General features: G+C 68.5%; 55 protein-coding genes and 1 riboswitch (1 of these 56 running past the window's edge). Of the genes, 22 read left to right on the top strand and 33 right to left on the bottom strand.

The genetic code is table 11. The annotated features are described in order from the left end of the window. A protein-coding gene (gene rpiA / locus BU124_RS08880) for a ribose-5-phosphate isomerase RpiA (protein ID WP_084862822.1) crosses the window boundary here: on the bottom strand, positions 1-316 show its 5' end (the start). The gene continues 467 nt to the left of window position 1, outside the view; only the first 316 of its 783 coding nucleotides appear in the window; it begins with the start codon at positions 314-316; its stop codon lies beyond the left edge, outside the window. 210 nt (positions 317-526) lie between these two features. On the opposite strand from rpiA, the gene BU124_RS08875 reads away from it, so the two are divergent. After that, complete coding sequence (locus tag BU124_RS08875) at positions 527-1900, top strand: L-serine ammonia-lyase (protein ID WP_084862820.1); 1374 nt, start codon at positions 527-529, stop codon at positions 1898-1900. Positions 1901-2012: 112 nt separating this feature from the next. Here BU124_RS08875 and BU124_RS15205 read toward each other — a convergent pair whose 3' ends face one another. The 8 genes from BU124_RS15205 to thyX all read right to left on the bottom strand — a co-directional run bounded on the left by BU124_RS15205 (position 2013) and on the right by thyX (position 10231). Then, entirely contained in the window at positions 2013-2459 is a 447-nt protein-coding gene (locus BU124_RS15205; protein WP_483880236.1) for a RipA family octameric membrane protein, read from the bottom strand. Positions 2460-2654: 195 nt separating this feature from the next. Further along, complete coding sequence (gene ade, locus BU124_RS08870) at positions 2655-4349, bottom strand: adenine deaminase (RefSeq protein WP_084862818.1); 1695 nt, start codon at positions 4347-4349, stop codon at positions 2655-2657. Positions 4350-4496: 147 nt separating this feature from the next. Continuing rightward, a complete protein-coding gene (locus tag BU124_RS08865) occupies positions 4497-5330 on the bottom strand; it encodes a metal ABC transporter permease (protein ID WP_084862816.1) in 834 nt (277 codons plus the stop codon). Then, positions 5327-6184, bottom strand: a complete 858-nt coding sequence (locus tag BU124_RS08860) for a metal ABC transporter permease (protein WP_084862814.1) — start codon at positions 6182-6184, stop codon at positions 5327-5329. The genes BU124_RS08865 and BU124_RS08860 overlap by 4 nt, the downstream gene beginning before the upstream one ends. Beyond that, positions 6181-7041: a manganese/iron ABC transporter ATP-binding protein gene (locus tag BU124_RS08855; RefSeq protein ID WP_084862812.1), complete on the bottom strand. Its 861-nt coding sequence runs from the start codon at positions 7039-7041 to the stop codon at positions 6181-6183. Before BU124_RS08855 ends, BU124_RS08860 begins: the two co-directional genes overlap by 4 nt. Beyond that, on the bottom strand, positions 7038-7919 hold the full coding sequence (locus BU124_RS08850; RefSeq protein WP_084862810.1) for a metal ABC transporter substrate-binding protein: 882 nt from the start codon (positions 7917-7919) through the stop codon (positions 7038-7040). The genes BU124_RS08855 and BU124_RS08850 overlap by 4 nt, the downstream gene beginning before the upstream one ends. 360 nt (positions 7920-8279) lie before the next feature. Next, positions 8280-9326: an AlbA family DNA-binding domain-containing protein gene (locus BU124_RS08845; RefSeq protein ID WP_084862808.1), complete on the bottom strand. Its 1047-nt coding sequence runs from the start codon at positions 9324-9326 to the stop codon at positions 8280-8282. Beyond that, positions 9323-10231 carry an FAD-dependent thymidylate synthase gene (thyX, locus tag BU124_RS08840; RefSeq protein ID WP_084862805.1) on the bottom strand — a complete coding sequence of 303 codons (909 nt, stop codon included), beginning with the start codon at positions 10229-10231 and terminating at the stop codon, positions 9323-9325. Before thyX ends, BU124_RS08845 begins: the two co-directional genes overlap by 4 nt. A gap of 193 nt (positions 10232-10424) precedes the next feature. Between thyX and BU124_RS08835 the strand changes: the two genes are divergently transcribed. The 4 genes from BU124_RS08835 (at position 10425) to BU124_RS08820 (ending at position 13970) form a co-directional block, all read left to right on the top strand. Beyond that, positions 10425-11459 carry a hypothetical protein gene (locus BU124_RS08835; protein WP_084862803.1) on the top strand — a complete coding sequence of 345 codons (1035 nt, stop codon included), beginning with the start codon at positions 10425-10427 and terminating at the stop codon, positions 11457-11459. 61 nt (positions 11460-11520) lie between these two features. Next, positions 11521-12798: a hypothetical protein gene (locus BU124_RS08830; protein WP_143529932.1), complete on the top strand. Its 1278-nt coding sequence runs from the start codon at positions 11521-11523 to the stop codon at positions 12796-12798. A gap of 57 nt (positions 12799-12855) precedes the next feature. Further along, positions 12856-13284, top strand: a complete 429-nt coding sequence (locus BU124_RS08825) for a VOC family protein (RefSeq protein ID WP_084862799.1) — start codon at positions 12856-12858, stop codon at positions 13282-13284. After that, complete coding sequence (locus tag BU124_RS08820) at positions 13281-13970, top strand: DUF1194 domain-containing protein (protein ID WP_084862852.1); 690 nt, start codon at positions 13281-13283, stop codon at positions 13968-13970. Before BU124_RS08825 ends, BU124_RS08820 begins: the two co-directional genes overlap by 4 nt. A gap of 60 nt (positions 13971-14030) precedes the next feature. On the opposite strand, the gene BU124_RS08815 is transcribed toward BU124_RS08820, so the two are convergent. From BU124_RS08815 to BU124_RS08805, 3 genes are all read right to left on the bottom strand, one after another. Next, positions 14031-14567 (bottom strand): MarR family winged helix-turn-helix transcriptional regulator, encoded by a 537-nt coding sequence (locus tag BU124_RS08815; RefSeq protein WP_084862798.1) that lies wholly within the window; start codon positions 14565-14567, stop codon positions 14031-14033. Positions 14568-14682: 115 nt separating this feature from the next. Beyond that, positions 14683-14955, bottom strand: coding sequence for an FAD assembly factor SdhE (locus tag BU124_RS08810; RefSeq protein ID WP_084862796.1), 273 nt, complete (start codon positions 14953-14955; stop codon positions 14683-14685). Beyond that, positions 14952-15350 carry a helix-turn-helix domain-containing protein gene (locus tag BU124_RS08805; RefSeq protein ID WP_084862793.1) on the bottom strand — a complete coding sequence of 133 codons (399 nt, stop codon included), beginning with the start codon at positions 15348-15350 and terminating at the stop codon, positions 14952-14954. Before BU124_RS08805 ends, BU124_RS08810 begins: the two co-directional genes overlap by 4 nt. A gap of 78 nt (positions 15351-15428) precedes the next feature. Between BU124_RS08805 and BU124_RS08800 the strand changes: the two genes are divergently transcribed. Both BU124_RS08800 and BU124_RS08795 read left to right on the top strand, forming a co-directional pair. Further along, on the top strand, positions 15429-16631 hold the full coding sequence (locus BU124_RS08800; protein ID WP_084862791.1) for a pyridoxal phosphate-dependent aminotransferase: 1203 nt from the start codon (positions 15429-15431) through the stop codon (positions 16629-16631). Between the two features lie 87 nt (positions 16632-16718). Continuing rightward, positions 16719-17135, top strand: coding sequence for a hypothetical protein (locus BU124_RS08795; protein ID WP_084862789.1), 417 nt, complete (start codon positions 16719-16721; stop codon positions 17133-17135). A 7-nt stretch (positions 17136-17142) separates the two neighbouring features. On the opposite strand, the gene BU124_RS08790 is transcribed toward BU124_RS08795, so the two are convergent. The 6 genes from BU124_RS08790 to BU124_RS08765 all read right to left on the bottom strand — a co-directional run bounded on the left by BU124_RS08790 (position 17143) and on the right by BU124_RS08765 (position 24111). Continuing rightward, entirely contained in the window at positions 17143-18714 is a 1572-nt protein-coding gene (locus tag BU124_RS08790) for a cation:proton antiporter domain-containing protein (RefSeq protein ID WP_084862786.1), read from the bottom strand. A gap of 117 nt (positions 18715-18831) precedes the next feature. Further along, on the bottom strand, positions 18832-20211 hold the full coding sequence (locus BU124_RS08785) for an MATE family efflux transporter (protein ID WP_084862784.1): 1380 nt from the start codon (positions 20209-20211) through the stop codon (positions 18832-18834). A 55-nt stretch (positions 20212-20266) separates the two neighbouring features. After that, entirely contained in the window at positions 20267-21175 is a 909-nt protein-coding gene (locus BU124_RS08780; RefSeq protein ID WP_084862781.1) for a nickel/cobalt transporter, read from the bottom strand. Beyond that, positions 21163-21792: a DUF1007 family protein gene (locus tag BU124_RS08775; protein WP_084862779.1), complete on the bottom strand. Its 630-nt coding sequence runs from the start codon at positions 21790-21792 to the stop codon at positions 21163-21165. Before BU124_RS08775 ends, BU124_RS08780 begins: the two co-directional genes overlap by 13 nt. Positions 21793-21797: 5 nt before the next feature. Next, entirely contained in the window at positions 21798-22193 is a 396-nt protein-coding gene (locus BU124_RS08770; protein ID WP_084862776.1) for a hypothetical protein, read from the bottom strand. 172 nt (positions 22194-22365) lie between these two features. Then, on the bottom strand, positions 22366-24111 hold the full coding sequence (locus BU124_RS08765) for a trypsin-like peptidase domain-containing protein (protein WP_245831655.1): 1746 nt from the start codon (positions 24109-24111) through the stop codon (positions 22366-22368). Positions 24112-24392: 281 nt separating this feature from the next. On the opposite strand from BU124_RS08765, the gene BU124_RS08760 reads away from it, so the two are divergent. The 8 genes from BU124_RS08760 to glmM all read left to right on the top strand — a co-directional run bounded on the left by BU124_RS08760 (position 24393) and on the right by glmM (position 34993). Next, on the top strand, positions 24393-25328 hold the full coding sequence (locus BU124_RS08760) for a glycine--tRNA ligase subunit alpha (protein ID WP_084862774.1): 936 nt from the start codon (positions 24393-24395) through the stop codon (positions 25326-25328). Continuing rightward, positions 25325-25855 (top strand): DUF6446 family protein, encoded by a 531-nt coding sequence (locus BU124_RS08755; protein ID WP_084862772.1) that lies wholly within the window; start codon positions 25325-25327, stop codon positions 25853-25855. The genes BU124_RS08760 and BU124_RS08755 overlap by 4 nt, the downstream gene beginning before the upstream one ends. Position 25856: 1 nt before the next feature. Beyond that, positions 25857-28088 carry a glycine--tRNA ligase subunit beta gene (gene glyS / locus BU124_RS08750; protein WP_084862769.1) on the top strand — a complete coding sequence of 744 codons (2232 nt, stop codon included), beginning with the start codon at positions 25857-25859 and terminating at the stop codon, positions 28086-28088. A 136-nt stretch (positions 28089-28224) separates the two neighbouring features. Beyond that, the gene (locus tag BU124_RS08745; RefSeq protein WP_084862767.1) at positions 28225-30771 is read left to right on the top strand and encodes a putative PEP-binding protein; all 2547 of its coding nucleotides are present in this window, start codon (positions 28225-28227) and stop codon (positions 30769-30771) included. Between the two features lie 199 nt (positions 30772-30970). After that, complete coding sequence (locus BU124_RS08740) at positions 30971-31612, top strand: cell wall hydrolase (RefSeq protein WP_245831654.1); 642 nt, start codon at positions 30971-30973, stop codon at positions 31610-31612. 101 nt (positions 31613-31713) lie between these two features. Next, positions 31714-32628: a dihydroneopterin aldolase gene (locus tag BU124_RS08735; protein ID WP_084862762.1), complete on the top strand. Its 915-nt coding sequence runs from the start codon at positions 31714-31716 to the stop codon at positions 32626-32628. Beyond that, on the top strand, positions 32628-33650 hold the full coding sequence (folP, locus tag BU124_RS08730; protein ID WP_084862759.1) for a dihydropteroate synthase: 1023 nt from the start codon (positions 32628-32630) through the stop codon (positions 33648-33650). The genes BU124_RS08735 and folP overlap by 1 nt, the downstream gene beginning before the upstream one ends. After that, positions 33647-34993 carry a phosphoglucosamine mutase gene (gene glmM, locus BU124_RS08725; RefSeq protein WP_084862757.1) on the top strand — a complete coding sequence of 449 codons (1347 nt, stop codon included), beginning with the start codon at positions 33647-33649 and terminating at the stop codon, positions 34991-34993. The genes folP and glmM overlap by 4 nt, the downstream gene beginning before the upstream one ends. 80 nt (positions 34994-35073) lie before the next feature. Here glmM and BU124_RS08720 read toward each other — a convergent pair whose 3' ends face one another. Together BU124_RS08720 and ilvC are read right to left on the bottom strand one after the other, a co-directional pair. Next, entirely contained in the window at positions 35074-35976 is a 903-nt protein-coding gene (locus BU124_RS08720; RefSeq protein WP_084862755.1) for a DMT family transporter, read from the bottom strand. 111 nt (positions 35977-36087) lie between these two features. Then, a complete protein-coding gene (ilvC, locus tag BU124_RS08715) occupies positions 36088-37110 on the bottom strand; it encodes a ketol-acid reductoisomerase (RefSeq protein ID WP_084862753.1) in 1023 nt (340 codons plus the stop codon). Positions 37111-37247: 137 nt separating this feature from the next. Between ilvC and BU124_RS08710 the strand changes: the two genes are divergently transcribed. The 3 genes from BU124_RS08710 (at position 37248) to BU124_RS08700 (ending at position 38800) form a co-directional block, all read left to right on the top strand. Then, positions 37248-37703 carry an Lrp/AsnC family transcriptional regulator gene (locus tag BU124_RS08710; protein WP_084862848.1) on the top strand — a complete coding sequence of 152 codons (456 nt, stop codon included), beginning with the start codon at positions 37248-37250 and terminating at the stop codon, positions 37701-37703. Then, on the top strand, positions 37700-38155 hold the full coding sequence (locus BU124_RS08705; RefSeq protein WP_084862751.1) for an Lrp/AsnC family transcriptional regulator: 456 nt from the start codon (positions 37700-37702) through the stop codon (positions 38153-38155). The genes BU124_RS08710 and BU124_RS08705 overlap by 4 nt, the downstream gene beginning before the upstream one ends. Before the next feature lie 117 nt (positions 38156-38272). Further along, the gene (locus BU124_RS08700) at positions 38273-38800 is read left to right on the top strand and encodes an AMP-binding protein (protein ID WP_084862749.1); all 528 of its coding nucleotides are present in this window, start codon (positions 38273-38275) and stop codon (positions 38798-38800) included. A 10-nt stretch (positions 38801-38810) separates the two neighbouring features. Here BU124_RS08700 and BU124_RS08695 read toward each other — a convergent pair whose 3' ends face one another. The 7 genes from BU124_RS08695 to BU124_RS08665 all read right to left on the bottom strand — a co-directional run bounded on the left by BU124_RS08695 (position 38811) and on the right by BU124_RS08665 (position 45523). Next, positions 38811-39479, bottom strand: coding sequence for an SOS response-associated peptidase (locus BU124_RS08695; protein WP_084862747.1), 669 nt, complete (start codon positions 39477-39479; stop codon positions 38811-38813). A gap of 4 nt (positions 39480-39483) precedes the next feature. Then, complete coding sequence (locus BU124_RS08690) at positions 39484-40677, bottom strand: class I SAM-dependent methyltransferase (protein WP_084862745.1); 1194 nt, start codon at positions 40675-40677, stop codon at positions 39484-39486. Then, entirely contained in the window at positions 40677-40991 is a 315-nt protein-coding gene (locus BU124_RS08685) for a DnaJ family domain-containing protein (RefSeq protein WP_084862743.1), read from the bottom strand. Before BU124_RS08685 ends, BU124_RS08690 begins: the two co-directional genes overlap by 1 nt. Before the next feature lie 52 nt (positions 40992-41043). Beyond that, positions 41044-42495 carry a TrkH family potassium uptake protein gene (locus tag BU124_RS08680; protein WP_084862741.1) on the bottom strand — a complete coding sequence of 484 codons (1452 nt, stop codon included), beginning with the start codon at positions 42493-42495 and terminating at the stop codon, positions 41044-41046. Positions 42496-42557: 62 nt separating this feature from the next. Next, positions 42558-43661 carry a GTP cyclohydrolase FolE2 gene (gene folE2, locus BU124_RS08675; protein ID WP_084862846.1) on the bottom strand — a complete coding sequence of 368 codons (1104 nt, stop codon included), beginning with the start codon at positions 43659-43661 and terminating at the stop codon, positions 42558-42560. 138 nt (positions 43662-43799) lie between these two features. Beyond that, a complete protein-coding gene (locus BU124_RS08670; RefSeq protein WP_084862738.1) occupies positions 43800-44345 on the bottom strand; it encodes a GNAT family N-acetyltransferase in 546 nt (181 codons plus the stop codon). Then, on the bottom strand, positions 44345-45523 hold the full coding sequence (locus tag BU124_RS08665; protein WP_084862736.1) for an aminotransferase class V-fold PLP-dependent enzyme: 1179 nt from the start codon (positions 45521-45523) through the stop codon (positions 44345-44347). The genes BU124_RS08670 and BU124_RS08665 overlap by 1 nt, the downstream gene beginning before the upstream one ends. A 52-nt stretch (positions 45524-45575) precedes the next feature. Continuing rightward, positions 45576-45653, bottom strand: a riboswitch (SAM riboswitch). Positions 45654-45772: 119 nt separating this feature from the next. Here BU124_RS08665 and BU124_RS08660 point away from each other — a divergent pair. After that, positions 45773-46678 (top strand): alpha/beta hydrolase, encoded by a 906-nt coding sequence (locus tag BU124_RS08660; RefSeq protein WP_084862735.1) that lies wholly within the window; start codon positions 45773-45775, stop codon positions 46676-46678. Here the strand turns inward: BU124_RS08660 and BU124_RS08655 are convergent. From BU124_RS08655 to ftsY, 4 genes are read right to left on the bottom strand one after another with little or no spacing between them, the layout of a single operon-like run. Continuing rightward, positions 46648-47253 carry an inner membrane-spanning protein YciB gene (locus tag BU124_RS08655; RefSeq protein WP_084862733.1) on the bottom strand — a complete coding sequence of 202 codons (606 nt, stop codon included), beginning with the start codon at positions 47251-47253 and terminating at the stop codon, positions 46648-46650. The genes BU124_RS08660 and BU124_RS08655 overlap by 31 nt on opposite strands. An 8-nt stretch (positions 47254-47261) precedes the next feature. Then, positions 47262-48164 carry a DMT family transporter gene (locus BU124_RS08650; protein ID WP_084862731.1) on the bottom strand — a complete coding sequence of 301 codons (903 nt, stop codon included), beginning with the start codon at positions 48162-48164 and terminating at the stop codon, positions 47262-47264. Continuing rightward, entirely contained in the window at positions 48161-49081 is a 921-nt protein-coding gene (locus BU124_RS08645; RefSeq protein ID WP_143529929.1) for a hypothetical protein, read from the bottom strand. Before BU124_RS08645 ends, BU124_RS08650 begins: the two co-directional genes overlap by 4 nt. Then, entirely contained in the window at positions 49078-50373 is a 1296-nt protein-coding gene (gene ftsY / locus BU124_RS08640) for a signal recognition particle-docking protein FtsY (RefSeq protein ID WP_084862727.1), read from the bottom strand. Before ftsY ends, BU124_RS08645 begins: the two co-directional genes overlap by 4 nt. 203 nt (positions 50374-50576) lie before the next feature. On the opposite strand from ftsY, the gene BU124_RS08635 reads away from it, so the two are divergent. Both BU124_RS08635 and BU124_RS08630 read left to right on the top strand, forming a co-directional pair. Then, positions 50577-51623 carry an alkane 1-monooxygenase gene (locus BU124_RS08635; protein ID WP_245831653.1) on the top strand — a complete coding sequence of 349 codons (1047 nt, stop codon included), beginning with the start codon at positions 50577-50579 and terminating at the stop codon, positions 51621-51623. 4 nt (positions 51624-51627) lie between these two features. Continuing rightward, positions 51628-52011, top strand: coding sequence for a hypothetical protein (locus BU124_RS08630; protein WP_084862724.1), 384 nt, complete (start codon positions 51628-51630; stop codon positions 52009-52011). 99 nt (positions 52012-52110) lie between these two features. On the opposite strand, the gene xseA is transcribed toward BU124_RS08630, so the two are convergent. After that, positions 52111-53664 carry an exodeoxyribonuclease VII large subunit gene (xseA, locus tag BU124_RS08625; RefSeq protein WP_084862722.1) on the bottom strand — a complete coding sequence of 518 codons (1554 nt, stop codon included), beginning with the start codon at positions 53662-53664 and terminating at the stop codon, positions 52111-52113. Between the two features lie 65 nt (positions 53665-53729). Here xseA and purD point away from each other — a divergent pair, with 65 nt between their 5' ends. After that, positions 53730-54995, top strand: coding sequence for a phosphoribosylamine--glycine ligase (gene purD, locus BU124_RS08620; protein WP_084862720.1), 1266 nt, complete (start codon positions 53730-53732; stop codon positions 54993-54995). 43 nt (positions 54996-55038) lie between these two features. Here purD and BU124_RS08615 read toward each other — a convergent pair whose 3' ends face one another. Beyond that, positions 55039-55542 carry a CarD family transcriptional regulator gene (locus BU124_RS08615; protein ID WP_084862718.1) on the bottom strand — a complete coding sequence of 168 codons (504 nt, stop codon included), beginning with the start codon at positions 55540-55542 and terminating at the stop codon, positions 55039-55041. Positions 55543-55558 lie beyond the last annotated feature (16 nt).

The raw sequence follows: 55558 nt of genomic DNA, 5'->3' as shown, positions 1-55558 counted from the left end.
GCGCCCCGCCGCCGCCCTTTATCAGGTTGAGGTTGCCGTCGCATTCGTCGGCGCCGTCGATCGTCAGGTCCAGCCACTTCGCCTCGTCGAGCGACATCACCTCGATGCCCACCTCGCGGGCCAGCTCGGCGGTGCGGGTCGAGGTTGGAACGCCCCGGATCGACAGGCCGCCGGCGACCTTTTCACCAAGGCACTTGACCAGCCAGGCGGCGGTCGAGCCGGTGCCGAGGCCGACGCGCATCCCGTCCTCGACGTAGTCGGCCGCCTGTTTGGCGGCGACGAACTTGGCCTTGTCGATGGGCGACAGATCGGACATGACAGCCTCTCCTTGGGGTGACTCGCGCCCTTATAGGCCGCGACGCGCCGTCTGGCGAGGGGCGCGTCGGGCTTGACCGGGGCGCGCGGGGCGGATCGCGTGGCAGATCGGCGGCAGCAGGTGCCAATGTGTCGCATACAGCCCCCAACGGGCTGTGTCCGGCCCTATCCTCGGCCCCATGCGCATCGGTCCAATCGAAAGGGGGACAGCATGTTCCTGAGCGTTTTCGACATGTTCAAGGTCGGCGTGGGCCCTTCGTCGTCGCACACGATCGGGCCCATGGTCGCCGCCGCGCGCTTTCTCGACCACCTGCGCGCGCAGCCCTTCTCGGTGGCCGGGCTCAAAGCCTCGCTGCACGGCTCGCTGGCCTTCACCGGGGTGGGCCATGCCACCGACCGGGCCACGATCCTCGGCCTGGCGGGGTTCCGCGCCGACGCCTACGACGCCGACCGCGCCGAGGCCGAACTGGCCCGCATCAAGGCGGAGGGGACGGTGGCGCCCCACGGGCTGGGGCCGCTGACCTTCGACCCCGACGCGGATCTGCAGTTCGACTACGGCCCGCCCCTGCCCGGCCACGCCAACGGCATGATCCTCAAGGGCTGCGACGCCCAGGGCGACGTGGTAACGCAGGTGACGTATTACTCCATCGGCGGCGGCTTCGTGCTGACCGAGGACGAACTGGCCCGGGGCCGCGACACCGACGATGGTGCGCCGGTGCCCTTCCCCTTCAAATCCGCCGCCGAGATGATGGACATGGCCGCCGAGTCCGGCCTGACCGTGGCGCAGATGAAACGCCGCAACGAACTCAGCCGCATGCCCGGCGCCGACCTCGACGCCGGCCTGGCCCGCATCTGGGAGGTCATGAGCACCTGCATCGACCGCGGCCTGGCTGGCGACGGCGAACTGCCCGGCGGCCTGCGCGTGCGCCGCCGGGCACGCGCGATCCACGAGGCGCTGCTGGCCGAACACGGCCGCAACCTGACCGCGCCGCATGTCATCAACGACTGGATTTCCCTCTACGCCATGGCCGTGAACGAGGAGAACGCCGCCGGCGGGCAGGTCGTCACCGCCCCCACCAACGGCGCGGCCGGCGTGGTGCCCGCGACGATCCGCTACTGGCTGGACCATGTGCCGGGGGCCACGCGCGAACGGGTGCCCGAGTTCCTGCTGACCGCTGCGGCCATTGGCGGGCTGGTCAAGTTCAACGCCTCGATCTCGGGGGCCGAGGCGGGCTGCCAGGCCGAGGTCGGCAGCGCCAGCGCCATGGCCGCCGCCGGGCTGTGCGGCGTGCTGGGCGGCACGCCCCCGCAGATCGAGAACGCCGCCGAGATCGCGCTGGAACACCACCTCGGCATGACCTGCGACCCGGTGCGCGGGCTGGTGCAGGTCCCCTGCATCGAGCGCAACGGGCTGGGCGCGATCAAGGCCGTGTCGGCCGCCTCGCTGTCGCTGCGCGGCGACGGGCAGCATTTCGTGCCGCTGGACTCGGCCATCGAGACCATGCGCCAGACCGGCGCCGACATGAGCGAGAAATACAAGGAAACCGCCCTCGGCGGGCTGGCCGTAAATGTACCGAATTGTTGAAGTCGCCCGTGCCCGAGTAGCAGCTTCTTGAGACTAAAGAAGCTTTCGCTTCAGGTGCTCGAATTTCCGCTTCACGTTACTTCTTGAAGAGCGGTTTTTAAACGTCCGGCTCTTATGACAGTATTGGCTGAGCTTCCATAGTCCTATCTAACAGTTCGTAGATGGTGGTTGCGATAAGAAGGAGCCAAATTGCGCCGATCGTAACTGCCATAAGTCGCACATAACTTGAAGCGCTCCATGCAGTTGGCCGAATTGCTCGGGATGTGTCGCTATCTCGAGCTTTAATCACATCGATCAATATCGGATCAGAGGATATGATGTATTTCATATCCTCATGCCATCTTTGTTCATAATACTTCGAAATTGGTACTATTTTATACCAAACGATAGAAACCAATAGTCCGAAGATACCAGCCACTAACCGAGTTACTTGCGAGAGTTCAGGCGAAATAACGGAAACAAGGGCAACCAAACCCCCATTTATCGTAATGAGAATTGCGAACCTTTTCCATGTTCGATCTGATTCCCTTTCGGCGATATCTGAAACTAATTGGAGCATCTGAAGCTTTGTTTCTAGACTCGTGTTCTTAAAATTTTCGTTCAATTTGAGGTCTCCCTCATCGGCAAGCTTATGGGGGCGAGGGGGAAATTCTTTAGAAGCTTATCAGGCACCCTTGCTGCATGCAGCAACGGTTTATCGGTGCTCCTCGCCGTCCGCATCTTCCGGCCGACAGGCTGCGGCATCCGCCACCCCCTACCCGATGATCTCGAACCGGGTCACGTCCACCAGCCCCCGGTCGGTGATCTTCAGCGCGGGGATCACCGGCAGCGCGAGGAAGGCCAGTTGCAGGAAGGGTTCCTCCAGCCCCACGCCCAGCGCCTTTGCCGCCGCGCGCAGCTCTTCCAGCCGGGTGCGGACCTCCTCGAACGGCGCAAGGCTCATCAACCCGGCCACCGGCAGGGCCAGTTCGGCGCGCACCGCGCCGCCCTCGGTCACGACGAAGCCGCCTTCGAGGTCGGCCAGCCGGTTGGCGGCCAGCGCCATGTCGTCGTAATCCGCCCCCACCACGGCGATGTTGTGGTGATCGTGGCAGACGGTCGAGGCGATGGCCCCGCGCTGCAACCCGAAACCGCGGACGAACCCCGTGGCGATGTTGCCATTGATCCCGTGGCGTTCGACCACCGCGATCTTGACGAGGTCGCGTGCCGGGTCGGGGCGCTTGTCGCCGTCTTCGATGGGGATGTCCTCGTGCCGATGCTCGGTGAGGATCTTGCCCTCGATCACGCCGATCACGTCCGTTTCCGTACGATTGCCCGTTGTGCGGAAATCGCTGGCGGTGACGCGGCGCGCCTTGACCGAGCCGCGCCCGATAGGGGCGACGCTCCGGCGCGCGGCAAAGGCCGCTTCGCCAACCGGCACGCCGCCGCACCAGACGGCCCTTGCATCGCAGACCTCCAATGATCCCAGCGCCACGATATCTGCCCGCTGGCCCGGCGCGATCAGGCCTCTGCCCTTGAGCCCGAAGGCCTCGGCCGCCGACAGCGAGGCCGCGCGATAGGCGGCCAGCGGCGGCACGCCCCGGGCAATGGCGGTGCGAATCATGTAGTCGAGATGCCCGTGTTCGCCTATATCCAGCGGGTTCCGGTCGTCGGTGCACAGGCACATGTAGGGCGCGGTGCGCTCAGTCAGAAGCGGGATCAGCGCCTCGAGGTCCTTGGAAACCGAGCCCTCGCGGATCAGCACGCGCATGCCTTTCTGCAGTTTCTCGCGCGCCTCGTCGGCGGTCGTCGCCTCGTGTTCGGTGCGGATGCCGGCAGCGACATAGGCGTTCAGGTCGCGCCCCGAGAGCATCGGGCAATGCCCGTCCATGTGGCGGCCCTCGAAGGCCGAAAGCTTGGCCATGAGCCCAGGGTCACGATGGATCACGCCGGGATAATTCATGACCTCGGCCAGGCCGATCACCTGTGGGTGGTCCATCAGCGGGGCAAGGTCCGCGGCCTCGATCCGGGCGCCGGCGGTTTCCATCTCGGTCGAGGGCACGCAGGAGGACAGGTTGACCCGGATGTCGAGCACGGTCTCCATGGCCGCATCGAGGAAATACCGGATGCCCGGCACGCCCAGCACGTTGGCAATCTCGTGCGGGTCGCAGATGGCCGTGGTCACGCCCAGCGGTGTCACCAGCCGGTCGAACTCGAAGGGCGTGACCAGGCTGCTTTCGATGTGCAGATGCGTGTCGATGAAGCCGGGCACCAGCGTCAGGCCGGAGACGTCAACGACCTCGCGCCCCTCATAATCGGCGCAGGTGCCGACGATGGTGTCGCCGCAGATGGCGACATCGCCCTCCAGCATCGCGCCGGTGACAAGGTCAAAGACGCGGCCCCCGCGCAACACCAGATCGGCCGGGGCGTCGCCGCGGCCCTGCGTGATCCTGTCGTCAAGTGTGCTCATGATGTCCTCCGGTCCGGGCCGAGGGTCGCCCAGCCGGGGCCCGAGGTCCAGAGGAAAGCCGCGTCGACGCGGCTTGACGCGCGCAGGGTGAAACCCTGCGCGCGCCGCGCCATGCATGGCGCGCAGGGCGGCGCGTCGACGCGCCGCCTACCCCCGCGCCCTGTCGCGCCGGGTCCGGTTCAGGCGTCGCGCCAAGGCCAGCAGGAACAGCGCCGTCAGGATCAGGATGATCGTCGGCGCCGGCGCACTGTCGAGAAAGAAGCTGGCGTAGGTCCCGCCCAGCATCGCGGCCAGGCACACCAGACCGGAAACCCAGAGCATGGTCCTGAATTCCCGCACCAGCAGGAAGGCGATCGCCCCGGGCGCGATCAGCAGCCCGATGGCGAGGATCAGCCCCACCGCCGAGAGCGTCGCCACGATGGTCAGCGACAGGGCGGCCAGCAAGCCGTAGTGCAGCCAGCCAACCGGCAACCCGGCGGCCCTCGCCTGGGCCGGGTCGAAGGCATGCAGCAACAGGTCCTTCCAGCGCAGCAGCAACCCGCCACCGACGACCAGTGCGACCAGGCCGGCGGTCCACAGATCCGCCGCCCCGACCCCGAGCATGTTACCGTACAGGATGTGGTCGAGGTGCATGTTGGTGTCGATCGCGACATACATGACGATCCCTGCCGCAAACATGCCCGAGAAGACAACGCCCATGACCGTATCCGGCTTCACCCGGCTGTTGTCGGCGAGGTAACCGGTCGCCACGGCGGTGAACATGCCTGCCACGAAGGCGCCGAGGATCAGCGGCAGCCCGAGGATGAAGGCCAGCACGATCCCCGGCAGCACCGCGTGGCTGACCGCATCGCCCATCAGCGCCCAGCCCTTGAGCACAAGAAAGCAAGACAGCAGCGCCGTGGGCACCGACAGGATCGCCGCGATCCAGAAGGCATTGACCATGAAACCGAACTGGAAGGGCAGCAGTAGCGCCTCGATCATCGCCGCGCCTCCAGCGCCGCGCGGGCTTTGCGCCTGCCGGCCAGCAGCCCGTGTTTCGGGGCCAGCAGGAAGGCCGCGAGGAACAGCGCCGTCTGCAGGCAGACGATCACGCCCCCCGTCGCCCCGTTCAGGAAATAGCTGGCATAGGCGCCCAGGAAACTGGTCACCGCCCCGATGCCGACCGACACGATCAGCAGCCGTTCGAACCGGTCGGTCAGCAGATAGGCCGTGGCCCCCGGCGTCACCACCAGGGCGATCACCAGGAAGGCCCCGACCGTCTGCAACGCGGCCACGACCGAGGCCGACAGCAGCAGGAAGAACACCGCCTTGAGCGCCTGCGGGTTCAGACCCACCGACCGCGCGTGATTTTCGTCGAAGAAGGCGACCATCAGGTCCTTCCACCTGGCCAGCAGCACCAGCATCGAGACGCCGCCGATGATGCCCAGTTGCAGCGTGTCGCCCGGCGTGATGGCCAGGATGTTGCCCATGGTGATGGTCTGGACGTCGATCCCTACCGGGTTGATCGAGACCATGAAGAGCCCCAGCCCGAAGAAGCTGGTGAAGATCAGCCCGATGATCACGTCCACCTTCAGCCCCGAGCGTTCGGTCAGGAACAGCATCGCCCCGGCCGCCAGCCCGCCCGACAGGAAGGCGCCCAGCGCGAAGGGCAGCCCCAGCATGTAGGCCCCGGCCACGCCGGGCACCACCGCGTGGCTGAGCGCGTCGCCGATCAGCGACCAGCCCTTGAGCATCAGGTAGGCCGACAGGAAGGCGCAGACCGCGCCGACAAGGGCGGAGACCCACATCGCGTTGGTCATGTAGCCGTAGGAAAAGGGCTCCAGCAGCAGGGTCATTCCTGCCGCTCCCGGTGCTGGCGGGCCTTCTGGGTCTCTTCCCCGTATTGCACGAAGGGGCGTTCATCATCGGTCAGGATGGAAATCGCCCGGTCGTCGCCGTCATCGTGCAGGGCGTCCCCGCCCAGGGTAAAGCGGCGCAGCACGCCGCCGAAGGCCGCTTCTAGGTTGGCGGGCGTGAAGACCTCATCCGTCAAGCCATGCGCCAGCACGGTGCCCTTGACCAGGATGGTCCGGTCGCAGAACTCGGGCACCGACCCGAGGTTGTGGGTCGAGACCAGCATCACCCGCCCCTCGTCGCGCAGCTCTTTCAGAAGGGCGACGATCTGGCCTTCGGTCTTGACGTCCACGCCGGTGAAGGGCTCGTCCAGCAGGATCACCTGCCCCTCCTGCGCCAGCGCCCGGGCCAGGAACACGCGCTTGCGCTGGCCGCCCGACAACTCGCCGATCTGGCGGTGGCGATACTCGGTCATGTCCACGCGGGCCAGCGCCGCCTCGACCGCCGCGCGATCGGCCGGGCCGGGCCGGCGCATCCAGCCCATGTGGCCGAAGCGGCCCATCATCACCACGTCCTCGACCAGCACCGGGAAGGCCCAGTCGACCTCCTCGGCCTGGGGCACGTAGGCGACAAGGTTGTCCTTGAGCGCCCGCCGCACGGGGCGGCCCAGCAGGCTGATCTCGCCCCGCGCGGTGGGCACGAAGCCCATGATCGCCTTGAACAAGGTCGACTTGCCCGCGCCGTTGACGCCCACCAGCGCCGTGACCGTGCCGCGCGGCACCTCGAAGCTGGCATCCCAAAGCGCGGTCTGGCCGTTGCGATAGGTGACGGTGACGTCGCGGGCGGAAATCCCCGTCATCGGGTCAGGCCCTCCACCACCGTTTCCGCCGTGACGCGCAGCAGGTCCAGGTAGCTGGGCACCGGGCCGTCCGGGCCGGACAGGCTGTCGACGTAGAGCACCCCGCCGTAGGCCGCGCCGGTTTCGCGGGCGACCTGTTCGGCGGGCCGGGTGCTGACCGTGCTTTCGCAGAAGACCACGGGAATGTCGTTGGCGCGCACCCCGTCGATCACCGCGCGGACCTGTTGCGGCGTGCCCACCTGGTCGGCGTTCATGGGCCAGAGGTAGAGTTCCCGCAGCCCGAAATCGCGCGCCAGATAGCTGAACGCCCCCTCGCAGGTGACGAGCCAGCGCCGGCCCTCGGGCACCTGCGCGATGGCGTCGCGCAGCGGGGCGAGCGTGGCGCGCAGCTCGGCCTTGTAGGCGGCGGCGTTGGCGGCATAGCGGTCGGCGTTCGCCGGGTCGGCCTGCGCCAGCGCGGCGGCGATGTTGTCGATATAGACCAGCGCGTTGTCCAGCCCCATCCAGGCATGCGGGTTGGGCGTGCCGGCGTAGCTGCCTTCGCCGATGGCGATGGGGTCGATCCCCGCGGACACCGTGACCGAGGGGATATCGCCGAGGTTGGCGACGAACTGCTCGAACCAACGCTCCAGGTTCAACCCGTTCCACAACAGCAGGTCCGCGTCCGAGGCGCGCACCAGGTCGCGCGGCGTGGGCTGATAGTTGTGGATCTCGGCCCCCGGCTTGGTGATCGAGACGACGTCTGCCGACTCGCCGGCCACGTTGCGGGCCATGTCGGCGATGACGGTGAAGGTGGTCACGACCTTCAGGCGCTCGGCCTGGGCGGGCAGGGCGAACAGGATCAACAGGGCGGCAAGGCGCAGCATCGGGGTCTCCATGTCATGAGGCTCTGCCTCGTCTATTTGCAAGTCGTTCGCAGAAGTCAAGGGTCTTGCGAATTATTCGCAACTGGAGCCGGCGCAGTTGCGAACCCGCGCGCGAGCCGCGCGGTCGCCAGGCCGCGGGGTGGCGATCAGCGGGTAGGTCGTGGCACTTTATGGCAGCCACATCCGAACACGATCAGAGCATGGCGCAAACCCCACCAAGTCGCCAGCCCGTCCGGGCGGCCTGGCGACCGCGCGGCGCCTCCGGCGCTATTCGTGCGGGGTGTAGGGTGCATTTTCACTCACCTTTGTAGCATGGTTTGATAAAAAGTGCTCGGTGCGATCTCGGGTACCATGGATGCTATCCCCGTCAGTCTAACCTTGCCCAATGACGCGACGAATTGTCTCTTTGGAACCAACCGCTTCAACGAAATCGAGCGGTGAACGGTTTGCAAACCTCTCTACAGCGACTCTTCCCTGCTCATAGTATACTGGAGAGTTCGTTATCTCGACTACTCCTGTGTGAATATCATCCCCGCTCTTATCGTCCCAAAATCCAAGTTGTGAAGCAGCTTTGCGAAGATGAATCGCCTTCCACGGGAACCATTCGCCGAACTTTGCGCGGATTGACGACCGCAGCGCTCGCGCCGCGGCTTCCGGCAGCATCGGTTTTCGCGGATCTTTATCCGCCGGGACGGTTAACTCAACAGTTCCAGAAATCTGGTACGCCGGGGCACCTTCAGCTTCCACCAATCTGGCTCTGTCAATGATATTCAAACGATGCGCCTCGGTCTCCGGGACATACAAAGTTGGGTTTGCATGTTCCGCCCCCGCTCGCCTGAAATCTGCGATAACAGCCTTATCAAATCCGACCTCCCTACCACGGGAAAGAAAATTAAGTATTTCCGTTCTTTTAAGCTCGTCTCGCCTTTCCAAGATCGCGGAAAACTCCTCACCGGAAATTGGCTTTGTTTGACCTGCTCTCCTAAAATACACTGTTCCCGCCCGGAGAACAGTTGAGCTCCTCTGGTCAGAAGTCTGCTTATCTTTGATAGCTATCACCGGCTTCTTGGACACTGGCACAACCTGTAAACAGATCAGTCGGCGACCAAAGACTTCGTGTTCAAGCAATTGAAATTCTGGGACCGGATATAGGTGTGAGTATAGCTGATCCTGGACAGTTGCCTCATCAAGATCGCCATCCGTACCAATGGCTTCTCGGGGCTTATCACTTACCCCAAAACAAACTACGCCGCCATTCGCACTTGCAAACGCCGCGATTGTCTTGAGGCACTTCGCAAGCGCGTTTGCCGAAAAGTCAGCTTTGAACTCTAAGTTCTTTCGTTCACGAGCACGGACTTTTGGAGGACGATCACGAACATCAACACAATCAATGAACTTAACTAACTCGTCCTTCTTCACCCCTCAATCACCCCCATGAACTCCCGCCATTCCCCCTTGGACATGCCGGAGGTTTCCTGTGTCACCTCCTCACCCTTCAACATCCGGCGGATGCACTCAAGGGCGGCGGCCGACAGGGTCGCACCGCCCAGGCGGTAGTCCTCGAAGGCCGCGTAGGCCGCCGGGACCCAGTCCCTGACCATCGCGCAGATGGCCTCGGCGTAGACGCGGATCTCGTACTGGGCGTGGGCATCGGCGCGCAGGCGCAGGAAGTGGAACAGGTTGTGCAGGTCCACCTTCCAGTACCACTGGGTATAGATGTTGGCGGGCAGGTTCATGCGGGCCAGTTCGCGGGCCAGGCCCTGCTGCCCCTCCTGCCCGATCATCTGCTCGTAGTGGTCATAGGCGCGCCCGGCGTCGTCCTTGAGGATGCGCAGCACGCGCTCGGCCTCGTCCCCGGTCAGCACGTCGCCCCGGCCCTGGTTGTTGGTGGTCGATTGCGCGGCCAGGTCCTGCGCCCGGGGGATGTAGAATTCGCGGTCGAGGATCGAGTAGCGCGCGGAATACTCGTTCACGTTGGCGGTGCGGTGGCGGATCCACTGGCGGGCCACGAAGACGGGCAGCTTGACGTGGAACTTGACCTCGCACATCTCGAAGGGGGTCGAATGCCAGTGCCGCATCAGGTAGCGGATCAGCCCGGTGTCGTTGCTGACCGACTTGGTGCCGCGGCCGTAGGATACCCGCGCGGCCTGGCAGATGGCGGCATCGTCGCCCATGTAGTCCACCACCCGGACAAAGCCGTGGTCGAGCACCGGGGCGGGCGTGTAGAGATGCGCCTCCATCCCCTCGGACACCGTGCGCAGGGTCTGGCGGGGCGCAGCGCGCAGGGCGTCGATCTCGGCCTGTTGCTCGGGGGTGAGGGGCATGGGCGGCATTCCTTGCTGATTCTCGGCGGGTCCGTAACCTGCTTACCATATCTGCGCCGAAAACGGGCGGGAACCCCGATATCCTGTGCAGCATCCGTAAAGGCAATCGTTGACTTGGCGGCGGCAATTCCCGATTATGCATGTCAAGAGCCGGAAACCGGCCACAGGCAGCACATTTTGAGCAGGACATTCCATGGGACAGCGCGGCGCGACGAGCCCCGTCATGATAACCGCCCTCAGCCTCGCGCTGCTGGCCGGATGCGGCGGCGACGGAACAAATCCATTTCAGGAAGAGACCGATGGCCAGACCGGCGGCGGCGCCGATCCCGACGCGGGCGGTGGCGATGGAACAGGCGGTGAGGCCGCGCCAGACGGCGGCGTCTCTCCGGACAGCGTCCCGGACAATGTCGGCAACAACGTTCAGTCGGTGAATTACGACGAAGCCTCGGGCACCTTCAGGGTCACGGTGAATTCGCTTGACACGACCCCGCGCACCGCGACCTATGACCGGACACCGCAACTTGACGTGCCGGGCTACACCGCCTTCTCGGTCCAGGAGGACCCCCTTGACCGGTTCTTCATCGGTCTCGCGGCGACCAGTTCGGATGACACATCCAGCGGCGCCGTGGTTCTGGACGGCGGCCAGTTCAACAAGGTCTTCGGCGGTGCGTATTTCGAGCGCAACGGCCCTTACAGCCCGCACGTGCCCGAGCAGCCCGCCAACGGCCTTGTCAGTTATGCCGGTGATTACGCCGGACTTAGCAACTTGACTGTTGCAGATGGTAATCCCGATAACCTCTTGGCCGCCGTGCCTGCGGGGACGGACCCCGAACTGCACCCGGCCCAGCCCTCGCGCGTGACCGGTCAAGTCTTCTTGAACGCCGATTTTTCGGACGGCTCGGTAAATGGTGCGATATTCGACCGGGTCCTTGAGGAAAGCGCGACGTCGCTGCCGAGCGTCGTGCTCGTGCCCGAACCCGGCAACCTAGACGGACAGGCCGGAACCTTTACGGGGACCGTCGAAACCCCAGAGCAAGACCCGATTGGCGATTATGCGGGCGTTTTCGGCGGCGAAGGTGCCACCTCCATGAGCGGCGGCATCAGCATCGAGGGCTACCTTGATAACGTGGAAAACGAACTGGAATACGGCGTCTTCGTACTGACGAAATGCGGCGAACCCGGCGACGCAGCGCTCTGTGACACGGTCAACCCGGATGCGTTGCCTTAAGGTCGGCATCCTCCTATGCGCGATATTGGCCAGTCCGGGCGTAGCGCAGACGACGATCGCCTTGGACCGATTACAAACTCAGGCCCTGGCGCGGGATGCCATCCTGACCGGCGATCCCGGTCTGGCCCGACAGCTTGCCCTGGCACTTCTGGAAGCGGATGACAGTGACCGGGTCGCCCAGTTGATCCTGGCCGCAGCCGAACCGCAACTGGGGCGTCCGCGTGCAGGTCGCAAGGCGGGCACGCACGCGTGGCGACTCAGCCGCAGCGACCCTCAGAAATACGAGGCGGCCCGATTGACCGCTTTGGCGGCCCGGCAAGCCGACCAGGACCTTTTGGCGATGTACTGGCTGCGTCGGGCCTTGACCGTTTCGCCCACACCCACGGATCACGCCAGAACGCGGAACGACGTCCGACGTGTAAGGGCCGAGAGCCGAACCCGCTTGCGTTTGGGGTTCGGGCTCATGCCCTCATCCAATGTCAATGGTGGGGCGGAGGATCGGCTAAACATCGTCGAGGGCGTTCCTGTGGTCGGTATTCTAAGCGAGGACGCCGTTGCACAACCCGGCCTCATCGCTTCGGCAGATTTGCGACTTTCCTATCGTATGGACGCGACAAGCACCGCCCTGACACGCGTCGACGCGCGGCTCTTCCAGACTGCGGTCTGGCTGGACGAGCCTGACACCGACTTGCGCGGGCGGGACTTTGCGCAGACTTATCTTGAATTCGGTTTGACCCACGCCCGCCGGGTTTCAGGCGGGATGCTCGACGCAAGCGTGCGGGTCGGGCGGCAATGGCAGGCCATGAGCCAAGAGGGCGATCTGGTTGGCGCGGAACTTGGCTTCGGTTGGCCCGGTCCGGGTGGCAAGTCCGACTTCAGAATCAAGGCGGACCTCGAGCAATACTGGCCGGCCACCGGAGCAGACGAGCGTCTGGACTGGACCCTCGGCCTGACCGGTCGAACGGAACGTGCCGGGGGCGGTGACGTGTCATGGGGGCTTTCAGCCGGCGGAACTGCGAGTGCAAGTCGCAACATTAGGCGCTCAACCTTGAGTTTGAGGGTGGGTTATGAGGTCCCCGACCGGATCGGCCCGGCAGACCTGGCTTTGCACGGCCGCCTCGCTTATCGCGATTATCCGGATTACACACTGCTGTTTGCCGTTCCAGGCGGACGGCAGGACGTCAGTATGACCGGCACGATCAGCGCCACCTTCACGGACTTCAGCTATGCCGGTTTCGCGCCGACGGCATCTCTCTCGGTGACGCAGACCGACAGCAACGTCTCCCGGTTCGACACCGAGGCCACCTCGCTCCGGATCGGCTTCCGCTCGGCCTTCTGACCCTTCCCCCGGCCGCGCAGCGTGCTAGGCTCGCAGCAACACAATCGGAGGACGGAGATGCCGTTGAAATACCTGCACACCATGGTGCGCGTGAAGAACCTGGAGAAATCCATGGCCTTCTATGAACTGCTGGGCCTGCAAGAGACCCGCCGGATGGAGAGCGAGGGCGGCCGTTTCACCCTCGTCTTCATGGCCCCGCCCGGCCAGGAAGAGTGCCCGGTCGAGCTGACGTATAACTGGGACGGCGACGATGCCCTGCCCGACGACAGCCGCCATTTCGGGCACCTGGCCTACGAGGTCGACGACGTCTATGCCACCTGCCAGCACCTGATGGACAATGGCGTGACCATCAACCGCCCGCCCCGCGACGGGCGCATGGCGTTCGTGCGCAGCCCCGACAACATCTCGGTCGAGCTGTTGCAGGCCGGTGACGCGCAGGCCCCGGCCGAGCCCTGGGCCAGCATGGACAACACCGGCCATTGGTGACGCGGGCGCGCCTTCTGCTTTGCGCGCTTGCCGCCGTGGCGGCGCAGCCCGCGGCGGCCTGCCGGTTGGCCCTGGCGCTGGCGATGGATGTCTCCTCGTCGGTGGACGCGGCCGAGGATGCGCTGCAGCGCGGCGGGCTGGCCGCGGCGCTGGTGGCGCCGGAGGTCCAGGCGGCCTTTCTCGCCCCCGGCGACCCCGTGGCGCTGGCCGTCTACGAGTGGTCGGGCCGCCGCAAACAGGTGCTGTTGCAGGACTGGGTGCTGATCCGCTCGGCCGCCGACCTTCGCGCCGTGTCGGGGCGCATCGCCGCCAGCCCGCGCAGCCATGACGATTTTCCCACCGCGCTGGGCTATGCGCTGGGCTATGGCGCGACACTTCTGGGGCGCGCGCCGGACTGTGCGGCGGCGACGCTGGATGTTTCGGGCGACGGCGAGAACAACGAGGGCTTCGGCCCGCGCGAAGCCTATGCCGCGTTCCCCTTCGACGGGGTCACCGTGAACGGGCTTGTCGTGCGCGCCATGCCGACCGAAGGCCGCGGGGATCTTGTCGGATATTACCGCGACGCGGTGATCCGCGGCCCGGGCGCCTTTGTCGAGGTGGCCGGCGGGTTCGCCGATTTCGAGCGCGCGATGCGGGCCAAGCTGATCCGTGAACTGGGCGCGATCATGCTGGGCGACGCGGGCTGACGGGCGCCGGCCGAACAGGCGCGCGGCCGTCCTGACCCGACCCTTGTCGGCCCGTGGCCTTCAATAGATATATCGGATCTGCTCGGACCAGTAGCGTTCGACCCGGCGCAGTGCGATGGTGATCTCGTCGATTCCGTCCATGCTGAGCACCGCACCGTCCTGCAGCCCGCGGGCGTGGCCGGCGAACAGGCGCGCGACGATATCGCGGATCCCGCGGCCCTTGGCCGTCAGCCGCACCCGGACCGAGCGGCGGTCGATCTCGCACCGCTGGTGGTGCATGTAGCCCATCTCGACCAGCTTCTTGAGGTTGTAGCTGACGTTGCTGCCCTGGTAGTAGCCGCGGGTCTTGAGTTCGCCGGCCGTGACCTCGTTGTCGCCGACGTTGAACATCAACAGAGCCTGGACCGCGTTCACTTCGAGAATGCCGAGCCGTTCGAATTCATCCTTGATGACATCGAGCAGCAGCCGGTGCAGCCGTTCCACCAGCATGAGCGTGTCAAGGTAGGAGGTCATGAACCCGGTGTCATAGGCCCGCGCCTGACCCTCCCCGGCGGCGCCAGCGCCGGGCGCAGGATCGGGAGTCCTGTGAAATGACATGCAACACCCTCCGTTCTGTGCCGTTGCACGTCCCAGATGGCACGCAAATGCCCAACAATCGGTTAAGTGGCCGCGGAAATCGCGCCCGGCCCCTCCGTCCCGGCCATGGCCAGGGTCAGGACGGCCGCGTCACCCCGGCCGCACCCTCGGCGATGCGCGCCACCAATCGGGCATAGCGGTCGGGCGGGGCCACCTGACCCGAGACCCATTGGTAAAGGTCCTGGTCGTTTTCCGACAGCAGCCGGTCGTAGAGGTCCAGCTCCGGCCCCGCCATCGCCCCGAGGTGTTTGTCGGCAAAGCCGGCCAGGATCAGGTCCATCTCCTTGATACCCCGCCGGATCGAACGCATGTAGAGGCGCTTGCGGCGGGTGTCGCCATCCTCGGTCATGCCACGTCGCTCAGCACCGCGCGCAGGCGCTTTTCCAGCTGCGACAGCTTCTCGCCCGACTGTGCGATCTGGGCGCGCAGGCTGCGCATCTCGGCCAGGATGGCGCGCAGGTCGGCCGGTTCCACGCCGCTGTCGTCGGGGGCCTCGACCCCGTCACCCTCGCCGGTCAGCAGCCAACGGATCGAAACCCCGAGAATCCCCGAGACCATCTGCAGCTTGTTGGCGCGCGGTTCGTTGAGGTCATCCTCCCAGTTGCGAAGGGTGCCCAGCTTGACGCCCAGCTTCTTGGCCAGGTCCTTCTGGGGCATCGACACGGCCTCACGCGCGGCGGCCAGCCTGTCGCCGAAGGTGGCGGTATCCTCGCTGAACCATTCGGTCTTTTCGTCTTCGGTCATCGGGTCCTCTGAACTTGTCTGTTCGATCCGGCACACCTATGACACGTCGCACGAAAGAATTCAAAACCGGGGCCGACCATGTCCTTGCTGTCCGCGACACTCGACCGCGTCAAGCCATCGCCCACCATCGCGGTGACGACCCGGGCCGCCGAACTGCGCGCCGCCGGGCGCGACGTGATCGGGCTGGGGGCGGGCGAGCCGGACTTCGACACGCCCGCGCATGTCCGTGCCGCCGGCATCCGCGCCATCGAGGAGGGCCACACCCGATACACCCCCGTGGACGGCATCCCCGAGCTGAAACGCGCGATCTGCGCCAAGTTCAAGCGCGACAACGGGCTGGACTACGCGCCGTCGCAGGTCTCGGTCGCATCGGGCGGCAAACAGGTTCTGTTCAACGCGCTCATGGCCACGCTGGACCCCGGCGACGAGGTGGTGATCCCGGCCCCCTACTGGGTCAGCTACCCCGACATGGTGCTGCTGGCGGGCGGCACGCCCGTGCCCGTCGCGGCCGGGCCGGAGACAGGCTACCGGATTACGCCCGACCAGCTCGAGGCGGCGATCACGCCGGCGACCAAGTGGGTCCTGTTCAACTCGCCCTCCAATCCCACCGGGGCGGGGTATGCCTGGGATGACTTGAAGGCGCTGACGGATGTCCTGATGCGCCACCCGCAGGTGCACGTCCTGACCGACGACATGTACGAACACCTCGTCTATGACGATTTCACATTCTGCACGCCCGCGCAGGTCGAACCGGGGCTTTACGATCGGACGCTGACGGTCAACGGCGTCTCCAAGGCCTGGTGCATGACCGGCTGGCGCATCGGCTACGCCGCCGGCCCCGAGCCGCTGATCGGGGCCATGCGCAAGATCCAGTCGCAAAGCACCTCGAACCCCTGTTCGATCTCGCAATGGGCCGCGGTGACGGCGCTCGACGGCCCGCATGATTTCATCGCCGAGAACAACCGCGCCTTCGTGCGCCGCCGCGACTTGGTGGTAGGGATGCTCAACGCCGCGCGGGGCATCGACTGCCCGACACCCCAGGGCGCCTTCTATGTCTACCCCTCCATCGCGGGCTGCATCGGCAAGACCAGCGCGGGCGGGGCACGGATCGCCACCGACGAGGATTTCGCCACCGCCCTGCTGGAGGAGGCCGGCGTCGCCGTGGTCTTCGGCGCGGCCTTCGGCCTGTCGCCGAATTTCCGCGTCAGCTACGCCAGCGACGACGCCACGCTCGAAGAGGCCTGCCGCCGCATCCGGGATTTTTGCGATCGCCTGCACTAGGATCGGCCCGGTTCTGGCGCGGCGCGCCCCGGTCTGCTAGCCTTGCCAGAGCGCCGCGGCGCGGCGGGTACAAGCGACGAGGCAGAGATGGGCGCAGAGCTTCCCGAGTATTACTTCCGCGTCAAGGAGAACGGGGCGGTCGTCTTCAAGGTCGACACCGAGAACCGCCAGCGCCGCATCGAGATGAACCAGATCGCGGTCGTGAACGTCAACAACGGCCAGATCAAGCCGCAGGGCGACCGCACCCTGGGCGAGGATGAGCTGGAGGTGATCCGCGACTGGATGACCGAGCGCACCGCGACCCTCGCCCGGCGCACCGTCGACGACATCCACCGTGCCATCGATCACCTGAACCTGACGACCCAATGGGCACAGTCCAAGGCCACGGACGCGCAGCTGGAGGAGTTCACCGACGAGTTGCTGCTGGCCATGCATGACCTGCGCACCGTGCTGGTGCGCAAGAAGGCCGACCGGCTGAGCCGGGGCACGGACGCCGCGGAATAGGGGCGCATCAGGTGCCCGAACGCTTTGCCGGCTCCATCGCGTCGCAGGCGTTCTGGGCCAGGCTGCGCCCGGCCTCGCGCATGGTCAGGTAAGTGCGGCTCGCCCCGGCCTCCTGGATCTGGGTGAGGTGCTCGTCGTGCAGGGCATGGCTGACGATGGGCCCCTCGAAACCCTTGGCGCGCAGGGTGCGCGCGGCGATCACCTTGGCCTCCAGGTCGTTCATGGCCAGCACCGCGGCCTTGATCCGCTCCAGCCGCACGCCCGTCCAGAAATTGCTGTCCTCGGCGTCGGCGAAGACCACGTTGCGCCCGGCCTCGGCATGGGCCCGCGCCTTGTAATTGTCGGCGTCCAGCCCGATGGGCCGAAAGCCGCGTTCCTGCATGACCGCATAGGCCGCCGACCCCGTCCGCCCCATGCCGAAGATCAGCACATCCGCGTCGCCCAGTTCGGTCGGCTGCTCGTCCGGATGGCGCGTGCCGCGCTGAAAGCGCCGCAACCGGTCCGAGAACCGCTCGAAAAGCGGATGCGCAAGGTGGTTGATCGGCGCCGCGATCAGGAAGGAGACCGACACCGCGATGGCCAGCGGCACGACGAAGGACTGCGCCGCCGGGATGCTGCTGGCGACGATCAGGCCGAATTCGCTGTAGACCGACAGCGACAGCGCCGAAAGAAAGGCCGTCCGGGCACGCAGCTTGAAGGCCACCAGCAGGGCGAAGAACAGCACCCCCTTGAGCGGCAGCAACAGCCCCAGCACGACGGCAAAGACGACCGCGTCCCAGTCGGGCAGGCCGGACATGCCGATCGACAGGAAGAAGCCCACCAAGAAGACCTCCTTTAACGACCAGAGCGCCTTCGACAGCTCGCCCGCGCGCGGGTGCGTGGACAGCAGCAGCCCCATGACCAGCGCGCCGATCTCGCCCTTCAGCCCGATGACCTCGAAGCCGTAGCCGCCCACCACGACCGCCAAAGCCATGCCGGCCAGCACCAGAACTTCCTCGTGGCCGGCCCAGTCGAGGATCTTGTGCAGCACCGGGCGCAGCAGCGGCGCGGCCAGCACCAGCAGCGCCTCGGGCCCCGGCACCTTGCCCGCGAAGACGGCGATAACGACAAGCGCGATGATGTCCTGCACGATCAAGATGCCGATGGCGGTGCGGCCGTGGAAACTGCCCATCTCGCGCTTGGCGTCCAGCATCTTGGCCGCCAGCACCGTCGAGGAAAAGGCCAGCGCGATCCCCACCAGCAGCGCCAGCGTCCAGTCCGGCGTGAAAAGCAGCCGCGCCAGGGGCGTGAACAGCGCCACCGACAGCGCGAAGTGCAGCAGGGCGACGCCGACGACCTGCGGCTCGCCGATCTGGCGCAGCTTGAGCTTTAGCCCCACGGTGAAGAGCAGCAACAGCACGCCAAGCTCGGCCAGATGGTCCAGGATCGGGCCGGTTTCGGCAGGCATCCCGGCCCCCGGCCCCAGCGCGTTGATGGCAAAGCCCGCGGCCAGGAAGCCCACCAGCGGCGGCAGGCCCAGCGGTCGCACCGCCAGCCCGAAGAGGAACGCGGCGCCGACGGCGAAAACCTCGAAGATCATGCTCTGCCCTGCCCCTTTGCGGCCTGCGCGTTGGTGATGCGACATTGGGCCGCCGTGCGGCCTTGTCTTCGGCAAGAATGGCCAAGGCCCCGCACCGATGCAAGTGCTGCGCTGCGGCTAACCGGCCCGTAGCCCGGCGTGCGGCACCGCGCCCACGCGCGCAAGTTGCCGCAGCAGCCGGACCGTCAGCATCAGCGCCGCCGCCGTCAGCCCCAGCGTCATCCCGAACCAGACACCGGCCCCGTCCAGCCCGAGCGGGACGCCCAGCACAAAGCCCGCCGGCAGGCCGATGCCCCAGTAGCTGAGCGCGGCCAGCCACATCGGCACGTTGGTGTCCTGCATGCCGCGCAGGTTCGACAACGCGACGATCTGGGCCGCATCCACGAACTGGAACAGCGCCCCGATCGTCACCAGCCCGGCGCCCAGCGCGATCACCGCGCCGCGCCGGGGCTCGTCCGGGTCCACGAAAAGCGCCACCAGCGTTTCGGGCAGCAGCAGGAACACTGCGATGGCAAAGATGCCGAAAAACATCGACAGCGCGAACGACGCCTCGGCGGTGCGCCGCATCCCCGGGCCGTCGCGGCGGCCGAAATGGCTGCCGATCCGGATGGTAGCCGCATTGGACATGCCGACGTGAAACATGAACATCACCGCCGTCAGTTGCAGCGCGATGCCGTGGGCGGCCAACTCCACCTCGCCCAGCCAGCCCATCATGATCGACGACCCGGTGAACAGCCCGCTTTCCGACAGCGCCGCGCCGCCCACCGGCAGGCCCAGCCTGAACACCCGCGCCATGACCTCGGCATCGGGATTCCAGATGCGGCGAAACAGGGCCAGATCGGGCCGTTTCCACTGGGCATAGGCCATCAGCGCGCCCATCTGCACCGCGTGCGTCAGGACCGAGGCCAGCGCCGCCCCCTCGATGCCCAGTTCCGGCGACCCGAGGTTGCCGAAGATCAGCGCGTAGTTGAACCCGGCGTTCAACACCAGCGCGGCCAGCGTGATCCAGAGCTGCACCGCCGTCAGTTGCACCGCCCCCAGAAAGGACCGCATGACATGGCCGGCCAGCGCCGGGAAAAAGCCCAGGATCGCGATCGAAAGGTATTGCCCGCCGGCCACCGCCACCGCCTCGGGCTGGCCGATCAGGCGCAGCAGGTCCGCGCCGCGCCACAGCAGCGCCACCGCGACGAGGCCATAGGCCATCGACAGCCACAGCCCCATGCGCGTGATGCGCCGGGCGCTGACATCGTCGCCCTGTTCCACCGCTTCGGCCACCATGGGCGTGACCGCGTGCCCGAACCCAGCGCCGACGATGAAGACGACGAACCAGAGCCCGTTGGCCACGGTCGCGGCCGCCAGCGCGGTCACGTCGTACCAGCCCAGCATCAGGGTATCGGTCATGTGGATCAGAAAACCCGCAAGGTTGGCGCCGACCAGCGGCAGGCCGAGGTTCAGTAGCTGCCGGGCATGGGCGATCCGAGGGGCAGGTTGCATCATGACGCAGCCTTACGCCCGGTTCTTGTGCAGGTCCAGAACCGCCCGCGGGCGCCGGCTAGAAAACGCCCTGCCGCATCAGCAATTGCGCCGCCAACAGCGCCACCGTCAGCCCCGCCAGCACCTCGATGAGGGCGAGCGCGCGGGCGGTGCCGCGCTGGGCGGCGGCCTGCAGCAGCGTGCTTTCGCGGAAGACAACGGCCGCGACGGCCACCGCGACCGTCACTGTCGCGGTTCCCAGCCCCATGACGACCGCGCCGATGATGCCCGCCCAGTCGATCCCCAGTCGCCAGGTCAGGATCAGCAGAAACAGCGCACCGGTGCAGGGCCGGATCGCCACCGCGCCGACCAGAGCCAGCGCCTCGGGCAGCGAGCGCACCGCCTCGGCCTGGTCGACCGTCGGGCCATGGGCATGACCGCAGGTCTCGCACGGGGCGGCGCCGTCGTGCGCCTGATCCTGACCGGCCGCAGAGCGTCCGCGCAGCAGCTTGCGTGCACCGCGCCACAGCAGCCACAGCCCGATCAGCCCGACGGCACCGTAGGACAGCGCCGCGAAGAGCCCGTCCGACAGGCCCTGCACCTGTTGCCGGGTCCAGCCCAACAGCAGCACGGCGGAATAGATCAGCACCACCGCCGTCGCGGCCTGCCCCAGCGAGGACGCCAGCGCCAGCCCCGACAGGCGCAGCAGCGGCACCCGGCGCCCCAGACCGTAGCCGCCGATCACCAGCTTGCCGTGGCCCGGCCCGGCCGCGTGGAAAAACCCATAGGCGAAACACAGGCCCCAGAGCGTGGCCAGCGCCCCGGGCTGGCCCTGTTTCAGGGCGCGCAGCGCGCCGGCCATGGCCGTCTGCACGTCGCGCTGCCCGGCGGCGGCCCAGCGCGCCAACTGGTCGGCCCCGCCGTAGCCCCAGAGCCAGACCGCCAGCGCCAGCAGCGCCGCGGCGGGAAGCAGGCTCAACCGTCGCATGTCACGCGGATCGTGTCGGCGAAATCCTTGCCGACCTGCGGAAACTGGGCCTCGGCCTGATCCTGCGGCATGCCGTAAAGCAATTCGTCCACCTTCTCGGTCGCCGCGACCAGATCGGCGCGGGTCACCTGCGCGGCGCAGGCGTCGGTGCCGCTGACCGTCACCGGGGTGACCACCGTGTAGGCTGTGTAATAGCCCGGGTCGTAGACTCGAACGGTCGCACCGCCCGGTGCGGCTGAGGTGACGGGGCGGGTGTGGCGCTCGATGATCTGGCCGTCCTCGAAGGCGACCGAGGCGTCCTGCCGCGCGCCCAGTTCCACGGGTTGGCCCTGCTGCGTGACGTAAAGGTCCCCCTCGTAGCCCTCGGGCCAGTCGAGGACCGCCCCGGAGAGGGTGTCCAGCTCGGCCTCGGTCAATTGCCCGTCCATGTCGGAGTCGATCCCGAGGTCCTCGGTCAGCAGGAGCGAGAAGAATTCGTCGTAGGTCCAGGTCAGGCGCACCGCCTGCAGGCTGCGCCCCTCGTAGACAAGCGCGACCCGCGCATCCACGAAAAGATGCGGGTGCGCCTGCGCCGGGGCGGCCAGCAGGGCGGCAAGGGCTGTCAGCGCGCGCCGCATGGCGATCAGCCTCCGGCCAGAGGCATCAGCGCAAGGGCGAGGCAGGCCAGGCCCTGGACAAGCGCGATCGCCAGCCCGGCCCAGCGCCAGGCCCCGGCCTGCGGGGTGCGTCGCGCGGCGCACCAGACCGCCCGGGTCAGCGCGAGGAACCAGGCCGCCAGAACCCCGAAGAAGAGCAGTTGCGCCGCCGCCATAAGCCCGGGTCCCGCGCCGACCGCGCGCAGCAGAACGGCCCCGAGCACCGCGCCCGGCGCGGCCACGAACCACATGCCCAGGCAGCCCACCCAAAAGGTGTCGCCCAGCCCCTCCTGCCCGCGCAGCATGGACAGGACCCACCCGCGCGAGGCGTAGCGGGGCCGCGTGCCATGATCGTCGGTCAGGTCCTCGTAGTCGCCGGCCATACTGCCCCCGTTCCGTTTGCGCATTGGCGCACGGCATCATCCTAGGGACCAAGCCTGCCCGCGGCCAGAGTCACGGCCCGGATCAGGCAAAAATCCCCGCCGCGGGACAAGGCGGCGCGTCGACGCGCCGCCGCGCGCGGTCGACCGCGCGCCCCGGCCGCGACCCGGGCGCTCAGTTCTCCCAGCAGCTGACAAGGACGGCCACGTCGGCGGCCATCTGCGTCAGGGCGGCGGGGCTCATGCTGGCCTCCACGTCGGTTGTCTGCACCGGCACCCCCGCCGCGTCGAGCGAGGCGACGATCTGATCGGCATGCACCGAAAACGACACGTCGGGCGGCAGGACCCGGCCGTTCTCGGGCCGGCGCGGCAGCAGCATCCCCAGAACAGCCCCGCCGTCGTCGAAGACCGGCCCACCGGCGTCGCCCTCCTCGGCCGCCAGGGAGAGGCGCTTGACCGTGTCCTCGCCCTCAAGGCCGCGGATATCGGCTAGCGTGCCGAAGGTCAGCGCCGGCGTGGCCAGCACGCCGCCGTAGGGAAAGCCCGCCACGGCCACATCGGCCTGCAGGCGCGGCACGCCGACGTTGAAATCCGCCACCTGCGGCGGCGCAAGCGCGTCCTCGGGGCGCAGCACCGCCAGGCCGAGGGCATCGTCGCGATGGACAGGGCGCGCCTCATGCGCCTTGGCCAGGGTGATCGACCCGCAGCCCTCGACGGCCTCGGTCGTGGTCAGCACGTCACCGCCCTCGTTGACGTAGAACCCGCTGCGGTCGCGCAGCGGGCGGCGCACCTGCAGGCCCGAGACCAGATCAATGGCCTGGTCGTCGTCGGGCGGCGCGATCGCGGGGTCGAGCACGCCATCCGTCCGCGCAAAGCTGGCGCGCATCTCGTCGAGCACCCGGGCGCGGCGGTCCGCGTCGCCGGCGGGCCAGACAAGGGTGAAGCCCTTTATGCGGCCATCGTCCAGCGACACGGAGGTGAAGGAATGGATTTCCTCGCCGATCCCTTCGATGGTGAAGCCCTGCGCGGTCCGCTCGCGCGGCCCCTCGCGGGGGACGATTTCCAGCGTCTGCATGATCTCGTAGAGGCCGAACATCCGCGTCCGGTCGCCGGGTTGCGAGATCAGCAGGACCTGCGCGTCCAGATCGCCGGTCGCGTCATAGCGGGCGAAGGGGGGCTCGTAGCCCTCGAAGGCGACGACCCCGGTGGGCATCGTCATCTCGATCCCGGCAGTTTCATCGCGGACCGTGGCCATGTCCAGCCCGTCGAGAATCGCGTTGTAGGCGGCCAGAAGCTCGGCCCTCTGGCCGGTGGTCATGACCCCTGTAACCTCGTGATTGTTGGCCTCCTGCCAGGCGGCCATGGCACGGCGCGTGCCGCCCCCGAACAGCCCGTCGATGGGGCCGGTATAGTGGCCCGCCCATTGCAGCATTTCCTGCAGCTCGCGTTTGTCGGCGCGGGTCAGCCGGCGTTCGGCGGCGCGGGCCTCAGCCACGGTCTCGTCGGGAATGGCGATAGGGTCGGGCGCGGCCGGTTCGGCCTGCGGCGCGTTTTCCGGCGCGGCTGCCGCGCCCGTCACCCCGGCCGGCCAGTAGCGCTGTCCGAACCGGCTGCCATCGACAAGGTAGCTGTCGGCCGGGATCAGCCCGCGGGCACGCAAGGTCCGGCGCACCGACCGGGCCTCGCCCTCGGTATAGGGGCCGAGGGCGATCCCGTACCAGCCGCTGCCAAGCAGGAAGCCGTTGACATCGTCGATGCCGGCCGCGGCGTAACCGCGGGCGGACTCCTGCGCGTCGGTCAGGGTGCGCTGGGCCTCGATCTGGACCCAGGCGCGTTGCTGCGCCGCCGCCGACCCGGCGGCAAGGCCGCTGACCGCCACGGCCAGAACGATCGCGAAAAGCCCACTCGTCATCCTGCGCATGTCACCCACTCCATCCCCGTTCGTGTCACTCGTTGTCGCACCGCCCCGCACGGGGCGGCCCCAGCGCATAACTTACCAGACAAAAGGCGTTTTGCACGCCGAAATTGCGGCGGTACACGGCCGCTTATCGGCGCGGGGTCACGGGCACCGCGGGCCGTGCCGGGCCGCGGCGGCGGGCGCATTGACCCTGACCGCCGCCCCGCCTATTGACACGCGCGAACGCATTCGGCGTGCGCCGCCCGCCAGCGGTGGCCCCCGCGCCGAGAACCGAGAGGCTTGCCATGGCTGACGCCCCCAGACAGACCCGGCCCCGCAGCTTTCAGGAGGTCATCCTGCGGCTGCAGTCCTACTGGGCGGCGCAGGGCTGCGCAGTGCTGCAGCCCTACGACATGGAGGTCGGCGCGGGCACCTTTCATCCCGCGACCACCCTGCGCAGCCTCGGCACGCGGCCCTGGGCGGCGGCCTACGTGCAGCCTTCGCGGCGGCCCACCGACGGGCGCTACGGCGACAACCCCAACCGGTTGCAGCATTACTACCAGTTCCAGGTGCTGATCAAACCCAGCCCGCCGGACCTGCAGGACCTCTACCTCGGAAGCCTTCAGGCCATCGGCATCGACATGGCGCATCACGACATCCGCTTTGTCGAGGATGACTGGGAAAGCCCCACCCTCGGGGCCTGGGGCCTGGGCTGGGAAGTCTGGTGCGACGGCATGGAAGTGTCGCAGTTCACCTATTTCCAGCAGGTCGGCGGGCACGACTGCCACCCCGTCTCGGGGGAGCTGACTTACGGGCTGGAACGGCTGGCGATGTACGTGCTGGGCATCGACCACGTGATGGAGATGCCCTTCAACGCGCCCGACGCGGCCCAGCCGCTGACCTACGGCGACGTCTTCCGCCAGACCGAGGCCGAGTACAGCCGCTGGAACTTCGACGTGGCCGACACCGAGGTCCTTCTGCGCCATTTCGAAGAGGCCGAGGCCGAATGCGCCCGCATCCTCGACCGGCCCGCCGAGGACCCCGTGACCGGCCGGCGCATCGTCATGGCCCACCCCGCCTATGACCAGTGCATCAAGGCCAGCCACATCTTCAACCTGCTGGACGCGCGCGGCGTGATCTCGGTCACCGAGCGGCAGGCCTACATCGGCCGGGTGCGCGCGCTGGCGAAGCTCTGCGCCGACGCTTTCGTGCAGACCGAGGCCGGCGGGGCGGCGGCATGACCCCGGTGCGACTTGTCATCGTGGCCATGGTCCTGACGGCGCTGGTGGCCGGGGCGGCGATGTATTACCTGCAGGTCTACGCCTTTTACGAGGAGGTCGGCGCCGAGGCGGCCGGCGGCGTGCAGCTGACCCGCGCTGACACCGGCACGCCCGAGGCCGTCGCATTCGACAATTTCCGCGCCATCGACGCCAACAGCAGCCCGATCCGCTTTCGCGCCTGTTTCGACACGCCGCTGTCGCAGGACGACCTGCGCAAGAGCTACACCATCGCCGAGGCCGCCGAGCCGCTGACCGGGCCGGGCTGGTTCGACTGCTACGACGCGCGCGAGATCGGCGCGGCGCTGGAGTCCGGCGCGGCCCTGCCCATCATGGGTGTCAAGAACATCGAGTACGGCATCGACCGCCTCGTCGCTGTCATGCCCGACGGGCGCGGCTATGCCTGGCACCAGATCAACCGCTGCGGCGAAGTCGTCTTCGACGGCGAGCCCGTCCCAGACGACTGCCCCGCCCCCCCGGAGGACGACTGACATGCCTGATCTCCTGATCGAACTCTTCTCCGAGGAAATCCCGGCGCGGATGCAGGCCAGGGCCGCCGCCGACCTCAAGCGCCTTGTCACCGACGGGCTGGTCGAGGCCGGATTGACCTATGCCAGCGCGGGCGCCTTTCACACGCCGCGCCGCCTCGCGCTGTCGGTCGAGGGGCTGTCGAGCGAAAGCCCCGACACCCGAGAAGAGCGCAAAGGCCCCAAGGTCGGCGCGCCGGACAAGGCCATCGAGGGCTTCTGCCGCGGCGCCGGGGTGGACCGCACTGCGCTGGAGGTGCGCGACACCGGCAAGGCGCAGGTCTATTTCGCGGTGATCGCGCACAAGGGCCGCCCCGCGCCCGATATCGTGGCCGAGGTGCTCGACCACACGGTGCGCCACTTCCCTTGGCCCAAGTCCATGCGCTGGGGCGCGGGCGCCTTGCGCTGGGTGCGGCCCTTGCAGTCCATACTGTGCCTGCTGACCGATGAGGACGGCGCCCAGATCGTCCCGCTGGAGATCGACGGGATCAACGCCGGCAACACCACGCGCGGGCACCGCTTCATGGCGCCCGACGCCTTTGCCGTCACCTCCTTCGAGGATTACGAGGCGAAACTGAAACAGGCGAAAGTCCTGCTACGCGCCGAGGAACGCGCCGACCACATCCGGCAGGAGGCCGTCAATCTGGCCTTCGCCGCCGGGCTGGAGCTGGTCGAGGACCCCGGCCTGCTGGCCGAGGTCGCGGGGCTTGTGGAATGGCCCGTGGTGCTGATGGGCGAGATCGACGCCGATTTCCTGCACCTGCCGCCCGAGGTGCTGCAGACCTCGATGAAGGAACACCAGAAGTTCTTTTCCCTGCGCGACAAGACCGGGCAGATCACCCGCTTCGTTACCGTCGCCAACATCGCCGCGCCGGATGGCGGCAGCACCATTCTCGCCGGCAATCAAAAGGTGCTGGCCGCGCGGCTGGCCGACGCCCGGTTCTTCTGGGACAACGACCTTCGCGTGGCCAGGGCCGGCATGCAGGACTGGTGCGACGGGCTGGGTGCGGTGACCTTCCACGCCAAGCTGGGCAGCCAGGCCGAGCGCGTGACACGCATCGCCGCGCTGGCCCGCGAGATCGCGCCGCATGTGGGGGCCGACCCCGAGCAGGCCCAAGAGGCCGCGCGCATCGCCAAGGCCGACCTGCGCTCGGAAATGGTGGGCGAGTTTCCCGAGTTGCAGGGCGTGATGGGCCGGTATTACGCGCTGGAGGCCGGGCGCAGCCCGGAGGTCGCCGACGCCTGCCGCGACCACTGGAAACCCATGGGCCAGGACGACGACGTGCCAAGCGCGCCGGTCTCGGTCGCCGTGGCGCTCGCCGACAAGATCGACACGCTGACGGGCTTCTGGGCGATCGACGAGAAACCGACGGGCAGCAAGGACCCCTACGCCCTGCGCCGCGCTGCGTTGGGCGTTATTCGCTTACTGCTGGCAAAGCAAAATAAACTATCGATCCAATTGTTGGTCGCAACAGCTCATGGCTCGTTGACCGAGTCGTTTTCGCGCGAAGACAGGCTTTGCGGCAGAGCTGAAAACGGCAACTTCAAAATGCTAGAAAATTTTCTAACCGATTTCGACGAGACAGATCCAGATTATTACGTTCGCATCTCAAAAGACGGAGGGTTGGGCGAGGATAATCACTTTAGACTCCGAAACTCAGCCGATGTTCAGGAGGACCTCCTCGCCTTCTTCCACGACCGCCTCAAGGTCCACCTGCGCGGCGCGGGCATCCGCCATGACGTCATCGACGCCTGCCTCGCCATGGAGGGCGCCGACGACCTGACCCTGCTGGTCAAGCGGGCCGAGGCGCTGGAGACTTTCCTGCGCACCGAGGATGGCGAGAACCTGATCCAGGGCTTCAAGCGCGCCAACAACATCCTCACCCAGGCCGAGGACGCCGACGGCGTCGAATATTCCTTCGGCGCCGATATCAGGTTCGCCGAGGACGCGGCGGAAACCGCCCTCTTCGCCGCGCTCGACGACGCCGACACGCGCATCACCCCGGCCATGGCGGCCGAGGATTTCGCCGGCGCCATGGCCGCCATGGCCGGATTGCGCGCGCCCATCGACGCCTTCTTCGAACAGGTCCAGATCAATGCCGACAGCGCGGTGCTGCGGCGCAACCGGCTGAACCTGCTCTCGCGCATCCGCACCACTTGCCTCGCCGTGGCCGACCTGCGCCGGATCGAGGGCTAGGCGGGCGCTGCGTCGACGCAGCGCCGCGATCCGTCCACGGATCGCCCGCCCGGCCCCGCCGCCGGTCATGAAAGTGTCACGCCGGGCTTGCGCCGAATCGCGGGCGGCCTAAGGTGCGGCGCAGAGGAGTGCTGCAATGCAGAAAGTCGTGACCCTGAAGGACATGTGCGTCATCACCCGGACCGCCCCCATGGCGGACGAGGTTCACGGCGGCCGCGCGAAATGCCTGCAACGGCTCGTGCGCATGGACTTTCCGGTGCCCCGCACGGTGGCGCTGTCCTTCGAGGCGGTGCGCCTGATCGCCGCCGGCCAGCCCCCGGCCGCCGCCGCCATTCTGAAGGAATTTCCCACGCTGCCGCTGCTCTCGGTGCGGCCCTCCAGCCTGAACCCCGACTGGGGCGGGCCGGGGGCGATCCTGAACATCGGCATGAACGCGGCCAAGCACGAGGCGCTGTGCGGCACCATCGGCGAGGACATGGCGACCCGGCTCTACATGTCCTTCGTGCAGTCCTACGCGGTGCATGTCGCGCGGCTCGACGCCGAGGAATTCGACGCCGCGGCCCATCCCAGCATCGACAACCTCAATGCCATGCTGGCGGTCTACGAGGCCGAAACCGACGCGCCCTTCCCGCAGCGGGCCGAGGATCAGCTGGCCGAGGTCCTGCGCTCAATGGCGCGGGCCTGGGACGGCACCAGCGCGCGCCTGCTGCGCCAGGCCAAGGGCGCGCCCGCCGACGCCGGGCTGGGGCTGGTGGTGCAGGAAATGGCCCTCGGCATCGGGGCGGGCGAAAGCGGCTACGGCGTGATCCAGTTCGTCGACCCGGCCACCGGCCAGCGCCGGCCCACCGGGCGCTACAAGGCACAGGCCATCAGCGGCGAACGCCTGCGCGAGCAGGCGGACACGCTCTACCTGACGCAGGACCCCCGCGGCCCCTCGCTGGAGGATCGCTGTCCCGAGGTCTTCGCGCGCTTGCAGGCCTTCGGCGCGGCCTGCCGCCAGAAGCTGCGCGAGGAGATGGAAGTCAAGTTCGTGCTGCAGGACGGCGCGGTCCAGGTGATCGACGCGATCCGGGTGCCGCGATCTGCGCGGGCGGCCGTGCGCGTGGCCGTCGACCTGGCCGAGGACGGTATCATCGGCCGCGACGAGGCCCTGACGCGCGTCGAGCCTGACGCGCTGTCGGAACTGCTGCACCGGCAGGTGGCAGCAGACGCCCCGCGCGACGTCATCACAACCGGCATCGCCGCCAGCCCTGGCGCCGCGGCGGGGCGGCTGGTCTTTTCGCCCTACGAGGCGCAGGCGAGCGCGGCCCGCAACGAGGCCTGCGTGCTGCTGCGCCGCGAGACAACGCCCGAGGACATCCGCGGCATGCACGCCGCCGAGGCCGTGGTGACGGTGCGCGGCGGCATCACCAGCCACGCCGCCGTGATCGGGCGCGGGCTGGGCCTTCCTTGCGTCGTGGGCGCCGACGGCCTGGTGATCGACGAACGCAAGCGCCAGGTGAAGGGCCCACGCGGGCGCATCTTCCGCGAGGGCGACATCGTCACCGTTGACGGCACCACCGGCCAGCTGCTCAACGGCCAGGCCAGGACGGTCGAGGCCGCGCTGGACGACACCTTCCAGACGTTGCTGTCCTGGGCCGACGAGGTGCGCGACATCGGCATCCGCGCCAATGCCGACACCCCCGCCGATGCCCAGAGCGCACGCAATTTCATGGCCCAGGGCATCGGGCTGTGCCGGACCGAGCACATGTTCTTCGAGGAAGACCGCGTCAACCTGATGCATGAGATGATCTTCTCGGACAGCCCCGAGGGCCGCGCGGCGGTGCTCGACCGGCTATTGCCGCTTCAGCGGGCGGATTTCGCGCAGGTGTTCGGCATCATGGAAGGCCTGCCGGTCTGCATCCGCCTGTTCGACCCGCCGCTGCACGAGTTCCTGCCCACCGGCAAGCCGGGCATGCGCGACCTGGCCGATGTGCTGGACCTGCCGCTGAGCCAGGTGGTCGAGCGCATCGAGCAGCTCGAGGAGTACAACCCCATGCTGGGGCTGCGCGGCGTGCGGCTGGGCGTGACCGTCCCCGAGATCTACGAGATGCAGGCGCGCGCCATCTTCGAGGCCACGATCGCGGCCAGCAAGAGCGGCGCGCCCGTGGTGCCCGAGATCATGATCCCGCTGGTCAGCGCCATGAAGGAGGTGGAACTGGTCCAGGGCCGCATCGACGCGGTGGCCTCCGCCGTGCGCGCCGAGACCGGGGCCGCCTTCGACTACCGGCTCGGGGTCATGGTCGAGACCCCGCGCGCCGCCCTGCGCGCCGCCGACATCGCCCAGCACGCGGCCTTCCTGTCTTTCGGGACCAATGACCTGACCCAGATGACCTATGGCCTGTCGCGCGACGACGCCAGCCGCTTCATGTCCGACTACGTGCGGCTGGGCGTCTACGACGAGGACCCCTTCCACCGGCTGGACCTCGACGGGGTGGGCGAGTTGCTGCGCATCGGCGCCGAGCGTGGCCGGGACGGTCGCCCGGATGTGACCCTGTCGATCTGCGGCGAACACGGCGGGGACCGCGCGGCCATCGATTTCTGCCGCGCGAATGGCTTCGACTATGTCTCCTGTTCGCCTTTCCGGGTACCGGTGGCGCGATTGACCGCGGCCCAGCTCTATCTCGAAGGCAAATCCGGATAGCAGGGATAGGGGGCCACACGGCGCGGGCCACAAAGGCTTGAGGCCGGCCCCGGGCGCTGTGCCCCCGTTGCATCAGCCGCATGATGGCCATGTGCCCGCCGGGGTGGACGCAGGCCTGTCCGTCGCCTAATTCCACCGCTCATAGCAGGGTCAGCGGACCCTGTGCCACCTGTGGGGATGACAGATGATTACCCGGATTATGACGCGCGCCGTCCTGGCCGCCGCGGTCCTGCTCGGTCCGATGGGCACGACAGCCACGGCGGAATTGCTGGAAAGCCGTCTTGCCGCCCTTCTGGGCCAGGAACGCGAGGCGATCCGCATGGTGCCGGACAGCCGCCTGTCGGCCCTGACCGCCCCGCCCACCCCGGTGGCGGGCAAGGCCGCGGCGGCCGGTGGCCAGATTGACTACAACCGGGATTTCCTCGCCGGGCAGCCGGCCGCCGACGGTGGCGCGCAGTGGGAATGCCTGACCGAGGCGCTTTATTTCGAGGCGCGCGGGGAATCCGTGCGCGGCATGTTCGCGGTGGGCGAGGTCATCCTCAACCGCGTGGACAGTGCCCGCTTTCCCGACGATGTCTGCGCCGTGGTCACCCAGGGCACCGGGCAACTCTACGGCTGCCAGTTCACCTTCACCTGCGACGGCCATCCCGAAACCGTGCACGAGCCGCGCGCCTGGGCCGCGGTCGGCAAGGTCGCGCGCCTGCTGATCGACGGGTCCGTGCCGGGTGACCTGACCAACGGTGCCACCTACTATCACACCCGGGCCGTCAGCCCGCGCTGGGCGCGCGTTTTCCCCCGCACCACAACGATCGGGTCGCACCACTTCTACCGGCAGGGCTGAGACAGCCCGGGTCGCGCGCGGGCCCTCGCCCGTCGCGCATCGGCGCTTGTTCCCGTCTACAGGCCCTAGTATCCCCGCGACACGACAACCGGGGGTGCCCCATGAATTCCGACATCCGCCTCGCCTTCGCCCACCCGGCCGAACGCGCCGAAGCCACTGTCCCGGCCGAAGGCGCGCTCAACGACCGCATCTCCCTGCGCGACCACGTCGCCGAGGTCGAGATCGGCGCCTTCCAGGCCGAGCGCGGCAGCCCGCAGCACATCAAGTTCAACGTGGTGGTCGAGGTCGCGCCGCTGTCCGGCCCCATCGAGGACGATGTCGACCGCATCCTGTCCTACGACCGGGTGACCGAGGCGATCCAGCACGAGCTGGGCGCCGAGCGGCTCAACCTTCTGGAAACCCTGGCTGAGCGCGTGGCCGACCGCATCCTGCTGGAGCCGCAGGCCGAACGCGTCTTCGTGCGAATCGAGAAGCTGGACCGCGGGCCCGGCGCGCTTGGCGTCGAGATCGCCCGCGAACGGGGCCGCCAAGCCGGCGCCGCGCAGGCCCACGAAGAAGCCCCGCATCCGCGCATCGTCTACCTGACCAACGCGGCGATCGCGTCCGACGACCTGTCGCGCTGGATAGACGATTTCGCCGCGCGCGCGGCGCCGCTGATCTTCTGCGTCGGCCCCGCCGATACCCCGGCCCCGCAATCGCGCGCGGCGCTGGCGCAACGCCGCATCGACCTGCTGGCGATCGAGCAGAACGCCTGGGTCCTGGCCGGGCGCGACCGGCGCTGCGTGGTCACCCGCAGCCGGACGGAACTGGACTGGGCCATGAAGAACGGCCAGATCTGCGTCTGGGCGCCCTCCAAGATCGTACTGGACGCGGTGGAAAGCCCCTCGGCCAGCCCGCGCGACGCCGTCGCATTGGCCGCCTGGTTCGCGCAGGAAATGCAGGCGGAAGAGCTTTGCGTTCTGGGCGGGACCGCGCCGGACTGCGCCCTGCCGACCACAAGCTACTCGCTGGACTGATGCCCGACCCCGCCACGGCCTATTTCCGCCCCGTCGCACAGGGCGACCCGCACCGGCCCGCCGGCGCGCACACGCTGGCCGGGGGATGGTGCTGGTTCACCCATGTCGAGCGGATCAGCCGGACCGAGGCCCCCGCGCTGATCCCGGCGGCGGAGGCGCCGCAACCCGTGCTGGCGCGGCTGACCGCCCCGCGCGCGCCGCTGGCTGGGCTGGACATGGCCCGCCCGCGGCTGATGGGCATCCTCAATGTCACGCCCGACAGTTTCTCGGACGGCGGGCTCTTCATGGACCCCGAGGCGGCCCTGGCCCAGGCGCGGGCGATGCAGGCGGCGGGGGCCGACATCATCGACGTGGGCGGCGAGAGCACCCGCCCCGGCGCGGTCGAGATCGGCGTCGAGGAGGAAGTGGGCCGCACCGCGCCCGTCATCGCCGCGATCCGCGCGGGCAGCGACGGCCCCGTGTCAATCGACACGCGCAAATCCATGGTCGCCCGCGCGGCCATGGGGGCGGGTGCCAGCATGCTCAACGACGTCTCGGCCTTTTCCTACGACAGCCGCATGGCGCCGTTCGCCGCCGACAGCGGCCTGCCGATCTGCCTGATGCACGCCCAGGGCACGCCGCAGACCATGCAGGACGCTCCGTCGTATGACGACGTGCTGCTGGACGTCTACGATTTCCTCGCCGCCCGTATCGCGCAGGCCGAGGCCGCGGGCCTGCCGCGCGACCGGATCGTTGTTGACCCCGGGATCGGTTTCGGCAAGACATTGGAACACAACCTGGCGTTGCTTCGCCGGCTGTCGCTGTTCCACGCGCTGGGCTGTCCGGTCCTGCTGGGGGCCTCGCGCAAGCGGTTCATCGGCACCCTGTCCGACGCGCCCGAGGCCCGAGACCGTCTGCCCGGCTCCCTCGCCGTGGCCCTGCACGGGCTGGCGCACGGGGTGCAGATATTGCGGGTGCACGACACGGCCGAGACCCGGCAGGCCCTGCAAGTGGCCGACGCCCTGAGAGGAGAGGCACCATGACCCGCAAGCTCTTTGGCACGGACGGGGTGCGCGGCACCGCCAATACCCCCCCGATGACGGCGGACCTGGCCCTGCGTCTGGGCGCCGCGGCCGGGCGCCACTTCCGCAACGACGCGAGGAACGACCATCGGGTGGTGATCGGCAAGGACACGCGCCTGTCGGGCTACATGTTCGAGAACGCGCTGACCGCGGGGCTGACCAGCACCGGCATGAACGTGCTGCTGCTGGGCCCGGTGCCGACGCCGGCGGTGGGCCTGCTGACGACCTCGATGCGGGCCGATCTCGGCATCATGATCTCGGCCAGCCACAACCCGGCGGCCGACAACGGCATCAAGTTCTTCGGCCCGGATGGCTTCAAGCTGTCCGACGCGGTCGAGATCGAGATCGAGCGGTTGATGGAAACCGGCTTGGAGCCTGCCCAGGCCGTCAACATCGGCCGGGCCAGGCGCATCGACGACGGGCGTTTCCGCTATGCCGAGCGGCTCAAGTCGACCCTCCCGCAGGGCCGGACGCTGGCCGGGCTGAAGGTGGTCGTAGACTGCGCGAACGGCGCCGCCCATCGCGTCGCGCCCGAGGTGCTCTGGGAGCTGGGCGCCGATGTTGTGCCCGTGGGGGTCGCCCCGGACGGCTACAACATCAATGACGGCGTGGGCTCGACGGCGCCGCGCCGCACCGCCGAGGCCATCGTCGCCCATGGCGCGGATGTCGGCCTCTGCCTCGATGGCGACGCCGACCGGGTACTGATCCTCGACGAATCCGGCAGCATCGCCGACGGCGACCAGGTCATGGCGCTTTTCGCGCGCCGCTGGGCCGAGGCCGACCGGCTGGCGGGCAATACCCTCGTCGCGACGGTCATGTCCAACCTTGGGCTGGAACGGTACCTGGGCGGGCACGGGATCACCCTGGATCGCACCCGGGTCGGTGACCGCTACGTCGTCGAGCGCATGCGCGCGGGCGGCTTCAACCTCGGCGGCGAGCAATCGGGCCATATCGTGATGACCGACTATGCCACCACGGGTGACGGGCTTCTGGCGGGCCTGCAATTCCTGGCCGCCATGGTGGAGACCGGCCAGCGCGCCTCTGAGTTGAGCCGCATCTTCGATCCTGTGCCGCAACTGTTGCGTAATGTGCGGTACGCGGCGGGAAGCGACCCGCTGGCACTGGACCCGGTCAAAAACGCCATCGCCGCAGCCGAGGGGCAGTTGAACGGCAAGGGGCGCCTGCTGATCCGCAAGTCGGGCACCGAACCGCTGATCCGTGTCATGGCCGAATGCGAGGACGAGGGCCTTCTGGCCCAAGTGGTCGACGGGATCGTCTCCGAGGTCGAACAGAGCGCCGGGTAGCGCGGCGACCGGGGCCGCCCGGTCACGGGCGGCGGACGCGATGTCGACATCGCGTGGCCGCGCCGCGCCGGCGCGGCCCGTCAGCCCCGCGGCGCGACCCGCCGGCCCGAGCCGTGCCACTGGCTGATCGCGAGTCCGGCCAGGATCAGCGCCAGCGCGGCGAAGAACCGGCCCGGCAGGGCCTCGTTCAGCACCAGCGCACCGAAGACCATGGACCAGACCGGCACCTGGTAATTGACCAGCGTCATGAAGACCGACCCCGCACTGCGCACCACCGTGACCCGCAGGAGCGCAGCCAGCGCCGTGGGCACAAGCCCCAGGAACAGGACTGCAAGGCCGGGCAGGCCGGGCTGCCAGCCCGGCACCCCCTCGACCAGCAGCATCGCCGGGACCAGGCAGACCGCCCCGACGGCCAGGGTGATCGCCGCCATGGCGATGGAATCCACCGGCGGACAGCGGCGCGTCAGCACCGAGGCCACGGCATAGGACAGCGCCGCCCCCAGACAGGCGACCTGCGCCAGCGGCACGATCCCCTGCCCCAGCCGCAGCGCCCCCGGGCCGAGAAGAACCGCCGCGCCGATGAAGCCGAGGATCACGCCGAACGTCTTGCGCAGGGCCAGTTTCTCGTCGCTGGCCAGATGCGCCAGCGGCAGCACGAAGAGCGGCACCGCCGTCATGGCCAGCCCGGCGAAGGCCGAGGGCACGTATTGCTGCCCCCAGCTGAGCAGGAAGAACGGCAGCGCGGTATTCAGCGGACCGATCACCGCCAGGTAGGCCCAGACCGTGCGCCCTGCCGGCCATGGCCGGTCGAGGAGCTTCATCAGCGCCAGAAGCGAGACCGCCCCCAGCGTGGTGCGCGCGCAGGCCACCGTCAGCGGGCCATAGCCCCGCAGGGCGACGGCCACGACCATGAAGGTTCCACCCCAGATCAGGCCAAGGGCGATGACGGAAAGCCAGTTCGTCAGGGTCGGTTGCGCCGCCATGTCTGTCTCTTTTGCTGACGCGAAACGGACCCGCAAGCCTCGGCTCGCGGGTCCGGGATCGAATTTCCAGAAATTCGATCAGGGCACGGAAATTCCGGAATTTCCGTCCGCTCAGTTCTTGGCCTTGTCCACCAGCTTGCCGGCCGAGATCCAGGGCATCATGGCGCGCAGCTTCTCGCCCACCTGCTCGATCTGGTGCTCGTCGTTCAGACGCCGGGTGGCCTTGAACATCGGCTGGCCGACGGCGTTTTCCTGCATGAAATCGCGCACGAAACTGCCATTCTGGATATCGGTCAGCACCGCCTTCATGCGCGCCTTGGTCTCGTCATAGGGCAGGATGCGCGGCCCCGAGACATATTCGCCATACTCGGCGGTGTTCGAGATCGAGTAGTTCATGTTGGCGATGCCGCCCTCGTAGATCAGGTCCACGATCAGCTTGACCTCGTGCAGGCACTCGAAATAGGCCATTTCCGGGTCGTAACCGGCCTCGACCAGCGTCTCGAAGCCCATGCGGATCAGTTCGACTAGGCCACCGCACAGGACGGCCTGTTCACCGAAGAGGTCGGTTTCGCATTCCTGGCGGAAGGTCGTCTCGATGATGCCCGACCGGCCGCCGCCGATGGCCGCACAATAGCTGAGCCCGAGTTCCATGGCCTTGCCGGTGGCGTCCTGGTCCACGGCCACCAGGCAGGGCACGCCGCCGCCCTTGACGTATTCGCCGCGCACGGTGTGGCCCGGCCCCTTGGGCGCCATCATCAGGACATCCACGCCCTTGGGCGCCTCGATCAGGCCGAAATGCACGTTCAGGCCATGGGCAAAGGCGATGGCCGCCCCCGGCTTGAGGTGATCGCGGACCTGTGTGCGCCAGGTCTCGGCCTGAAGCTCGTCGGGCATGGTGAACATCATCAGGTCGCACCAGGCGGCGGCCTCGCTGATGCCCATGACCTGCAGGCCCTCGCCTTCGGCCTTGGCGGCCGAAGCCGAGCCCTCGCGCAGGGCGACGGCGACATTCTTCGCGCCGCTGTCGCGCAGGTTCAGCGCGTGGGCATGGCCCTGCGAGCCGTAGCCGAGGATGGCGACCTTCTTGTCCTTGATCAGGTTCACATCGCAATCGCGATCGTAATAGACGCGCATGGGGCGGTCCTTTCCTTGGTGGGATGTTGACTGGCGGCGTTATGCCCGTGTTGCGCGGGGATGGCGAGAGCCGAAGTCACGAGATTATTGGCCATGATGACGTTGTCATGCGTAATTTGCGCATATACGACGTTTTCATGCTGGATGACCTCGACCGCCGCCTCCTGCGCCAATTGCAGGCAGATCCGTCGCTGAGCGGGGCCGAACTGGCCGACAGGGCCGGGGTGACGGCGCTGCGCGCCACGCGGCGGCTGGCCCGGCTGGAGGAGCGCGGCCTCCTGCGGGGGCGGCGCGCGCGCATCGACTGGACGGCGCTGGGATACGCCGTCGCCGTGAGCCTGCGATTTACACTGGAAAAGACGCAGGCCAACGCCTTCGACGCCTTCATCGCCGCCGCGCGCGAGATCCCCGAGGTCGTGGAGATCCAGACCTTCCTGGGCAAGGTGGACGTGCGGCTTTCTGTCATCGCCCGCGACATGGCGCATTACCAGCAGCTCTACCGCGCGCGCATCCTGGCCCTGCCCCATATCGCCGAGCTGGAGGCGCTGATGACCGTGGCGACCGTCAAGAGCGACGAAAGCCTGCCGCTGTGACGGAGCTGGACGCCACCGACCGCGCCCTGCTGCGCGAGATGGCCCGCGACGCCGGGCGAAGCGCCGCGGCCCTGGGCCAGGCGGTGGGGCTGAGCCAGCCGGCCACATGGCGGCGGCTGCGGCGGCTGCGCACGGCGGGCGTTCTGGCCGGACAGCGGGTGGACCTGGACGCCGAGGCGCTGGGCTTCGGGGTGACGGTCTTTCTCGGCGTCAAGCTGGCCACCAAGGGCCGCGTCAGCCTCGAGGATTTCGAGCGTGCGGTCACGGCCATCCCCGAGGTGCAACTGGTCGAACACGTTCTGGGGATGTACGACTACCGGCTGCGCGTCGTCGCCCGAGACCTGTCGGATTTCGAGCGGGTGCTGCGGCGGCGGATCATGACCCTGCCCGGCGTGGGCGACGTCGAGGCCAACGTGCTGCTGTCCGAGGAACGCCGGCCCGGGCCTCTCTAGCCCATTGCCCCTTGGCGCAGGCGCGGGCAGGGTTGCGCCATGCATGACCACACCGATCATCCCCCTGACTGCGCCTGTAATTTGCACGCCCCGGCGCCAACCGATGCCCCGCCGGCGATGGCGCCGAACACGGCCTATGACGCGCTCTGCGCGCCGCACATCGACAGCGCCGCGCCGGTTCTGGCCTGGCGGGGGCGGCGGATCGGCCATGCCAAGTTCCTGCGTCTGGCCGCAAGGGCGGCCAATGCCCTGGCCGCCGCGGGGTTGGGCGCGGACGATGTGGTGACGGTGCAGGTGGTCCGGTCGCCTGTCGCGCTGGCGCTCTGTGCCGGGGCGGTGCAGGCGGGGGTGATCTATGCGCCGCCCGGTGCGGTCCAATCCGACACAGGGCTGCTGATCCGCGACACGGCGGGGCCACCGGCGCGCGGCCCGGCCCTGACCCTGTCGGCCGATGGCGACTGCGGCACGTTCCTCGACCTCATGGCGGCGCAGGAGGAGGTCGCCCCGGTCGCCGCGCGCGGGCCGGGGGATACCGCCGCCCTGTGCCTTGGCCCCGCGGAGGTGCGCGTGGTGACCCACCGGGCCCTTCTGGCGCAGGCGCGCGGGCCGGCCGACCTCTGGGCACCATTGGAGGCCGGGCCCTGACCGGCCGCGGTCAGTCGGCGTCGATCGGGTCGATCAGCTCGGGTCCGCTGGCGCGGTTGGAGTTCACCGCCCGGCTGACCCGGTGAAAGTGCAGCACGTCCTCGCCCGGGGCCTGCATCAGTCGCGCCGCACCCTTGCCCGCCTCGCCCAGCCAGAGCGGCCAGTCCTCCTGTTCCAGCACCACCGGAATGCGGTGGTGGATCGGTGCCATCGCCGCGTTCGCCCCGGTGGTGACGATGGCGCAGGTGGTCAGGGCCGCGCCGTCGCGCACCCAGTCCTGCCAGATGCCGGCGAAGGCCAGCGGCGCGCCGTCGCGGCGGGTGATGTACCAGGGCAGCTTGGTGCCATCCTCCAGCCGGGTCCATTCATAGAAGCCGCTGGCCGGGATCAGGCAACGGCGTTCTCGGCAGGCCGCGCGAAAGGCCGGTTTCTCGGCGATGGTCTCGGCGCGGGCATTGATCAGCAGCGGGCGGTCGGTCACGCCGGTGTACCAGTGCGGGACGAAGCCCCAGCGCATGGCGCGCAGGTGCCGCGTGCCCGCGTCGCTGGTCACGGTGGCGACCTGTGCGGTCGGGCAGACGTTGTAATTCGGCACATCCGGCAGGTCGTTGGCGGGGGCGGCGTCGAAGACCTGCGCCATCGCGTCATGCGGCAGGGTCAGGGCCATGCGTCCGCACATCGCGCTACCTGCCGATCCCGGAATAGAGCAGCAGGCCGAAGCCGCCCAGCTCGCGGTCGACCTGCGCCCAGAGCGTGCCGAAGGCCAGCGGGTCCAGCCCGGCGCCCATGGCGATCTCGGCCAGGGTGCGTTTGCCGTTTATCCCGCCGATCAGCCGCGCCACCTTTTTCGGCAGGCGCAGGGTCTCGGTCACCGGGCCTAGGCTCAGCGGCACCCGCTTGCCCGCCGCGACCGCCTGCGCCAACTTCGCCGGTGCCGCGCCCTTCAGGTGGGGGACGAGCGACAGGTCCGAGGGGCGCGCGCGGGCCGCGTCGTGCCCGGCCGCGACGGCGTAGCCCACGTGCCCCTTGATGGTGCCGCGCAGCTGTTCGGCCACGGCCATGCGCGTGATCGGGTCCATCTCGGCCGGCACCTCCGCCAGCCGCGACGGATCATAGAGCGCCGGCTGAACGAAGCCCGACAATTGCCAGCCGGTCTCGGCCATGACCGACAGCAGCTCTTCGACGGCAAAGGCGCGATCCTGCGCGTTCAGAAGCAGGTCGTGGAACCCGGCATCGGAGTTTTCGTGATCGCCCAGGAGCCGGTTGCGCTTGAACGGGTGGTCCGCGGGCAGGTTTTCGAGGATTTCTTTCGCGCGGGCCAGCCTGTCTTGCGGCGGCAGCCCGTCCAGCAGCGCGCCGAAGGCCGCCTGCAGCGGATAGACCCCGCTACGGCCATGCGGGGCGTAGACCATGAAGCCCAGCCCGCCGCCGGGGGCCAGCGCGGCGCGCAGGGCGGCAAAACCCGTCGCCGGGTCGGGCAAGTGGTGCAGCACGCCGCAGCAGTCGATGTAATCGAAGGTGCCGTGATCGGCCGCCTCCAGAAGCGATCCGGTCTCGAAGCGGATGCCGGTCAGGCCGCGCGCCTCGGCCCGGGCCTCGGCCACCGCGCGCGCGGCCTCGGACAGGTCCAGGTAGGTGATCTCGGCCGGCTTGCCCGCCCAGTCCATCATCTGCGCCAGCTGGATCAGCCCGTCGCCGGTCCCCCCGCCTGCGATGAGGACGCGCAGGGGCCGCGACCAGTCGCGCCGGCCGGCAAAGATGAAATGGTCGATCTCGCGCGGCTCAGACGGCGAGCCGGTGATCAGACGGTCGGCCTCCGCCGCCGGATCGCGGTCGGGATAGGGATAGGCCTCGTACTGGTCGCGCACCCGGCCCATCACCGCCGCCGCGCCCGTGGCTTGCGGGCGAGCTCCAGCCGGGCCTCGGCCATCGACATTTCCTTGAGGATGTCGCGCCGCGCGGTCCGGTCGGTGGCGGCGGCCAGCTCCGCGCGCAGCCGGGCCAGTTCGCGCGACAGCGCCACCACCTCGGGCACGCCGCCATTGTCGCGCACCAGCCGGTCAAAGACCGCGTTCTCGGGGTCGTCGCAGTCGGGCAGGCGCCGGCCCGCGCCGGGCAGGTCGTCGAAATCGCCCGCCTCCTGGGCGGCGCGGATGCGGCGATCCACCAGGTCGAACAGGGGATGGTCCATCAGCGGGCCACCCCGCCGCGCGCTGCGTGTCCATTCATCGCCATGCCCGGTCTCAACTCCTCCAGAATTGCCATGTCAGGATGGTGAAAACGGCCATGATTTCAAGCCGCCCTACCAGCATGGCGATCGAGAGGACCCATTTTGCGGTGTCGTTCAACCCGCCGAAGTTGCCCGCCGGGCCGATCTCGTTGCCCAGGCCCGGCCCGACATTGGCGATGGCCGTGGCCGCGCCGCTGATGCTGGTGATGAAGTCCAGCCCGGTCATGCCCAGCAGGACCCCCGTTACCCCGATGGCCACCATGAAGGCGACGAAGAACGCCATGACCGAGCTCAGCGCCTCCTCGCTGACCGGGCGGCCCTGGTAACGCACGTTGAAGACGCCATGCGGGCTGTGGATGCGCCGGATCTGCGCCTTCACCGCCGAGAACAGCAGCTGGTAGCGAAAGACCTTGACCGAACAGGCGGTGGACCCGGCGCAGCCGCCGATGAGCCCGATGAAGAAGATCATCGTCACCGCGAAGGGCCCCCATTGCATGTAGTCCGCGCTGGCATAGCCGGTGCCGGTCATGATCGAGACGACATTGAACAGCGACTTGCGGAACCCGGTTTCTGTCAGCGCCGCGCCGAGCGCCCAGTTCCAGGCCGCCAGCACCAGCACCAGCGCCGCCGCGATGACGAAAAAGGCCCGGATCTGGCTGTCGCGCAACAGCGGCCGGGCGCCGTTGCCGGATATGAGTTGGACGTAGCGCACGAAGGGCAGTGCCGCCAGCAGCATGAAAAGCGCGGCCGTGTATTCCACCCCGGCCCCAAGACTGGCGAAAGAGCTGTCGTAGTTCGCGAAACCGCCGGTGGCGATGGTGGTCATGGCATGGACGATGGCATCGAAGGGAGCCATCCCCGCCACCCCGTACAGCAGGGCACAGGCCAGGGTCAGCCCCACGTAAATCACCGAGATCGAGCTGGCGATCTCGGTGGCGCGCGGCAAGATCTTGCCCATGGTGTCAAACGCCTCGGAGCGGAAGATCTGCATGCCGCCGACCTTGAGTTCAGGCAAGAACACCATGGCCACGACGATGATGCCGATCCCGCCCAGCCATTGCAGGATACCGCGCCAGAGCTTTAGGCCCTCGGGGAGGCTGTCGATACCGCTCAGCACGGTCGACCCGGTGGTGGTCAGCCCCGACATGGCCTCGAAGAAGGCATCGGTGAAGGACAGCCCGTCGATGGCCAGCAGGAAGGGGATCGCGCCGAATAGCGGCAGCGTCAGCCAGACGAGCGTGGTCAGAAGGAAGGTCTGGCGAATGGTCAGCCCGGTGGAAATCCCGCTGGAACATGACAGCGCCACGAGCCCGCCGACCATTATGGTGATTACGCCGCTTTCCAGGAAAACCGGCCAGAAGCCGTTGCCGGCCACGAGGTCGGCCAGAAACGGCGCGACCATCGTGACACCCAGCGCCGCCACGAGCAGGCCGATGACATATCCCACGGGGCGCAGGTCCAACATGGCGCAAAGCGTTGGCCCGCTCCGCCAGGATAGTCAAGCGCCCGCGCGTAGGCCTGCCACGCTCAGCGCGCGTGGATCAGGCTGGAAAAGAGCTTGGGGTCAAGGCTTTCGCTCTCGAAGGTCGGCCCCTCGGTCAGCACGCTGACCGCGTCGTGCGAATGCAGGCTTTCCTGGTGGCTGGCGATCACCCGGAAATCGCCGATGCGCGCGTCGCCCTGCAGCGCCTCGGAAAACAGCCGGGCGGCGTCCTCGACGAAGATCGGGTTGGCGGCGTTGAGCTCGGCAAAGGCCTGTTCGTCCTCGCGCTTGACCATCACCTGGGTTTCCGTGGGCACGGCCGTGCGGCACAGATCGATCAGGTCCTCGAACCACAGGCAGGGGGCGGCGGCGTCCACCTCGACCGAGATGCGCGCGACCGAGCGCTGCGAATGCGGCGTCGCCAACTGGCCGCGGGACTGGCGGGCGTGCTCGGACAGTTCCAGCGAACAGGGGCAGGTCGACGAATAGACGTAGTCGAGATGCATCATCCGGCGGCGCACCCCGTCGGTTTCCACGACCTCCAGCGCAATGTCGTAATACTGATAGCCAGACAGGCCCGAGCGCAGCGAGTCGACCTTCACAGGGAAGGAAAAGCGCATCTCGATGCGGGCGTCGAAACTTTCCAGATCGGACTTGTAGGCGTCCAGCGCCCGCTCGACCACCTCGAAGGAAAAGGTCTCCTCGGCATGCTCGTAGAAGGTCCGCATGATGCGGGACATGTTGATGCCCTTCTTTTCGGCCTCGAGGCTGACGGTGCCGGTAACGCTGGTTTCCAGGGTCAGGTCGCCGTTGTCGCGGGTGTGAAAGCGGATCGGCAGGCGGAAGTTCGAGATGCCGACGTGCTGGATCGCCTGGCGGGCGCCGCGGATCATGCTGGCCGGGCCGTTCTGCAGATCGGGCATGGTGGCCTTGTAGGCGGCGTCCGCGCGGAACTCCTCCGGGTAGGCGCGCGACAGCGCCGGGTAGGTCGCCGGCTCGCCGCCGGGCACGAGGCGCGTGACCATCGGGTCGAGGTCCGCCGCCTCGGCATCGCTGACCCCTTCGGCCCAGCGGCGCAGCAGGGCCAGCGCCTCGGCGGCGTCCTCGCGGGTCAGGTCACGGGTCAGGTCCTTGGAATGCAGATTCATGTCGGCCTCGTCAGCTTCGCGCGCAATCAGTTCTAACATGGGGCCGTTTTGCGGAATGTCCAAAAAATGCCGCCACGCGACCGGTTTGCGACCGCTTCCCGCGCCGTCGACGGCGCGGACGCTGCGTCGACGCAGCGTCTACCGGGCGGCGACCGCCCGGTGCCGGCAGGGATTTTCGAAAATCCCTGCCGCCGGCCCGGCGGCGCGCGCTGTCGCGCGATGTCGCGGGGGCAGGGCTTTTCGCATTGCGTCCCTGTCCAGCACCACGCCGGCCCGGATCACCGGGTCGGGGGCGACCACCTGCCAGCCGTGGCGGGCCAGAAAGCGCCGCGCCATCCGGCTGGCACGCGCCGTCAGCGCGGGCAGCCGCCGCGCTCGCGCGCGGCTTTCCAGCACCAGGTAGAGCCGGTCCGCGACGCCCTGCCCGCGCCGCGCAGGCAGCACGTAGGCCAGCTCGAGGAATCCCTGCGGGTCCATCGTCATGAACCCGGCGATCCCGTCGGCCTCGGCCACGACAGTTTCCAGACCGTCCAGCCGGCGGGCGAAGTCCTCTGCCGGGGGCCGACGGGGCACCCAGGCGGTGCGCGCCGCCTCCGAGTAGGGGCTGAGACCCTCGCGCACGGCGCGCCAGAAGATCTCGGCCAGCGCCGCGGAATCCTCGGGGCGGGCGTCGCGGACCCACATCAGGCCGCCTCCAGCGCCGCTGTCAGGTCGGCGATCAAGTCGGCGGGATCCTCCAGCCCCACCGACAGCCGCAGGAGGCCGTCGCTGATGCCCAGCGCATCCTTCTGCTCCTGCGGCAGGCGCTGGTGCGTGGTCGTCGCGGGATGGGTGGCGATGGACTTGGCATCCGCGAAATTGTTCGAGATCGTCACGAGCTCCAGCGCGTTGAGCACCCGGAAGGCCGCCGGTTTGCCGCCCCGGACCTCGAAGGCCAGCACGGTGCCACCCGCGGCCGTCAGCGACCGCGCCAGGTCGCATTGCGGGTGGTCCGCGTGCGTGGGATAGCGCAGCCGCGCAACGGCACCGTGCTGCGCCAGCGCCTCGGCCACCCGGGTCGCGCCTGCGACCTGGGCGCGCACGCGCAGGTCGAGCGTCTCCAGCGCCTTCAGGTGCGTCCAGGCGGTGAAGGGGTTCATCGCCCCGCCGGTGTGCTTCATGTAGGTCTCGATCGGGCCGCGGATCAGTTCCTGCGACCCGCAGATCACGCCACCCAGCATGCGCCCCTGCCCGTCCACGTGCTTGGTCGTCGAGACGATGGCGATATCGGCCCCGCAATCGCGTGCATAGGAATAGATCGGCGTGGCCATGGCATCGTCGGCAACGACGAGCGCGCCTTGCGCATGGGCCAGGCGCACGACCTGCGCCATGTCCACGACCTCGAGCGTGGGGTTCGAGATGCTCTCGAAGAAGACCAGCCGGGTGTCGGGGCGGATCGCGGCGGCCCAGGCGGCATTGTCCGTGCCGTCGACCAGCGTCACCTCGACCCCGAAGCGCGCTAGGATATCCTCGAGCACATAGAGGCACGACCCGAAGAGCGCCCGCGACGACACGACGTGATCGCCCGCCTTCAGAAGCGCCGTTAGCGCGCCCGACACGGCCGCCATGCCGCTGGTGCAGGCAAAGGCGTCTTCATAGCCCAGCATGTCGGCGATGCGGTCCTCGAACATGCGCATGGTGGGGTTGCCGTAGCGGGCATAGATGAACTCCTCCGCGCCGGCCTGCCGGAACCGGGCCTCGGCGGCCTCGGCGCTGTCGTAGACGAACCCCTGGGTGAGAAAGAGCGCCTCGCTCACCTCGCCGTACTGGCTGCGCCGCGTGCCGGCATGAACGGCCCTCGTGCGCCGCGTCCACTTGTCCATCTTGCCCTCCTTCAGGCACGAAAAAACCCCGATACCGGACAAAGGCATCGGGGCAAGCATCCCATCGACCCTTTTAGCGGTATCTTTAGAGTGGCCCGCAATCCGGTAACAAATCGCCACTAACATGCGGGATAGGCCAAGCCCGCCCCGGCGTCAATCCCGCGCTGGCCTGTCACGGAAACATCATGGGGCTGTCACGCCTGTGTAGCGGTCGCGGCGCATATGGCCCCCAGATGTTGAGGGCAGTCGATGACACTCCTGGCAGTCAACATGGGCCGGCACCCAGACGAGGCCACCCTTGTCAAGGCGCTGGCCGCCCTGCCCGAGACGGCGCCGGTGGTCATCATGCTGCACGGCTTTCGCTTCTCACCCGATGACCCCGACCGGACCCCGCACCGGCATATCCTGTCGCTGAGCCCGCGCCGCGACTGTTGGAAGGCGGTCAGCTGGCCGCGCCACCTCGGGTTGTCGGGCGACGCCGGGCTGGCCATCGCCTATGGCTGGCCCGCGCGCGGCCACATCTGGGCGGCGCTGGCCCGCGCCGACCGGGCCGCCGAAGACCTGGCCCGGCTCGTCGCGACGCTGCGGCGGCTGGCCCCGCACCGCCCGCTGCATCTGGTGGGCCATTCGCTGGGCGCGCGGGTGGCGCTGCTGGCCCTGCGCGGCCTGCGGCGCGGCGCGGTGGACCGGCTGATCCTGATCTCGGCGGCGCTGTTTCGGGGCGAGGCGCGCGCCGTTCTGGCGGCCGCGCCCGCCGCCGACGCGGCCGAGATCGTCAATGTCACCGGGCGCGAGAACCTGCTGTTCGACGCCCTGCTGCGGCTGGCCGCGCCGCTGGGCGGGCGCACCGTGGCCGCCGGGGTCACCGCGCCCAACTGGCTGGACGTGGCGCTGGACCGGCCCGCGACGCTGGCCGCCCTCGCGCAGCTGGGCTATCGCATCGCCCCGCCGACGGTGCCGGTGTGCCACTGGTCGGGTTACCTGCGGCCCGGCGTCTTCGGTCTTTACCGGGCCTTGCTGCTGCAGCCGCGCCGCACGCCCCTGCCCGCGCTGCGCACAGCCCTGGCGCCCCGGCGCAAACCCCGCGGGCGCCACTGGCCGGCCTGGCAACGGTCCGGTGGCGGTCAGCCCTCGTTTTTGTCCTCGATCAGGTAGCGTTGCAGGCCGACGATTTGAATCCAAAGGAACAGGAACATCACGACCGGAAAGCCGAAGGTCTCGATCGTCACCCAGGTGGTGTCGGACATCGTGCGCCATATCACCTCGTTTGCCAGGGCCAGCCCGAGAAACAGCGCGAAGAGCCGCCGCGTCAGGATCATCCAGCCGGCGTGTTCCATGGGCAGGAACTCCCCCATGACGAACTCCAGGTAACTGCGCCCGCGCAGCAGCCCGATGCCCAGCAGCGCCGCGAAGGTGGCGTAGACGATCGAGGTCTTCATCTTAAAGAAGCGTTCGTCGTTGAACCAGGCCGTGAGCGCCCCGAAGAAGATCACCATCACGGCAGTGAATATCTGCATCCGGCTGAGCTTGCCGGTCAGGTGCCAAAGCACCGCCATGGCCACCAGCAGGATCGGCACGAAGGCCACCGTGGCGACGATGAAGCCGGAATACTCGGTCCCGCCGTAGGTGAATGTGTCGTCCTTGATGCGCAGGTAGAGCAGGAAAAAGGCCAGCGTCGGCCCCAGTTCCAGAAGCTGCTTCACCCAGGGTTTGATCTGTTCGTCTGCCATGGCCCCTCTTACCCTGCGAATTCCACGATGACAGCCCCCAAAGCAATCAATCCCATCAGGATCAGGCGGCGCGGGCCGACCGTCTCGCCCAGGATGAACCAGCCGATCAGCGCGGCCCAGACCGTCGAGGTTTCGCGCAGCACCGCCGCCTCGCCGACCTTGTGGAGCCGCGTGGCCAGCATGACGCCGCCGAAGCTGACCCAGGCGATTAGCGCCCCGGCAAGGCCGCGGCGCAAGAGCGATGCGACCCCGCCCGGCGCGCCGAGGCGGCGATACCGCACCCAGGCCAGCACCGGAAAATCCAGCGCGGTGATGAAAAAGAACCAGGCCAGAAAGGTGAACGGGTCCGGCGATTGCCGGATGCCCCAGGCGTCGTAGACGGTGTAGACAGCCACCAGCAGGCCCCCCAGCAGCGCCCAGACCAGCCCGCGGCGCGCGCCGGCCGGGTCCACCGCGTCGGCGGCCATGTTGCGCAGCGCCAGCAGCGCCATGCCCCCCGACAGGCAGGCCAGGCCCGCCCATTGCAGCGGCGTGAAGCGTTCCCCGAACAGCAGGCCCGCCGCCATGACGGTGACCAGCGGGCCGGTGCCCCGGATCATCGGGTAGACCACCGTGTAGGCGGCCCGCTCGTAGGCCAGCGCCACGGCGAGCTTGTAGAGGAAATGCACGACAAGCGCCCCGGCGAGGATGGCAAAGGTCCGCGGCGTGGGCCAGGGCACGAGGAACAGCGCCACCGGGGCCGAGATGACCACCAGCCAGCCGTCGATGGCCCCCCGCATGATCCAGGGGTCGTGGCGGCCTTTCTGCAGGGCGCCGAACCCGGCGTGCGCAATGGCCGACAGCAGCGCCAGCAGCGACGCCCAGAGCCCCCCCTGCGGCGTTCCGGCGATGGAGAGGAGCCAGTCGCTCACTCCGACAGGTCGGAGTCCGGGGTCCAGATCACCTCGGCCCGCACCCCGTCGAAGAGCGCCGCGGGGTCGTTGCCGCTCATCGCCTTTCCGTAGATCAGCAGCCCGGCCAGCCCAGAGACCATGACCCGCTTGTCCGAGCGCAGGCCCAGTTCCAGCGTCCCGCGCGGCGCGGGCAGTGCCGCGACGAAGGCATCGAGGTTCGCGCGCGCCCGCGAATCGAGCAGGCTGGCGGGCAGCCGCGCGGCCCCATCACGGACCATCCGGCGGATGTCGCGCGGGTCACCGGTGATGTCGATCGCCGGCAGAACGCGTGTCTCGACCCAGCCGTTCAGCCTGATTCGCGCGGTCAGGCGCCCGAGAGCCACGCTGCCCATGCTGACCTGCGCCATGGCGCGCGACGAGAAATCCACCCGCTCCAGCACCGCCGTCGCGAACAGCGCGTCGCCCGTATCCGAACTGATCCGCAAGCTCTCCACGATAAGCTGGCGCGTGTCGGCGACGTGGCGCAGGGACAGCACGACGTCCACCGGCGCGGCGCGCGGGGCGGCCGCGCCCGGTCGCATGCGCCAGTCCGTGATGCGCAGCTCCAGCGCCTCGGGCGGGCGCGTTTCCTCGATCAGCCGCTCAACCCCCTCGGCGCGCCAGTCCAGCTTGGCAAAGGGTGGCGCGCTTAGCTGCGGATCATCCCCGAAAAGGCGGCACCAGCCGTCCGGCGTGACCGCATGGCGCGCCTGTTTCGCGGCCTGGACGTCGCCCTCATCCAACCCGAGGAGAGCCGCCCCGGCGGCCAGGGCCGCGCGGCACTGCGCGCGCTGCATCGGCGGGTCGGCCAAGGCAGGACAGGCCAGGACCACGGCTGCGATCAGGGCCAGCCCCCGCATCGCCCTGGCCCGCGCCGGCGGGGGCTGGCGGCTCACCGGTCCAGCCCTGTCAGAGCGGCGGCGAAGTCCTGCGGGTCGAAGGGGGCCAGGTCGTCGATCTTCTCGCCCACGCCGATGGCGTGGATCGGCAGGCCGAACTGGTCGGCCAGCGCCACCAGAACGCCGCCCTTGGCTGTGCCGTCCAGCTTGGTCATCACCAGGCCCGAGACATCGGCAAGCTCCTGGAAGGTCCGGACCTGCGACAGCGCGTTCTGACCCGTTGTCGCGTCCAGCACCAGCAGGGTGTTGTGCGGCGCTTGCGCGTCCTTCTTGCGGATGACCCGGACGATCTTGGCCAGTTCCTCCATCAGGTCGGCGCGGTTCTGCAGCCGCCCGGCGGTGTCGATCATCAGCAGGTCGGCGCCGTCTTTCTGGGCCTTGTCCATGGCATCCCAAGCCAGGCTGGCCGGGTCCGATCCCTCGGGCGCGGTAAGCACCGGAACCCCGGCACGGTCGCCCCAGACCTGCAGCTGTTCCACCGCCGCCGCGCGGAAGGTGTCGCCGGCGGCAATCACCACGGATTTTCCGGCGGCGCGGAACTGGCTGGCCAGCTTGCCGATGGTCGTTGTCTTGCCCGAGCCGTTGACCCCGACCACCAGCACCACCTGGGGCTTGGACGGGTAAAGCGGCATGGGCCGGGCCACCGGTTCCATGACGCGGGCGACCTCGGCGGCCAGCAATTCCTTGATCTCGGGGGTCGACAGCTTCTTGCCGACCCGGCCCTCGGCCATGTTCGCGGTGACGCGCAGGGCGGTATCGACGCCCATGTCAGCGGTGATGAGCAGCTCCTCCAGCTGTTCGAGCATGTCATCGTCCAGTTCGCGCCGAACCACGGTCTTCTTGTCGCCCCGGCCCAGCAGGCGCCCCAGCAGGCCGGGCTTGGCCGCGGCATCGCCTGTCTGCGCCGCCCCGGCCACGTCGAGGGGCTGCGGCATCTCGGGGGGCGGGTCGTCGGGCAGTTCCGGCGGCGGCGACCCCGGCGCTGGCGCGGGGGCCGGGGGCACTTCCCGCGGCGGCTCCGGGGCCGTCGGGTCGGGATCGGGGGCCGGGTCGGGTGCCGGCGTCGGCTCGGGCACTGGCTCGGGGTCCGGCGCGGGCTGGGGGTTGGGCGCGGGGTCCGGCGCGGGCTCCGGAGCAGGGGCGGGCTCCGGCGCGGGATCGGGCGCCGGGTCCTGCGGCGCGGGGTCGTCCTCGGCGACGCCGCCCTCTTCGACGATGGCGTCCAGCCCCTCCTCGATCTTCGAGGAGGACTTGAACAACCGGTCCTTGAGTTTGCTGAAAAAGGCCATGCGCGCGCTCCGGTGACTGATGCCCGTCATCTAACCACACGCCGCGCAAAGGTTAAGGGCGGCGGCGCGATTCTCTGCGACACCGGGCCGCCCCGCGACGCGCGGCTGATCCGCCGGGTACGTGTCTTTGGCCTTAATCCCGCCGCCTTGCCGGGATAAGATATGAGAAAACCCTGGCTGATGGTCTGACGATGCGCCACCCGATGCTCCTCTTTGCCCTTGTCACGCTGACCGCCCCGGCGCTGCTGGCGCTCGGCGCGCTGATAGGCGGCGGCTGGGCCTGGGCCGGGTTGCTCTGGATGACGCTGCTCACGGCCGTGCTCGACGAGGCCGTGGCCTGGACCCTCCCGGCCGAGGACCCGGACGCGGAGTTTCCGCGAGCTGATGCCCTGTCGCTGGCCCTGGTGGCCGCGCAACTCGGGCTGCTGGTGCTGGTGATCCACGCCCTTGGGCAGGGCCGAGTGGCGGGGATCGAGGCGCTGGCGCTGGCGCTCGGCACCGGGCTGTTTCTGGGCCAGGTGGGCAATTCGAACGCGCACGAACTGATCCACCGCTCTGCGCGCCTGCTGCGCCGGGCCGGCACCCTGGCCTATGTCTCGGTGCTCTATGGCCAGCACGTCTCGGGCCACCTGCTGGTGCATCATGTCCACGTGGGCACCCGCTATGACCCGAGTTCGGCGCGCTGGGGCGAGGGGCTATATCGTTTCTTCCTGCGGGCCTGGCCGGGTGAGCTGCGCCGCGCCTTTGCCGCCGAGCGGGCGCGCGACCTTGCCGCGGGTCGCCCCGCCTGGCGCAATCCCTTCGCGGGGTATCTGCTGGGCGGGCTGGGGATGCTGGGCCTGGCCCTCTGGCTGGGCGGGTTGACGGGGCTGGCCTGGTATCTTGCCATCGCCGCCTTCGCGCAGCTGCAGCTGATGACCTCGGACTACGTGCAGCACTACGGCCTGCGCCGCGAGACCGGCCCCGACGGCAAGCCCGAACCGGTGCGCCCGCAGCATTCGTGGAACGCGCCGCACTGGTTCAGCACGGCGCTGATGCTCAATGCGCCGCGCCATTCCGACCATCATGCGCACCCGGCCCGGCCCTACCCGGCGCTGCGGCTGGACGACGACATGCCGCGCCTGCCCTATGCCCTGCCGGTGATGGCCTGCATCGCGCTCTGGCCGCGGCACTGGCGCCGGCTGATGGACCCGCGCGCCACCGCCTGGCAGGCCCGGGTGGACGCGCCGCCCGACCCTCTGACAAGATGACCCCATGAGGATGCTTCTTGCCGCCATGTTGGCCCTGCCCGTCCCCGCGGTGGCCGAGACGCCCATGACGGGGCCCGAGTTCGCGGATCGCATGACCGGCAAGACCCTGACCTTTTCCGCCAACGGCCAGCCCTACGGCGTGGAATACTACGCCCCTTCGCAGCGGGTCATCTGGTCGTTTCTGGATGGCGCGTGCATCGAGGGCGAATGGTATGCCGAGGATCGCGCGATCTGTTTCGTCTACGAGGGCGACCCCGATCCGAAGTGCTGGAAGGTCTACGACGCGGACGACGGCATCAGGGCCGAGTTCCTCGACGACGGGGGGTCGGCGATCCTCTACGAGGTCGAGGACGGCGAACCGCTGATCTGCGACAACATGGGATCCTAGCGGCGGGCAACCCGTCGGCCCCGCAGCGCGGCCTGAGTAGGGTTCATGCGCCGTCACGCGCCACCCTCGCACCTTTCGATGACGCCTGTCCGAGGCGCCCTAGAACAGGCTGCCCTGGTCGGGCGGCGGGGCCTTGGACCGGGGCGGTTTCGGCTTCGGCCCCTCACGCTTGTCCAGCGCCAGCTTGCCGTCGGTGAACTCCAGCTCCAGCGCCGTGGCCGTGCCGGCGGCCTTGGCCGTGGTCACGACCGCGCCATCGCCGCGCACCACCGCGTAGCCGCGCCGGAGCGTCTCGGTATAGCCCAGCGTGCGGCGCAACGAGTCCAGCGCCTCGAGCCGGGCCGTGCGGCGGTCCTGCGCGGTGCGGGCGGCCATCCGCAGCCGCTCCAGCCGGGCCTGCACATCCTCGTGCCCCTTCACGATCACCCGCCGGATCTGGGTCGGCTTCAACTGCCCCGCCCTGAGATCCAAGGCCTCGCGTTTGCGGCGCGCGGCCCGGTCCAACGCCGGGGCGAGCCGGTCGGCCCAGCCGGCCTGGCGTTCGCGGGCGCGGTCCAGCCGCGCCTGCAGCAGCCCCGGCCGCAGGCTGCCGGCGGCGTTGCTCAGCCGCAACTGCCCCGCGCTGACCCGCCCCTTGAGCGCCAGGTCCAGTTTTTCCGACCAGTAGTCCAGCCGTTGCCGGGCCTCCTCGGCCAGCGTCTCGGGCCGGGGCAGCAGCCGGCCCAGGTCACCCACCCGCTGCTTGCGCAGGCGCAGGCCCTCGGTCACGGCGCGGTTCAGCCGCGTGTCCAACTGCTCAACCGTTCCGATCAGCTCCAGCCGCACCGGCACCGCGATCTCGGCCGCGGCCGAGGGCGTGGGCGCGCGCCGGTCGGCGGCATGGTCGATCAGCGTGGTGTCGGTTTCGTGGCCCACCGCCGAGATCAGCGGGATCGCGCTTTGGGCCGCCGCGCGCACGACCTCCTCTTCGTTGAAGCCCCACAGGTCCTCGATCGAGCCACCGCCGCGCGCCACGATCAGCAGGTCGGGCCGGGGCAGCGCCCCGCCGGGCGTCATCGCGTTGAAGCCCCGAATCGCGCGGGCCATCTGCGGCGCGCAGTCGCGGCCCTGCACGGCCACCGGCCAGACAAGCACCCGGCGCGGAAACCGCTCGCGCAGGCGGTGCAGGATGTCGCGGATCACCGCCCCCTGGGCCGAGGTCACGACCCCGATGACCCGCGGCAGGAAGGGCAGTGCCCGCTTGCGCTCGGGCGCGAAAAGCCCTTCGGCCTGCAGCGCCTTGCGCCGCTTCTCGAGCATCGCCATGAGCGCGCCGACCCCGGCCACGGCCACCTCGGTGGCGTTCATCTGGTATTTCGACTGGTTCGCAAAGGTGGTCATGCGGCCGTGGGCGACGACCTCCATGCCTTCCTCGGGCATCACGCTCAGGCCGGAAATCTGCCCCTTCCAGGTGGTGCAGGCCAGGACCGCCCGGTCGTCCTTGAGGTCGAAATAGAGGTGCCCCGACCGGGCGCGCACGACGCGGCCGACCTCGCCCTTGACGCGGACATGGCCGAATTCGCCCTCGATGGCGCGTTTGACCGCGCCTGACAGTTCACTGACGGTGAATTCCGGCGTGTTGCCCGCCTTGTCCGGCTCGTCGATCAGGTCCATGCGCGGTGCCCTTGTGCTGCTTTGCCCCCGACCCTAAAAGGCCCGCAATCAAAGGGAAAGCGACCATGAACATCCTGATCCTCGGCGGCGGCGGGCGGGAACATGCCCTCGCCTGGGCCGTGCTGCAGAACCCCAAGTGCGACAGGCTCATCGTGGCCCCCGGCAACGCCGGGATCGCGCAGATCGCCGAGTGCCCGGTCCTCGACATCCTCGACGGCCCGGCGGTTGCGGGTTTTTGCGCCGACAATGCCGTGGACCTGGTGATTATCGGCCCCGAGGCGCCGCTGGCCGCCGGGATCGCCGACGACCTGCGCGCCGCGGGGATTTCCGTTTTCGGACCTTCGGCCGAGGGTTCCCGGCTGGAGACGTCGAAATCTTTCACGAAAACGATCTGCTCGGCCTGTGGCGCGCCCACCGCGGGGTATGGCCATTTCACCACAGCCGAGGCCGCCCGGGCGCATGTGCGCGACCGGGGCGCGCCGGTCGTGGTCAAGGCCGACGGGTTGGCCGCGGGCAAGGGCGTGATCGTCGCCCAGGACACGGCCACCGCGCTGGCCGCGATCGACGACATGTTCTCGGGCGAGTTCGGCGCCGCCGGGGCCGAGGTCGTGATCGAGGAGGTCATGACCGGCGAGGAAGCGTCCTACTTCGTGCTTTGCGACGGCGACACCGCCCTGCCGGTGGGCACCGCGCAGGATCACAAGCGCGCCTTCGACGGCGATGCGGGCCCCAACACCGGCGGCATGGGCGCCTATTCCCCGGCCCCGGTCCTGACAGATGCGGTCGCGCAGAAGACCATGGACGAGATCGTCACCCCGACCCTCGCGGAGCTGGCCCGGCGCGGCACCCCGTATCAGGGTATTCTCTACGTCGGGCTGATGATCGAGGATGGTCAGCCCCGCCTGGTGGAATACAATGTCCGCTTCGGCGACCCGGAATGCCAGGCCCTGATGATGCGGCTGGGCGCACAGGCGTTGGACCTGATGCAGGCCTGTGCCGAGGGCCGCCTGCACGAGATGAGTGTCAACTGGGCCGAGGATCATGCGATGACCGTGGTCATGGCCGCAAAGGGCTATCCCGGGGCCTACGAAAAAGGCAGCGTGATCAACGGGCTGGACGACCTGCCCGAGGACAGTGCCCACATGGTCTTTCACGCGGGCACGGCCTGGCAAGACGGCCGCATCGTTGCAGATGGCGGCCGCGTGCTCAACGTCACTGCCCGCGGTGCGACCCTGGCCGAAGCACAAGAACGTGCCTATGGGCTGATTGACCGGATCGACTGGCCGCAGGGCATGTACCGGTCCGATATCGGCTGGCGGGCGCTGGCCTGACCTGGAGGGCGGAGGGCTTGCGCCGCCACGCCCCCGCACCGGGTCAGGCGGCGCGGGTGACCAGAACGTCGCCGATTTCCCGGGCCGCATCGGTTTCGTCACCGTTGTTCACGGCGGCGATCTCGCGCGTGAGCCGTTCCAGTGCCGCCTCGTACAGCTGGCGTTCGGAATAGCTCTGCTCTCGCTGGTCATCGGCGCGGTGCAAGTCGCGCACGACCTCGGCGATGGCGATCAGGTCGCCGGAGTTGATCTTCTGTTCGTACTCCTGCGCCCGGCGCGACCACATGGCCTTCTTGACCTTGGCCTTGCCGCGCAGGGTCTTCATGGCATCAGCCACCACATCGGGGGTGGAGAGCGAGCGCATCCCGACCTCGTCGGCCTTGTTGGTGGGCACGCGCAGCGTCATCTTGTCCTTGTCGAACGAGATCACGAAAAGCTCCAGCTCGAAACCCGCGACCTCCTGCTTCTCGATCGAGACGATCTGACCCACCCCGTGGGCCGGGTAAACCACGAACTGGTTCGGTTTGTATTGTGACTTCCTTGTCATGGCTTCCTTCCAAAGG

This window comes from Salibaculum halophilum (genome assembly GCF_002094885.1).
Lineage (GTDB): Bacteria > Pseudomonadota > Alphaproteobacteria > Rhodobacterales > Rhodobacteraceae > Salibaculum > Salibaculum halophilum.
This window is presented reverse-complemented; position numbering and strand designations above follow the sequence as displayed.

Excerpts from the sequence above, each read along its gene's own strand:
- BU124_RS08875 (WP_084862820.1), top strand. The coding sequence starts at position 527 with ATGTTCCTGAGCGTTTTCGACATGTTCAAGGTCGGCGTGGGCCCTTCG.
- BU124_RS15205 (WP_483880236.1), bottom strand. The coding sequence starts at position 2,459 with ATGCTCCAATTAGTTTCAGATATCGCCGAAAGGGAATCAGATCGAACA.
- ade (WP_084862818.1), bottom strand. The coding sequence starts at position 4,349 with ATGAGCACACTTGACGACAGGATCACGCAGGGCCGCGGCGACGCCCCG.
- BU124_RS08865 (WP_084862816.1), bottom strand. The coding sequence starts at position 5,330 with ATGATCGAGGCGCTACTGCTGCCCTTCCAGTTCGGTTTCATGGTCAAT.
- BU124_RS08860 (WP_084862814.1), bottom strand. The coding sequence starts at position 6,184 with ATGACCCTGCTGCTGGAGCCCTTTTCCTACGGCTACATGACCAACGCG.
- BU124_RS08855 (WP_084862812.1), bottom strand. The coding sequence starts at position 7,041 with ATGACGGGGATTTCCGCCCGCGACGTCACCGTCACCTATCGCAACGGC.
- BU124_RS08850 (WP_084862810.1), bottom strand. The coding sequence starts at position 7,919 with ATGGAGACCCCGATGCTGCGCCTTGCCGCCCTGTTGATCCTGTTCGCC.
- thyX (WP_084862805.1), bottom strand. The coding sequence starts at position 10,231 with ATGCCCCTCACCCCCGAGCAACAGGCCGAGATCGACGCCCTGCGCGCT.
- BU124_RS08835 (WP_084862803.1), top strand. The coding sequence starts at position 10,425 with ATGGGACAGCGCGGCGCGACGAGCCCCGTCATGATAACCGCCCTCAGC.
- BU124_RS08825 (WP_084862799.1), top strand. The coding sequence starts at position 12,856 with ATGCCGTTGAAATACCTGCACACCATGGTGCGCGTGAAGAACCTGGAG.
- BU124_RS08815 (WP_084862798.1), bottom strand. The coding sequence starts at position 14,567 with ATGTCATTTCACAGGACTCCCGATCCTGCGCCCGGCGCTGGCGCCGCC.
- BU124_RS08810 (WP_084862796.1), bottom strand. The coding sequence starts at position 14,955 with ATGACCGAGGATGGCGACACCCGCCGCAAGCGCCTCTACATGCGTTCG.
- BU124_RS08805 (WP_084862793.1), bottom strand. The coding sequence starts at position 15,350 with ATGACCGAAGACGAAAAGACCGAATGGTTCAGCGAGGATACCGCCACC.
- BU124_RS08800 (WP_084862791.1), top strand. The coding sequence starts at position 15,429 with ATGTCCTTGCTGTCCGCGACACTCGACCGCGTCAAGCCATCGCCCACC.
- BU124_RS08795 (WP_084862789.1), top strand. The coding sequence starts at position 16,719 with ATGGGCGCAGAGCTTCCCGAGTATTACTTCCGCGTCAAGGAGAACGGG.
- BU124_RS08790 (WP_084862786.1), bottom strand. The coding sequence starts at position 18,714 with ATGATCTTCGAGGTTTTCGCCGTCGGCGCCGCGTTCCTCTTCGGGCTG.
- BU124_RS08785 (WP_084862784.1), bottom strand. The coding sequence starts at position 20,211 with ATGATGCAACCTGCCCCTCGGATCGCCCATGCCCGGCAGCTACTGAAC.
- BU124_RS08780 (WP_084862781.1), bottom strand. The coding sequence starts at position 21,175 with ATGCGACGGTTGAGCCTGCTTCCCGCCGCGGCGCTGCTGGCGCTGGCG.
- BU124_RS08775 (WP_084862779.1), bottom strand. The coding sequence starts at position 21,792 with ATGCGGCGCGCGCTGACAGCCCTTGCCGCCCTGCTGGCCGCCCCGGCG.
- BU124_RS08770 (WP_084862776.1), bottom strand. The coding sequence starts at position 22,193 with ATGGCCGGCGACTACGAGGACCTGACCGACGATCATGGCACGCGGCCC.
- BU124_RS08765 (WP_245831655.1), bottom strand. The coding sequence starts at position 24,111 with ATGCGCAGGATGACGAGTGGGCTTTTCGCGATCGTTCTGGCCGTGGCG.
- BU124_RS08760 (WP_084862774.1), top strand. The coding sequence starts at position 24,393 with ATGGCTGACGCCCCCAGACAGACCCGGCCCCGCAGCTTTCAGGAGGTC.
- BU124_RS08755 (WP_084862772.1), top strand. The coding sequence starts at position 25,325 with ATGACCCCGGTGCGACTTGTCATCGTGGCCATGGTCCTGACGGCGCTG.
- glyS (WP_084862769.1), top strand. The coding sequence starts at position 25,857 with ATGCCTGATCTCCTGATCGAACTCTTCTCCGAGGAAATCCCGGCGCGG.
- BU124_RS08745 (WP_084862767.1), top strand. The coding sequence starts at position 28,225 with ATGCAGAAAGTCGTGACCCTGAAGGACATGTGCGTCATCACCCGGACC.
- BU124_RS08740 (WP_245831654.1), top strand. The coding sequence starts at position 30,971 with ATGACGCGCGCCGTCCTGGCCGCCGCGGTCCTGCTCGGTCCGATGGGC.
- BU124_RS08735 (WP_084862762.1), top strand. The coding sequence starts at position 31,714 with ATGAATTCCGACATCCGCCTCGCCTTCGCCCACCCGGCCGAACGCGCC.
- folP (WP_084862759.1), top strand. The coding sequence starts at position 32,628 with ATGCCCGACCCCGCCACGGCCTATTTCCGCCCCGTCGCACAGGGCGAC.
- glmM (WP_084862757.1), top strand. The coding sequence starts at position 33,647 with ATGACCCGCAAGCTCTTTGGCACGGACGGGGTGCGCGGCACCGCCAAT.
- BU124_RS08720 (WP_084862755.1), bottom strand. The coding sequence starts at position 35,976 with ATGGCGGCGCAACCGACCCTGACGAACTGGCTTTCCGTCATCGCCCTT.
- ilvC (WP_084862753.1), bottom strand. The coding sequence starts at position 37,110 with ATGCGCGTCTATTACGATCGCGATTGCGATGTGAACCTGATCAAGGAC.
- BU124_RS08710 (WP_084862848.1), top strand. The coding sequence starts at position 37,248 with ATGCTGGATGACCTCGACCGCCGCCTCCTGCGCCAATTGCAGGCAGAT.
- BU124_RS08700 (WP_084862749.1), top strand. The coding sequence starts at position 38,273 with ATGGCGCCGAACACGGCCTATGACGCGCTCTGCGCGCCGCACATCGAC.
- BU124_RS08695 (WP_084862747.1), bottom strand. The coding sequence starts at position 39,479 with ATGTGCGGACGCATGGCCCTGACCCTGCCGCATGACGCGATGGCGCAG.
- BU124_RS08690 (WP_084862745.1), bottom strand. The coding sequence starts at position 40,677 with ATGGGCCGGGTGCGCGACCAGTACGAGGCCTATCCCTATCCCGACCGC.
- BU124_RS08685 (WP_084862743.1), bottom strand. The coding sequence starts at position 40,991 with ATGGACCATCCCCTGTTCGACCTGGTGGATCGCCGCATCCGCGCCGCC.
- BU124_RS08680 (WP_084862741.1), bottom strand. The coding sequence starts at position 42,495 with ATGTTGGACCTGCGCCCCGTGGGATATGTCATCGGCCTGCTCGTGGCG.
- folE2 (WP_084862846.1), bottom strand. The coding sequence starts at position 43,661 with ATGAATCTGCATTCCAAGGACCTGACCCGTGACCTGACCCGCGAGGAC.
- BU124_RS08670 (WP_084862738.1), bottom strand. The coding sequence starts at position 44,345 with ATGTGGGTCCGCGACGCCCGCCCCGAGGATTCCGCGGCGCTGGCCGAG.
- BU124_RS08665 (WP_084862736.1), bottom strand. The coding sequence starts at position 45,523 with ATGGACAAGTGGACGCGGCGCACGAGGGCCGTTCATGCCGGCACGCGG.
- BU124_RS08660 (WP_084862735.1), top strand. The coding sequence starts at position 45,773 with ATGACACTCCTGGCAGTCAACATGGGCCGGCACCCAGACGAGGCCACC.
- BU124_RS08655 (WP_084862733.1), bottom strand. The coding sequence starts at position 47,253 with ATGGCAGACGAACAGATCAAACCCTGGGTGAAGCAGCTTCTGGAACTG.
- ftsY (WP_084862727.1), bottom strand. The coding sequence starts at position 50,373 with ATGGCCTTTTTCAGCAAACTCAAGGACCGGTTGTTCAAGTCCTCCTCG.
- BU124_RS08635 (WP_245831653.1), top strand. The coding sequence starts at position 50,577 with ATGCTCCTCTTTGCCCTTGTCACGCTGACCGCCCCGGCGCTGCTGGCG.
- BU124_RS08630 (WP_084862724.1), top strand. The coding sequence starts at position 51,628 with ATGAGGATGCTTCTTGCCGCCATGTTGGCCCTGCCCGTCCCCGCGGTG.
- xseA (WP_084862722.1), bottom strand. The coding sequence starts at position 53,664 with ATGGACCTGATCGACGAGCCGGACAAGGCGGGCAACACGCCGGAATTC.
- purD (WP_084862720.1), top strand. The coding sequence starts at position 53,730 with ATGAACATCCTGATCCTCGGCGGCGGCGGGCGGGAACATGCCCTCGCC.
- BU124_RS08615 (WP_084862718.1), bottom strand. The coding sequence starts at position 55,542 with ATGACAAGGAAGTCACAATACAAACCGAACCAGTTCGTGGTTTACCCG.